The sequence below is a fragment of the Citrobacter sp. Cpo126 genome (genome assembly GCF_030332445.1).
Lineage (GTDB): Bacteria > Pseudomonadota > Gammaproteobacteria > Enterobacterales > Enterobacteriaceae > Citrobacter > Citrobacter portucalensis.
On sequence record NZ_JAOWHT010000038.1, the window covers coordinates 1 to 57,402 of the forward strand.

A 57,402-nucleotide genomic window follows, 5' to 3' on the forward strand; every position below is an offset into this window, starting at 1 on the left:
GCGGCCATGTATCCCTGCGCAGGGCTCTGTACATGCCAGCGATGGTGGCAATAAGTAAAACGGAATGGGGGCGGGCGTTCCGCGACCGTCTGGCAGGAAACGGTAAAAAAGGGAAAGTGATAATAGGCGCAATGATGCGCAAGCTGGCGCATGTGTCTTACGGTGTACTGAAATCAGGTGAGCCGTTCGATGCGTCGAGACATGGGGTGATAACAGCCTGAAGGGAAGATGAATCAGGAAAAAACAGCGCCTGACGGCGCTGTGACTGGTCGTGCCTGCTATCCGTAACCGCGGAACCTGAAAAGGCTTGCAGGCGATAACAGTATCTACATCACTATTGCCGGTCTTGTAGGCCTGATAAGCGTAGCGCATCAGGCACACCTTTCGCCGGATGCGGCTAGCGCCTTATCCGGCCTACATCGCTATTGCCGATCTTGTTGGCCTGATAAGCGTAGCGCATCAGGCACTACCGTTTACTGATTCTCAATCAACAGCGCTTCCAGCAAATCCAGGTCGTGCAGTAGTTTTTGCAGCGTTTCATTGCTGATTTCACGCGTGGCGCGCAGGTGATAAAGCTCCGCGCGTTCTGAACGCAGCGCTGCCAGGCGGAAACGTCGCTCGAGGTTTTCTTCCTGCATCGAGCTTTCCACATCGTTGCGCCCGTCGGCGCGTCGGCGCAGGTTACCAATCACGCGTGAACTCACCTCGGTGAGCAACTGGTTATCGATGTTCTCTTCGGTGTCCGCGGCCAGTCGCTCCTCCATTTTCTGGATCGCGACAATCGCCACTTCTGCCGTGGCGGCGCGGGCAATACGTTCCTCTTTCTGCTGCTGCGAGTGGTCTGCCACTTCCAGATGTTGTAGCAGAATCGGCAGCATCACCACGCCGACAAACAGCGAAAACAGGATCACGCCTGCGGCAAGGAAGATCAGCTCATATCGCGCCGGGAAGCCGCTACCATCCGGTAACAACAGTGGAATGGAGAGCACACCGGCGAGGGTAATGGCCCCGCGTACACCGGCAAAAGAGGCGATCATGATTTCACGCGTCGTCCAGGATCCAAACTCCATCGGTTTTTTCTTCAGGAAGCGCAGACTGAACTTTTTCATGGTCCACAGCCAGCCAAAACGCACCAGCATTAGCGCCACGTAAATCAGCACGACATCGGTAAACAGCATCCAGATTTCAACATTCGGATCGGCCTCGGCCGCCGCCAAAGAAGACTCCAGAATTCCCGGTAACTGTAGCCCTAACAGCAAGAAGACCATGCCGTTAAACACAAACTCCAGCATCGCCCAGGTACTGTTAGCACGTAAACGCATCGCCAGCGGCGCGCGGCGCATCACCCCGGAACGGGTGATCGTCATCCCGGCAGCGACCGCTGCGAGGATACCGGAAACGCCGATATGTTCCGCAATCAGGTAAGACGCAAACGGCAGCAGGAACAGCAGGACGATTTGCGTTGCCGGCTCGTCACCGCCCCAGCGGCTGAGGAAGCGCAGGGAGCGGCCGTACAGCCAACTGACGACAAAACCAGCCAGGATGCCGCCAATCGCCACTTTGAAGAACTCAAGCGTTGCGCCACCAACAGTGAATACCATTGTGCCCATCGCCACGGCGACGGCAAACTTCAGAGAGACCAGACCGGAGGCGTCGTTCATCAACGCTTCGCCCTGCAGGATACCCATGATTTTCTTCGGTATACGTCCCTCTCCCACAATGCCGGAAAGTGCGACGGCATCGGTTGGCGATAGCACAGCAGCCAGCGCAAAGGCTGGGATGAGAGGGATCCCCGGCACCAGCCAGTAAATCATAAATCCAATGCCGACCACCGTGACCAGCACCAGCGCCAGTGCCAGGCCGAAAATCTCTCGCCCGTGCTCGAGAAACTCACGCGTTGGCGTCTTCCAGCCATCGGCAAAGAGCAGCGGCGGGATGAACAGAACCAGGAACAGCTCAGGATCGAATTCCACATGCAAACCAAACGTCGGCCACGCCAGCAAGGCGCCGATGGCGATCTGCATAAGGGGTAAAGGAAGTTGGAAGGGCAATACGCGAGTAAATACCCCCGACAGCGAGACCACAAGGGTCATGATGAGTATGGTGAAAAAGATTTCCATGCGTTCCCTGTTTGCGATGTTTCTTATGATTGCTAATGAGAGGCGTCGTGCCTCAATTCTATCTAATTGAGAGTAACGCAAAAGACAACGAGTGTGTTCTGAAAATGAAAACGGGCGGCCAAAGCCACCCGTTTTTAGGATCGTCAGGAAATCAGAATCAGATAGCCCAACCGCCGGCGTAGAAGGCCACCAGCGCGATGGCGATCACCACGGTGCCGATGTTCAGTTTGCGCCATTCACCAGAAACGATGCGGCCAATTACCAGGGTCGCAAAGCCAATCATGATGCCGGTAACGATGTTACAGGTCAGCACGATAAATACGGCCGTAACCAGTCCCGCCATCGCGTCGACAAAGTCAGCGAAATCGATTTTCGCGACGTTGCTTAGCATCAACAGACCCACATACATCAGCGCAGGTGCCGTTGCGTACACAGGTACAAGATAAGAGAGCGGAGAGAGGAACAGGATCAGCAGGAACAGTACGCCAACGGTGATCGCTGTCAGGCCAGTTTTACCGCCTGCCGCCGTACCCGCTGCGGATTCAATGTAAACCGCCGCCGGAGCTGCTCCCACCAGACCAGAGAACACGCTGCTCAGGGAGTCAGTGGTCAGCGCCTTACCACCGTCGATAATCTGTCCGTCTTTATCCAGCAGATTCGCCTGTCCGGCTACCGCGCGGATGGTTCCGGTTGCATCGAAGACAGCGGTCATGACCAGCGCCAGCACGCTCGGCAGGACAATCGGGTTCAGTGCCCCCATGATATCCAGGCTGCCGATCAGCGAGTTGCCGTTTTCATCACTCAGAGACGGCATGGCAAAAATGCCGGAGAAATGCACTGCCGGGTCGAAAATCAGACCAACCACGGAAATACCGATAATGGTCAGCAGAATGCCACCCGGTACTTTCAGTTTTTCGAGGCCAATAATCACCGCCAGACCAATTAACGACATAATGACCGGGAAGGTATCGAAGTCACCCAGCGCAACCGGCAGGCCGTCCAGCGGGTTCTTAATTACCAGACCGACACCGTTTGCCGCAATCAGCAGCAGGAACAGGCCGATACCAATCCCCGTACCATGCGCAACGCCCTGCGGCAGATTGCGCAGGATCCAGCTACGGATACCGGTCGCGGAAATGATGGTAAACAGGACACCCATCAGGAACACCGCACCCAGCGCAACGGGCACGCTAATATGTTGGCCCAGCACCAGGCTGAATGCGGTAAATGCGGTCAGAGAAATGGCGCAACCAATTGCCAGCGGCAGGTTTGCCCACAGGCCCATCACAATAGAACCGACGCCCGCGACCAGACAGGTCGCCACAAATACAGCAGCAGGAGGGAACCCGGCTTTACCCAGCATCCCCGGAACCACAATAACGGAGTAGACCATGGCCAGGAAGGTCGTTAATCCGGCAACGACTTCCTGACGAACGGTACTGCCGCGGAGCGAAATTTTAAACCAGGCGTCGAGTGAACCGCCGGTACGCGCTGAAGGCGTAGACATAGAAAACATCCCCTGAGAGTTTATTTTTTCGTCATTATGCGTGCTGGACAATCCACTGCCTGCTAAACGTTTTCTCCATGTGCCAGGTTTGCGTCAATAGGGGTGTCGCAAAAAAGCAAACGTTTAGCTCCGCGCATAAAAAACGGGTGGTAAAAAAAAGCAAACGATTATCTAGCGATCATACGCTGGTTTTCAACTGAACTTTGCCGCTTTTTACTCATTTCTTCTTATAACGCGCAAGAAATAACCAGTCGATGCGCAAACGTTATCGTCAATGCGCAATTTGGCAACAAATTTCGCGGAGTTATTACATCATCGGCGTGTTTATTTCGCGCAACTCGCGCAAGAAAACAGGTGAAGATGCGTAAAATTTTTTGGCTAAAAAATCACCATTTCACTGGCAAATGGAGGGAGGTGGCTTACACTTACATTATCAACACAGGCCGGAACCTCCCCTAATGTGCTCGACTGAGGGGTGTTGATGTCGGGGGAAACCCTCCCGTGAACCAGCGGGATAGAGTGAAAGACAAAGACCGGAACCAAACTAAAGCGCCCTCTGTGGCGCTTTAGTTTTATATCCTTCATACCCGTCACATATTTTAAACCAATTAATCATCTTCCAGCAGGCGCGCTCCGGTCCCCTGCTCGCCAAGCTGATCGCCAGGGTTACGCAACGGGCAATCGCTACGTGACAAGCATCCGCAACCAATACACCCATCCAGCTCATCGCGTAGCGCCACCAAAGTATGGATGCGTCGGTCCAGTTCTTCACGCCATTGCGAAGAGAGCTGCTTCCACTCTTTGGCACTAAGCGAATGCCCCTCAGGTAATACACCTAACGCGTCACCGATCGTGGCCAGTGGGATCCCGATGCGTTGAGCAATCTTGATTATCGCGACGTAACGCAACACATCACGTTTGTATCGCCGCTGATTGCCGCTGTTGCGCATGCTACTGATTAACCCTTTGCTTTCATAGAAATGCAGGGTCGATACCGCCACGCCGCTACGTTTGGCGACTTCACCTGGTGTGAGCAGCGCTTTTATCCGGGGTAATTTCTTTTCCATAAATCGCTTTACCTCAAGTTAACTTGAGGAATTATACTCGCCCACAGACAAAACGACGAATCGAATACTGAGAAAGAGGCAGCCCTATGTCCCATCAGCAGATTATTCAGACCCTTATTGAATGGATTGATGAACATATCGATCAACCGCTGAACATTGAGGCGGTGGCGAAAAAATCAGGTTACTCGAAGTGGTATTTACAAAGAATGTTCCGCACGGTGACGCGCCAGACCTTGGGTGACTACATCCGCCAGCGTCGACTTTTGCTGGCCGCCGTTGAACTACGGACAACTGAGCGACCTATTTTTGATATCGCGATGGATCTTGGTTATGTGTCGCAACAAACCTTCTCGCGTGTGTTTCGCCGCGAATTTGATCGTACTCCCAGCGACTACCGCCATCGTCTGTAAGATTATTGCCCGCTCTGCGTCAGTATGGCGGGCGACCGTTGTATCCAGTGCATGAACTCCTGCGGCGGCAGCGCCTTCGCAAAATACCAGCCCTGACAATACTGTACGCCGCGTTCAAGCAGCCATTCGATTTGCTCCTTCGTTTCCACACCTTCCGCAATCGTCTTCAGGTGTAAGCTTTGTGCCATCTCAATAATATGTTCGGCAATCAAGTGACTGGTGCTGTTAGTGGATAACGTGCTAATAAACGATTTGTCGATCTTCAGGATATCGACATTCAGCGCTGACAAATTATGCAGATTGGAATATCCCGTGCCAAAATCATCAAATGCCACTTCATAACCCGCCTTGCGGAACGCCTGGATTACGGGGGTCATTTTATGTACATCTATGAACCCACGCTCGGTCACTTCGACTTTAATTTGCTGGGCCGCCACGGAGTACTCACGATTTTTGTCGTTAATCAGAGCAATCAATCGGGATGAATGAAAGTCAGAAGCGGAAAGGTTAATCGATATAGAAAGCTGAGGATGCGCCGAAAGAAAATACCCCAAATCGTTGAACACCTCTTCAACGACATAATCCGTGATCCGCTCAATCATTCCCTCTTTTTCAGCCAGCGGAATAAACTCCGTCGGGCTCATCACCTCACCTTTACAGCCCGGCCAGCGCAGCAGAGCTTCAGCACCAACACATTGCCCATTCTTAATATCAATAATCGGCTGGTAATGCAGGCAAAGCTGACGTTTTTTGATCGCGCGTTTTAGCAAACGTCGAGGGGATAAGTATTCCTGGCGCGTGCGCCACCACATTAGCAATATCAGGATGCTGCAGATAATCCCGAAGGGGATGGTTAATACCGCCTCGTGATAGAAAATCTGACTTACGCGGTTGTCTGAGGTCGACACAATAATCGCAATTGGACGTTTTTCTGAATGCACGATGGTGTAGAAGCGATCGTCTTGTTGAAAGGTCGAGGCTTCACCGCGTATGAGCGGCGCGAATTGCGCAATATTTGCCGCTTCGCTGGCAGAGAAAAACGTATCTGTTACTGTGTCATACACGCCCCAGGAGAGATCCGGATCATCTGACATGACTTCGCTGTAGGACAATGGATTGATGACTGCGACGTAGTTCCCGCGTTGCATGTACGTCATTCTGTAGCCAGCGAAAAAAGGGGTATCGCGGTAGTAATAGATGGCGATATCCGGCGTACGTTTATAATCGGCTGTCGGCATAATATAAGTAACAGGCGGCGCCATCGACGTAGAGCACAAAAAGTGATCGCCCTGCGCATAAATTAGCTCACTGATATATAAACGACCGCGAATAATATTTAGCATACTTTTCTGATGTGCCGGGGTACACATCTTACCCTGATACAACTGGGCCATATCACGCGCCAAATCAGCTTGTAGGATCACCAATTCTGTTTTATTTAACACCAGTTGAGCAAAAGAGCGGAGTTGGCTATGGGTTTCGGTCATCGCCCGGATGTGCGCAAACCATATCGCCAGCACCACGGGGAACAATACCACCATGAATGTTCCCAGGAACTTCAGCATCTTGCGTCGCGCACTGTGATTCATGTCAGCCCTATTTCCCTGTTTCGTATATGCCAGAACCCATCAAGGCAGGATGCTATAAACACCGACTGATTAAGTTGCATGAATCTATCAGTATTAGCAACAGACTTCTCTATGTAAAAGTCTGATAATAGTTGATGATGATATTATTTTTCCGTAAGGCAAACTTAAAGTTATGCTTATTTCATAACGTTATTATCCCCACGGAGTAATTTTTTATGAGCATTATCCTGGCTGCATTTAAGAAATTCATTAATTTTTTTTAACGTTTAATTTAGGATAAATATAACAAGTAGACTAAATACATGTTTAAAACATGGTTATTTATTATCAACTCTTCATTAAACAAAACCACACACCTGGAGTGGTTATAAGCCTACAAAAATAACGGCCAATACTGGTGAACAAACGACCAGATGTGATATAGTTCACAAAAATCATGTAACAGAAACAATGTTTCATTCATGTTATTGCCCGTCGATAGCCAGAGTATCACACCCTCGGTGAACACCCCCGCGCTGTCCTGGGCATCCAGACTTTCTGAGGACGTTTTTCATGGCGACAATAACAACTGGCGTGGTTCTTCTGCGGTGGCAACTACTCAGCGCGGTGCTGATGTTTTTAGCCAGTACGCTCAATATCCGTTTTCGTAAATCAGATTATATTGGCCTGGCCGTCATTAGCAGCGGTTTGGGGCTGGTTTTTGCCTGCTGGTTTGCGACTGGATTGCTCGGCATAACCCTGGTGGATATGTCCGCTATCTGGAAGAACATTGAAACCGTAATGGTTGACGTGATGAGCCACACACCGCCAGATTGGCCGATGGTGTTGAACTGATAACAAAATTGCATATGGCTACCCCAGTCTTGAGGTAGCCATTATTTCAGCGTAACGCAGTAGGATTAGAACGGAATATCGTCGTCGAAATCCATCGGCGGCTCGTTAGACGGCGCTGCCGGCGCTGACTGTTGCGGACGAGACTGCGCACCACCGCTGAACTGGTTGCCACCCTGCGGCTGCTGAGGTTGACCCCAACCGCCCTGCTGCTGACCGCCACCTGCCGGAGCACCACCACCCTGACGACCACCCAGCATTTGCATGGTGCCGCCAACATTAACCACAACTTCTGTGGTGTACTTTTCTACGCCGGACTGATCGGTCCATTTGCGGGTACGCAGCTGACCTTCGATATAGACCTGAGAACCTTTACGCAGATATTCGCTGGCCACTTCCGCCAGTTTGCCAAACAGCACAACACGGTGCCATTCAGTCTGCTCTTTCATTTCACCGGTCGCTTTATCACGCCAGGATTCGGAAGTAGCCAGCGTAATGTTGGCAACTGCGCCACCATTCGGCATATAGCGTACTTCCGGGTCCTGGCCCAGATTACCGACGAGAATCACCTTGTTTACGCCTCTGCTGGCCATGATCGTGTCTCCTGAAAAACGTTACTGAATAAGTGTAAGCGCGGGATTGTAGCATTTCCAATAGCGCTTTTACTACGTTGCGAAGTTGATTCCAGTAAACAACTCCAGCCAGACATTGTTGCACAGACGTCTGCGTTTTGCATTCCAATACTGTATATCCATTCAGGTCAGGTTGTGTCATAATTAACCGTTTGTGATCGCCGGTAGCACCATGCAGCCAGGCAAAAAAGCGTTTAATCCGGGAAAGATGAATGGATAAGATCGAAGTTCGGGGCGCCCGCACCCATAATCTCAAAAACATCAACCTCGTCATCCCGCGCGACAAGCTGATTGTCGTCACCGGGCTTTCGGGCTCAGGCAAATCTTCGCTCGCTTTCGACACCTTATATGCCGAAGGGCAGCGTCGTTACGTTGAATCCCTTTCCGCGTACGCGCGTCAATTTCTGTCGCTGATGGAAAAACCGGACGTCGACCACATTGAGGGGCTCTCTCCTGCCATCTCAATTGAACAAAAATCGACGTCCCATAACCCGCGATCCACGGTAGGTACAATTACCGAAATTCACGACTATCTGCGTCTGCTGTTTGCCCGCGTTGGCGAGCCGCGCTGTCCGGATCACGACGTCCCCCTGGCAGCGCAGACCGTAAGCCAGATGGTGGATAACGTCCTGTCGCAGCCGGAAGGTAAGCGTCTGATGCTGCTGGCGCCGGTGATCAAAGAGCGTAAAGGCGAGCACACCAAAACGCTGGAAAACCTGGCAGGCCAGGGCTATATCCGCGCCCGTATCGACGGTGAAGTCTGTGACCTTTCCGATCCGCCCAAGCTTGAGCTGCAAAAGAAACACACCATTGAAGTGGTGATTGACCGCTTTAAAGTCCGTGACGATCTCACCCAACGACTGGCGGAATCCTTTGAAACCGCGCTGGAACTGTCCGGCGGTACGGCGGTCGTTGCCGATATGGACGACCCGAAAGCGGAGGAGCTGCTGTTCTCCGCCAACTTCGCCTGCCCTATCTGCGGCTATAGCATGCGCGAACTGGAACCGCGGCTGTTCTCGTTTAACAACCCGGCGGGCGCGTGTCCAACCTGTGACGGTCTCGGCGTGCAGCAATATTTCGATCCTGATCGGGTGATCCAAAACCCGGAACTGTCGCTGGCCGGTGGTGCTATCCGCGGTTGGGATCGCCGTAACTTCTATTACTTCCAGATGCTTAAGTCTCTGGCGGAACACTATAAATTCGACGTTGAAGCCCCGTGGGCCAGCCTGAACCCTGCTGTGCATAAAGTGGTACTGTACGGTTCCGGTAAAGAGAATATCGAATTTAAATACATGAACGATCGCGGTGATACGTCCGTACGTCGCCATCCGTTCGAAGGCGTATTGCACAATATGGAGCGCCGCTATAAAGAGACGGAATCCAGCGCAGTACGTGAAGAATTAGCCAAGTTCATCAGTAACCGTCCTTGCGCCAGCTGTGAAGGGACGCGTTTACGCCGGGAAGCCCGTCACGTATTTGTTGAAAATACGCCGCTGCCTGCGATTTCTGACATGAGCATCGGTCATGCAATGGATTTCTTCAACAATCTGAAGCTCGCAGGTCAGCGGGCGAAGATTGCCGAGAAAATTCTTAAAGAGATTGGCGATCGTCTGAAGTTCCTGGTCAACGTCGGCCTCAACTACCTGACGCTATCGCGGTCGGCGGAAACACTCTCCGGCGGTGAGGCCCAGCGTATTCGCCTGGCAAGCCAGATCGGCGCGGGTCTGGTCGGTGTAATGTACGTACTGGATGAACCGTCTATCGGTTTGCATCAACGCGATAACGAGCGTCTGCTGGGTACGCTTATCCACCTGCGTAATCTGGGAAATACCGTCATTGTGGTCGAGCACGATGAAGATGCGATTCGCGCCGCTGACCACGTTATCGATATCGGCCCGGGCGCGGGTGTTCACGGCGGTCAGGTCGTCGCCGAAGGGACGCTCGACGACATCATGGCAGTGCCTGAGTCGCTGACCGGCCAGTACATGAGCGGTAAACGCAAGATTGAAGTGCCTAAACAGCGCGTTGCGGCTGACCCAGAGAAAGTGCTGAAGCTCACCGGCGCACGCGGTAACAACCTGAAAGATGTCACCCTGACGCTGCCGGTAGGTTTATTTACCTGCATTACCGGTGTTTCCGGTTCGGGTAAATCGACGCTGATTAACGACACACTGTTCCCGATTGCACAGACGGCGCTAAACGGTGCGACGCTGGCTGAACCTGCGCCGTATCGCGACGTTCAAGGCCTGGAGCATTTCGACAAAGTGATCGACATTGACCAAAGCCCGATTGGCCGTACGCCGCGCTCTAACCCGGCAACCTACACCGGGGTGTTTACGCCAGTGCGCGAACTGTTTGCCGGTGTACCGGAGTCACGAGCACGCGGTTACACGCCGGGGCGTTTCAGCTTTAACGTCCGTGGCGGACGCTGTGAAGCCTGTCAGGGCGACGGCGTGATCAAAGTCGAAATGCACTTCCTGCCGGATATCTACGTGCCGTGCGATCAGTGCAAAGGCAAGCGCTATAACCGCGAAACGTTAGAAATTAAGTACAAAGGCAAGACTATCCACGAAGTGCTGGATATGACGATTGAAGAAGCACGTGAGTTCTTCGATGCCGTTCCGGCGCTGGCACGTAAGCTGCAAACGCTGATGGACGTTGGCCTAACGTACATTCGACTGGGTCAGTCCGCTACCACGCTCTCGGGCGGTGAAGCACAGCGCGTGAAGCTGGCGCGCGAACTGTCCAAACGCGGTACCGGGCAAACGCTGTATATTCTCGATGAGCCGACCACCGGTCTGCATTTTGCGGATATTCAGCAACTGTTGGACGTGCTGCATCAACTCCGGGATCAGGGCAACACCATCGTGGTGATTGAGCACAATCTGGACGTGATTAAGACCGCAGACTGGATTGTCGATCTCGGTCCGGAAGGCGGTAGCGGCGGCGGCGAAATCCTTGTCTCCGGCACACCAGAAACGGTCGCTGAGTGTGAAGCCTCACACACGGCCCGCTTCCTTAAACCGCTGTTGTAATTACGCAACACTTGTCTGGTCTACAGAATATGCATAAAGCCTGTAGGCCGGATAACGCACTTGCGCCGCATCCGGCTACCGTTGTGCCTGATGGCGCTACGCTTATCAGGCCTACGAAACTACAGACCAGGCATAATTGCTTGTAGGCCGGATAAGGCGCTTGCGCCGCATCCGGCAACCGTTGTGCCTGATGGCGCTGCGCTTATCAGCACCTACGAAACTACAGAATACGCATAAAGCCTGTAGGCCGGATAAGGTGCTTGCGCCGCATCCGGCAACCGTTGTGCCTGATGGCGCTGCGCTTATCAGGCCTACGAAACTACAGATCAGGTATAAAGCCTGTAGGCCGGATAAGGCGCTTGCGCCGCATCCGGCGAAACGGATCAGGGCTGCGTCAGTATCCGGCGTTTATCTTCCGGCAACGTGTTCACAGCCTGCTGATAAGAGGCGTCGACCAGATAATAAATCTGTGAATCCGGCAGCGAGCCGTCCAGATACACCGTACTCCAGTGCGCCTTATTGAGATGCCTGCTTGGCCGAACATCGCTATGCTGCTGGCGCAACAGTTCTGCCAGTTCAGGGCTGGTTTTCAGAGACACCGCCGGGCGTTCTTCCACCTCTTTTACCATGGCAAAAAGCACATCTTCGACTTTGATTTGCGTGGCCTTCCAGTCACTGTGAACGCTCTGCTCCGCGCCCGTTTTTGCCATGCAGTATTGCAGCAACTCCGAATTCGTCATCTTTATTCCCCTTACCAGCATATTGCCTCATGAGAACATCTTTTATTCAGTGTGCAGCAAGTCCGCAAAAGGTAAAAGCCAGCAATGTAAATTTGTTTAAAAAAACAGCAATCCGCAGCCAGCGTCCTCAATATTCCGAGTTGACGATCACCTCTTCACCAAACGCACCGGCCTGTGGCAGCGGCTTATAAGTGGAGTTAGAGGCGCGCAAAATGCGAATACCGCGAATACCCACGTCGCGAGCGGCAGTGATGTCATTATCGGAGTCACCGTAGAACATGCGGATATTTTTATCCTGCAGCCACTGCGTTTTGGTGTTCTGACCCGGCTTGTCGCCGGCAAAAATGACCGGATTCATATTTCCAGCTGGGATGTGAAAGTTATCAGACAACGTTTTCGACACCGTTTCAGTCTTCGTCTGGCTACGCCCGGTCACGAAAAAGATGCTGTCACCGCGACGCACGTGCATATCAATCAGTTGGCGCGCGACTTCTTTTGGAATACTGAACTCGTCCCAGCCATTGTTCATTTTTTCCCAGAAGGCCGGATTCTTCAGGTAATCCTCACTGTCCGGAGAATACGTTTTTTTACCGCGCCAGAAGCCTGGGCTGGAAAAGAGGACAGTGTCATCGATATCAAACCCGACGGCCATCGGCGGACGTCCGGTCAGGCTGTTTTCAATTTGTGCCACGGAGACCCAGTGAATGGGAGCCTGCTCAGCGAGCTTTGCAACGTTAGTGCCTGGATTGAGCTGAGAGGGAGAAGAAACGAGTGCCTGGGCTGGCTGATTAAGCGTGAACAATAAACAAACGGCACTCAGTGCCAACGTAAACTTGCGCATATTTTTCCCTAAGTAGTCAGTTAGTTATCATTTTTTTATTAACAACTGGTCAAAAAACTATCTGACCTTACCCCTTAGGGGGAGGGAAAGGAAGGATTTTCTCTGGTTTTGTCCTGGAAAAGGAGCACGATCACATTGGAAAACAGGCCTGATGGCGCGACGCTTATCAGGCCTGCAAAGTCGGTTACATGACGGCGGCAAATGCCTTCGCCACGCGCTGCACGTTACCGTGATTCAACCCGGCCACGCACATGCGACCACTGGCGATCAGGTATACACCGAACTCATCGCGCAGACGATCAACCTGGGCTGCGCTAAGCCCGGTATAGCTGAACATCCCGCGCTGTTGCAGCAGGTAGTCAAAGTTACGGCCTGGGATCTCCGTATTCAATACGTTAACCAACTCCTGGCGCATCGCCAGAATGCGGGTACGCATCTCTTCAACTTCCGCCAGCCAATTGGCTTTCAGCGCGTCATCACCCAGTACCGCGGCAACTACCTGCGCACCAAAGTTTGGCGGGCTGGAGTAGTTTCGACGCACCGTCGCTTTTAGCTGCCCCAGCACGCGGCTAGCGGCTTCAGCGTCTTCACATACCACTGACAGTCCGCCGACACGCTCGCCGTATAAGGAGAAAATCTTCGAGAATGAGTTACTGACCAGAGCGGGCAATCCGGCGCTGGCAATGGCGCGAATCGCATAGGCGTCGTCTTCCATTCCACCACCAAAGCCCTGGTAAGCAATATCCAGGAACGGGATCAGATCGCGTGCTTTCAGGATCTCAATAACGCTATCCCACTGCGTAGGCCTTAAATCCGCCCCTGTCGGGTTATGGCAGCACGGATGTAGCAGCACGATGCTGCGCGCCGGTAGGGTATTCAGCGTTGCCAGCAGGTCGTTGAAACGCACACCGTTGGTCGTGTCGTCATACCATGGGTAAGTGCTTACTTCGAATCCGGCACCTTCAAAAATCGCGATATGGTTTTCCCAGGTCGGATCGCTGACCCACACGCCAGAATCAGGGAAATAACGTTTCAGGAAGTCTGCGCCAACCTTTAACGCACCAGAGCCGCCCAGCGTCTGAATGGTTGCGACGCGCTGCTGCTGGAGAACCGGATGTTCTGCGCCAAATAGCAGCGGCGCAATAGTATGACGATACGTGTTCAGACCTTCCATCGGCAGATACAGCGAAGCGCCATGCGGTTTGGCATTGAGGCGGGCTTCCGCTTCCGCCACAGCTTTAAGCTGAGGAATAATGCCGTCTTCGTTGTAATACAGGCCGATGCTGAGATTCACTTTGTCGCTACGTGAATCTTCTTTGAAGCGCTCCATGAGCGATAAGATCGGGTCGCCGGCGTAGGCGTCAACTTTTTGAAACACGTGTGGTTCTCCGGGTTTACAGGCAGGGGTTACGAACACAATAAACCGGAAGTGGGAGAAGATCGAGAGGATGTTGAGAGGAATATTGCCGGAAGGCGGCGTAACCACCTGTCCGGCACATCATGCTGCTAATCGATATACTTCATCGCTACCCTTGAGGTCAGGCGCGTAATAAGTTCGTAAGCACTTACTTTCGTCATTTCAGCAATGCGTTCAACGGGCAAGCCCTCGCCCCACAGAATCACCGAATCGCCGGCTTTATCCTGCGCTTCGGGGCCTAAATCGACGCAGATCATATCCATCGCAACGCGACCGACGATTGGCACTTCACGGCCATTGACCAGCACCGGTGTTCCAGACGGCGCCGCACGCGGGTAACCATCACCATACCCCATCGCCACCACGCCTAAACGCGTGTCGCGCTCGCTCTGCCAGGTACCGCCATAGCCGACCGGTTCGCCCGCTTTGTGCTCACGCACCGCAATCAGGCTGGAGGTTAGCGACATTACCGGCTGGCAGCCAAAATCAGCGCCGATAGAGTGGTTTTCCAGCGGTGATACACCGTACAGAATCAGCCCCGGACGCGCCCAGTCGAAGTGAGACTGCGGCCACAGCAAAATACCACCCGACGCGGCAATCGAACGCTGCCCCGGTTTGCCTTCACAAAAACTGTTGAAGATATCGAGCTGTTTTTCGGTCGCGCCACACTCAGGCTCATCCGCACGAGCAAAGTGGCTGACGATATTGACCGGCTGGCGCACGTTTTCACACTGTGTTAAGCGCTGATAAAACGCCTCGGCCTGCTCAGGGCGTACGCCCAGGCGATGCATACCGGTATCGAGCTTCATCCAGACGGTAACGGGTTCAGCCAGTTTAGCGGCTTCCAGAGCTTCGAGCTGCTCCTGGTTGTGGACGGCAGTATGCAGGCGCTGCGCGGAAATAGTCGGCAGATCGGAGGCATCAAAAAATCCCTCCAGCAGCAGGATGGGCTGCGTGATCCCTCCCGCTCGCAAGCGCAGGGCTTCTTCAAGACGAGCGACACCAAAAGCGTCCGCATCGGGGAGCGTTCGCGCGGTCTCTAACAGACCATGGCCGTAGGCGTTCGCTTTCACGACCGCAACCAGTTTGCTGGCTGGAGCCAGTTCACGCAGACGTTGCAGGTTGTGTCGCAGAGCGCGGCGGTTAATGACTACAGTTGCCGCTTGCATTTGTATTCCTTAGAAATTACTCATCGTCATATTGAGGACCGGCATAGTTGTCAAAGCGCGACCACTGACCGTTAAACGTCAGGCGCACCGTACCGATCGGGCCGTTACGTTGCTTACCAATAATGATTTCTGCGATCCCTTTCAGGTCGCTGTTTTCGTGATAAACCTCATCACGATAGATAAACATGATTAAGTCGGCATCCTGCTCGATGGAGCCAGACTCACGCAGATCCGAGTTGACCGGACGCTTGTCGGCACGTTGTTCCAGAGAGCGGTTAAGCTGCGACAGCGCCACCACCGGTACATGCAGTTCTTTCGCTAACGCTTTCAGCGAGCGGGAAATTTCAGCAATTTCCAGCGTACGGTTGTCGGAAAGCGACGGCACGCGCATCAGCTGCAGGTAGTCGATCATGATAAGTCCGATACCGCCGTGTTCACGGGCGATACGACGGGCACGCGAACGCACTTCCGTTGGCGTCAGGCCGGAAGAGTCATCAATATAGATGTTTCGTTTCTCCAGCAAAATACCCATTGTTCCGGAAATTCGCGCCCAGTCCTCATCATCCAGTTGACCGGTACGGATTTTAGTTTGGTCTACGCGTGAGAGCGAGGCCAGGGAACGCATCATGATCTGTTCTGAGGGCATTTCAAGACTAAAGATAAGAACCGGCTTATCCTGCAACATCGCCGCATTTTCAACGAGGTTCATTGCAAATGTCGTTTTACCCATCGACGGACGCGCGGCGACAATAATTAAGTCTGACGGCTGCAAACCAGCAGTCTTTTTATTGAGGTCGTCATAACCGGTGTTCACCCCGGTGACGCCGTCGTGCGGTTGCTGGAACAGCTGCTCGATACGCGCGACGGTGGCGTCGAGCACATCCGTAATATTTTTCGGGCCTTCGTCTTTATTAGCGCGGCTTTCCGCGATTTTAAAGACACGGGATTCTGCAAGGTCCAACAGATCTTCACTGGAGCGCCCTTGCGGATCAAAACCGGCTTCCGCGATTTCGTTCGCAACTGAAATCATGTCACGAACAACGGCGCGTTCGCGGACGATATCCGCATAAGCGCTAATGTTCGCCGCACTTGGCGTGTTTTTAGACAACTCAGCCAGGTAAGCAAAACCGCCGACGCTGTCCAGTTGTCCCTGAACTTCCAGCGACTCTGCCAGTGTGATCAGATCGATGGGTTTTCCCATCTCCTGCAGGCGATGCATTTCCGTGAAGATATGCCGGTGCGGACGGGTATAAAAATCTTCCGCCACCACACGCTCGGCGACATCGTCCCAGCGTTCGTTATCCAGCATTAAACCGCCCAACACCGACTGTTCCGCTTCAATCGAGTGCGGCGGTACTTTCAGCCCGGCGACCTGGGGATCGCGCTCACGAGCATCAGTCTGTTGTTTGTTGAAGGGTTTATTTCCTGCCATAGTGAATGGAGTTACCGAGATAATGATTGGGTCGAAAGATTACCACATTTCTTTTGGAGGAAGCATGGCAACACGTATTGAATTTCACAAGCATGGTGGCCCTGATGTACTCAAGGCGGTGGAGTTTACGCCCGTAGACCCGGCGGAAAACGAAATCCAGGTCGAGAACAAAGCGATTGGGATCAACTATATCGACACCTACATCCGCAGTGGTCTTTATCCACCGCCTTCCCTGCCCAGCGGGCTGGGTACCGAAGCCGCCGGCGTAGTCAGCAAAGTTGGCAGCAAAGTGACACACATTAAAGCTGGCGATCGCGTGGTGTACGCCCAGTCTGCTCTTGGCGCCTACAGCTCAGTGCATAACGTTCCGGCCGATAAAGCCGCCATCCTGCCTAACGCTATCTCGTTTGAACAAGCTGCCGCCTCGTTTCTTAAAGGGCTAACCGTTTTTTATCTGTTACGTAAAACCTATGAAATTCAACCTGATGAGCCGTTTTTGTTCCATGCGGCTGCGGGCGGCGTCGGCATGATTGCCTGCCAGTGGGCAAAAGCATTGGGTGCGAAGCTGATTGGTACCGTCGGCAGTGCGCAAAAAGCGCAAATTGCGCTGCAGGCTGGCGCATGGCAGGTCATTAACTATCGTGAAGAGAGCATTGTTGAGCGAGTGAAAGAGGTAACTGGCGGTAAAAAAGTGCGGGTGGTGTATGACTCAGTGGGGAAAGATACCTGGGAAGCCTCGCTGGATTGTTTGCAGCGCCGGGGACTAATGGTCAGCTTTGGTAATGCTTCCGGGCCGGTTACTGGCGTGAACTTAGGCATTCTGAACCAGAAAGGTTCGCTATACGTGACCCGTCCTTCTCTACAGGGTTACATCACCAATCACCGCGAATTAACCGAAGCCAGCAATGAGCTTTTCTCGCTGATTGCCAGCGGAGTGATCAAAGTGGATGTCGCGCCTGGTCAAACGTTCGCACTGCACGATGCACAGCGTGCTCATGAAGTACTGGAAAGCCGCGCCACGCAGGGATCGAGTTTGCTAATTCCTTAAGATGACGGGGAAAGAAAGAATTAGGGCTTCCCGCAGGAAGCCCTTTCTTTTTTTAGTTCGGCTGTATGTAGGGTACAGCTCGATGAATTCGTTAACCTGGCAATAGTGACAGATTTGATAATCAATTCCTATTTGGTTCTAAAGGCAATGTTGCAGGTTGTGACGTACCGCTCAATACCTTAGTAAAACCGGCGGTTATTGCGCTGATACTGTGGGACTTTTGGCGCTTTTATCGCCTTGATCACCCACACCACGGCAACAGCCAGTAGCAGCCAGGGCAACAGTTTAATCATCAAGGCAAATAGTCCGCCCAGAAACATCACGGCGGTGGCTACGACCAATGCAGCCAGAACGCCCAGCAAAGATACGCCGGTGACCATCAGCATGATAAAAAATCCAATCACAAAAAGTAGTTCCAGCATGGCTCTCTCCCGAAATGAAATTCTCTCCATTGCTTTACAAGAAACATGCCAAAAATAATGCGTTGATTTATAAAGAAAACGCCCCGCGACAAAGCGCAGGGCGTGGTGAAATTAACTAACTTTTGGTGAAAACTTAACGCTTGTCTGCCACTAGCTTCAGCGCATGCTCCAGAACGTTAATATCTGCCCCGGCTTTATGTGCATTCTCGCTCAGATAGCGACGCCACTGACGGGCACCAGGGATGCCCTGAAACAGCCCCAACATATGGCGTGTCACATGTCCCAAATAGGTTCCCTTACTCAGTTCACGCTCAATATACGGGTACATGGCACGCACCACGGCGACTGGATCGGTATCTTCGGTGGTAGCTGCAAAAATCTCGCGGTCAACGGACGCCAGAATGCCTGGGTTTTGATACGCCTCACGCCCCACCATCACGCCATCCATATGTTGCAGATGAATTTTCGCTTCTTCCAACGATTTAATGCCGCCGTTGATCGACATCGTCAGATGCGGAAAATCACGCTTTAACTGATAAACACGGTCATAATCCAGCGGTGGAATTTCGCGGTTTTCTTTCGGGCTTAACCCGGACAGCCAGGCCTTGCGGGCGTGAATGATAAACATCTCACATTCGCCTTTGCCAGATACCGTGTTGATGAAATCGCAGAGGAATTCGTAGCTGTCCTGGTCATCAATGCCGATACGAGTTTTCACCGTTACCGGAATCGACACCACGTCGCGCATTGCTTTGACGCAATCGGCGACCAGTTGCGCATTCCCCATCAGGCAGGCGCCAAACATGCCATTCTGTACGCGGTCGGAAGGACAACCCACGTTGAGATTGATTTCGTCATAGCCCCGCTGTTCAGCGAGCTTTGCGCACTGCGCCAGCGCCGCAGGATCGCTCCCACCCAGTTGTAATGCGACCGGATGTTCTTCTTCGCTATACGCCAGATAATCGCCTTTACCATGAATGATTGCCCCAGTGGTTACCATCTCCGTATAGAGCAGCGTCTGGCTGGACAGTAAGCGCAAAAAGTAGCGGCAGTGTCTGTCCGTCCAGTCGAGCATCGGCGCGATAGAAAAACGATGAGCGGGAAAAGCGGTAGACTGAGATTCAGGCAGCATGGCGAATATTCAAGCATCCGGTTAAAAAAGGGGCGCTACTATAGCATAGACCGTTACGATAGTGAGCCACATCCTCGCGGCTCACTCCCCCTGACCCTAAACAAAAGCTATTTACGCCCCGGTTTTCCGTCGTGAGATCCAAAAAACTGCGGCGGATGGTCGACCCAGCGATCCTCACGTGTAGCGGCATAGACCGGGTTAAGCGGATAATAAATGCGGTTGTATTTTTTGTTCGCCTCACCCACGACTAACAGGCGCACCTCTTCACTGGTGTTATTGATAAAGGTATGGCACACGCCTGTACCTGCCGGGAAACCGACGCTGTCGCCCGGTTCCAGCTTCCATAAATACCCGTTAATCCAGGCCTCAGGATAACCTTCCAGCACGTAGATAAATTCTTCCTCATCGCTTTCGGCGTGCGGGTACGAGGTACGCCGACCCGGCGGCAGGCGTTCATGATGAATGCCGAGTCGTCCTAACCCCAACTTGCGGGCAAGCGGCGCGCCAATAGCAAATAGCTCATCGCTGTCAGGATAAGTGGAGTCATCAGCCCCCTCAACCTCACGCCAGTGGCGAATACAATCGGGTCTTTTCATGGTTATTTTCCAGTATTGCGATGCGTCAGGTATAGCACACCACGGTGGATCTCGGCGTTTTAAGCAGAACATGTTAAAGTAAGGGATTAACCTTCCACGCAAATCGAGGCGCCAAATGGACAAAACCACTACGCAAGAGTTATTGGCTCAAGCTGAAAAACTCTGCGCGCAACGCAACGTGCGGCTTACGCCACAACGCCTCGAAGTACTGCGCCTGATGAGCCTGCAGGAAGGTGCGATCAGCGCCTATGACCTGCTCGACCTGTTGCGGGAAACTGAGCCACAGGCTAAACCACCTACCGTCTATCGTGCGCTCGATTTTCTGCTGGAACAAGGTTTCGTGCACAAGGTGGAATCCACCAACAGCTATGTGCTTTGTCATCTGTTCGATCAGCCAACCCACAGTTCTGCAATGTTCATTTGCGACCGCTGTGGCGTGGTAAAAGAAGAGTGTGCGGAAGGCGTGGAAGACATTATGCATACGCTGGCGGCAAAAATGGGCTTTGCACTGCGGCATAACGTTATTGAAGCCCACGGGCTGTGTCCGGCCTGTGTAGAAGTTGAATCTTGCCGCCATCCTGGCGAGTGCCAGCATGACCATACGATTCAGGTGAAGAAGAAAGTTGGGCGCTAGGTAAGCGGGAGAGCGTACATCCTTGTACTCTCAGGAGGGAAGGGTTAATTACCAGCGGTAATCATTACGTTTTTCCCAATCGTTAACTTCTTTCTCCGCCTGATCTTTCGCGTAACCGTAACGCTCCTGGACTTTACCGACCAGTTGGTCACGTTTACCTTCAATGACCGTCATATCATCATCGGTCAGTTTGCCCCATTGCTCTTTCACTTTACCTTTAAACTGCTTCCAGTTGCCGCCGACTTCGTCTTTATTCATCATCAAGTCCTCATCGTTAGGTTGTGAATAGCGAGAGTGCCATGCCCAGACACATGCTGTTTTTGCTGGACGTGAGAATAAGTGTAGTCAGTGATTCCGGATTTTATTTACTATTCGGAATTTTTAACCATCCCGCTCAGGCAAACCAGGTTCCATTACGCCAGTGACGTCGCCAGATAAAGGCCAGTGAAAGCCCGCGCAACGCCAGGAAAACGGTTAACGCCAACCACAAGCCATGGTTTCCCAGCCACGGCAAAGTCAGCAGCGTTAATGCGAATCCTGTGGCAGCAACGGCCATACTGTTGCGCATTTCTGCCGCGCGCGTCGCGCCAATAAACATTCCGTCGAGCAGATAACACCAGACACCCACCAGCGGTAACACCACCTGCCAGAAAAGATAGCGATCGGCCAGCTGTTGGATCTGCGACAGCGAGGTCAGCAGCGCAACAATCTGCTCGCCAAACAGGGCATAAACCAGCGAAAACAAAATAGCCACAATACCGGACTGTCGGCAGGCCGCCCGCCAGACGTCCAGCAACTGGCTACCGTCTCGCGCCCCATAGGCCTGGCCCGAATGCGCTTCCACGGCATAGGCAAATCCATCCAGCGCGTAGGCGGTAAAGGTTAACAGGGTCATCAGAACGGCATTAACCGCAATGATATCGCCTCCCAGACGCGCACCCAGCACCGTGATTGCGCCAAAACAGAGCTGCAGCAGTAGCGAGCGCAACATGATGTCACGGTTAAGCGCCAGCAAACGGCGGAAATTGCCACGCCACGCCTGCTTCAGCATTGCCAGCGAAATTCCGCGCATATGCAGGACTTTGCGCACCATCATCAGGCCGATCAGCAAGGTGGCATATTCAGCAATCACCGTTGCCAGTGCCGCACCTTGCACGTTCATATGCAGGCCCATCACCAGCCATATATCGAGCACAATGTTGAGAATATTACCGACAATCAACAAGATAACCGGCGCACGCGCATACTGAACGCCAAGCAGCCAGCCGAGCAGCACCAGATTCGCCAGCGAGGCGGGTGCGCTTAACCAACGAATTTCGAGGAAACGTCGGGCCTGCTCCAGTACCGCTTCACTTCCGCCAACAATGTGCAGAGCCAGATCGATAATCGGCGTACGAAACAGTGCGATAAGCAACCCCGCTCCCAGCGCCAGCATGAGCGGCTGCACCAGTGCGCGCGCCAGCGCCTGCGGATTTTTCGCACCAAATGCCTGGGCGGTAAGACCGGTGGTGCTCATGCGCAAAAAAAGCAGCAGCATAAAAAGAAAACTGGTTGCCGTAGCACCAACCGCAACACCGCCAAGATAGACCGGACTATCCAGATGACCAATCACCGCGGTATCCACCAGTCCCAGCAGGGGAACAGTGATATTGGAGAAGATCATCGGTAAGGCGAGGTGCCAGAGTGCTTTATCAGAAGAGGTAAAGAAAGGCATACAGGAGGGCCTGAGAAGAAGTTAGACGTACTGGATAATGTGATGCAGGCCCGGCAAGCGCAGCGCTACCGGGCACGTTGCCGGATGGCGACGTCATCGTCTTATCCGGCCTACAGGGATTCAACAGAAAATTACAGCCATTCACCGTTACGGATGACGCCTACTGCCAGCCCTTCAATAGTGAAGTTTTGTTCGCGCAGGTCGACAACGATAGGTTTGAATTCGCTGTTTTCTGGCAGGAGTTCAACCTTGTTTCCCTGCTTTTTCAGACGCTTAACCGTAACTTCATCATCAATACGGGCAACAACAACCTGGCCGTTACGCACGTCCTGGGTTTTATGCACAGCGAGTAAGTCACCGTCCATAATCCCGATATCTTTCATCGACATACCGCTAACGCGCAGCAGAAAATCGGCGTTCGGTTTGAACAGTGAAGGATCGACCTGATAGTGGCCTTCAATGTGCTGCTGCGCCAGAAGTGGCTCACCGGCTGCCACGCGACCAACAAGCGGTAACCCTTCTTCTTCTTCCTGCAACAGTCGAATACCGCGCGATGCACCGGATACAATTTCCAGCACACCTTTACGCGCCAGCGCTTTCAGGTGTTCTTCAGCTGCGTTTGGGGAACGGAACCCCAAACGCTGCGCGATCTCCGCACGCGTCGGTGGCATACCTGTCTGGCTGATGTGATCTCTAATGAGATCAAACACCTCTTGTTGCCTGGCCGTTAACGCTTTCATTCCGCCCCCTGGGTGTATATACAGTTATGCTGTGAGTATATACAGCTAAAGGCGAATTTGGAACCGCAAACTGCACAAAAAACAGGAGATTTATGCAGTTGTGGAAGCCTTATCGCAAATGCGACCACAACAGGATGCCCCAGGTGATTAGAGCGACAAAAATAGACAGCAATACCGCAGCCGACCCCATATCTTTCGCCCGACCGGAAAGTTCGTGGTACTCAGAACCAATACGATCAACTACCGCTTCAATCGCACTGTTGAGGATTTCAACGATCATCACCAGCATCACAGAACCGATCAACAACACGCGGGTAATTGCATCAACATCCAGCCAGCAGGCGATGGCGACGCCCAGCAGGACGGCAACACTTTCCTGACGGAATGCCGCCTCATTAATCCATGCGGCGCGAAAACCTTTCCAGGAATAACCTGCAGCTTTGATAATTCGGGTGAATCCAGTGGTATTATTGGCCATCAAAAAGAACCTTTTTACATTATTAGCGTCAATGTCATTGTAACGTTACCCCGTTTGTTCAGGGTGTGGCAAAGCAGCGCGAAGTATGACCGGATACCACAGAAATTCACTAAACTTTCTGATATCCTTGCAGCGCATTTGCATTATTAACCAGAGGCTTTACATCGTTTATGTCCGGCTGGCCACGAATTTACTACAAATTACTGAATTTACCATTAAGCGTCCTGGTAAAAAGCAAGTCTATTCCAGCAGAACCTGCTCCGGAATTGGGACTCGATACTTCGCGTCCCATTATGTACGTCCTACCGTACAATTCGAAAGCAGACTTGCTGACGCTGCGTGCCCAATGTCTGGTGCACGACCTCCCCGATCCCCTGGAACCACTAGAGATAGACGGAACGCTGTTACCGCGCTACGTGTTTATTCACGGCGGTCCGCGTGTATTCACCTATTACACGCCGAAAGAAGAGTCCATCAAGCTGTTCCACAACTATCTCGACTTGCATCGCAGCAATCCGGATCTGGATGTGCAGATGGTGCCGGTTTCGGTGATGTTTGGCCGTGCGCCAGGGCGTGAGAAAGGCGAGGTCAATCCGCCGTTACGTATGCTAAACGGCGTACAGAAATTCTTTGCGGTGTCCTGGCTGGGTCGCGACAGTTTTGTCCGCTTCTCCCCGTCAGTTTCTCTGCGTCGTATGGCGGATGAACACGGTACGGATAAGATCATCGCCCAGAAGCTGGCTCGCGTGGCGCGTATGCACTTTGCTCGCCAGCGCCTGGCCGCTGTCGGCCCGCGCCTCCCTGCCCGCCAGGATCTGTTTAATAAGCTGTTAGCTTCAAAAGCGATCGCTCGTGCGGTAGAAGATGAAGCGCGCAGTAAAAAAATCTCCCACGAAAAAGCGCAGCAAAATGCCATTGCGCTGATGGAAGAGATTGCCGCCAACTTCTCCTACGAAATGATTCGTCTGACGGACCGTATTCTGGGCTTTACCTGGAACCGTCTGTATCAGGGGATTAACGTTCACAATGCTGAACGTGTACGCCAGTTGGCGCATGATGGGCATGAAATCGTGTACGTTCCGTGCCACCGCAGCCATATGGACTATATGCTGCTGTCGTACGTTCTGTACCATCAGGGTCTGGTGCCGCCGCACATCGCAGCCGGTATCAACCTGAACTTCTGGCCCGCGGGTCCGATTTTCCGCCGTCTGGGCGCGTTCTTTATTCGTCGTACCTTCAAGGGCAACAAGCTCTATTCCACCGTATTCCGTGAATACCTGGGCGAGCTGTTCAGCCGTGGTTACTCGGTTGAGTACTTTGTCGAAGGGGGCCGTTCACGTACCGGTCGTCTGCTCGACCCGAAAACCGGCACGCTGTCGATGACTATTCAGGCGATGCTGCGCGGCGGTACACGTCCGATTACCCTCGTTCCTATTTACATCGGCTATGAGCACGTAATGGAAGTGGGCACCTACGCAAAAGAGCTGCGTGGCGCGACGAAAGAGAAAGAAAGTCTGCCGCAAATGCTGCGTGGCTTAAGCAAGCTGCGTAATCTGGGTCAGGGCTACGTCAACTTTGGTGAACCAATGCCATTGATGACTTACCTCAACCAGCATGTGCCGGAGTGGCGTGAATCTATTGACCCTATCGAGTCTATCCGCCCGGCCTGGCTGACGCCGACGGTGAATAACATTGCCGCCGATTTGATGGTGCGCATTAACAACGCAGGCGCGGCCAATGCCATGAACCTGTGCTGTACTGCTTTACTGGCCTCCCGCCAGCGCTCTCTGACCCGTGAACAGCTGACCGAACAACTCGACTGCTACCTGAGCCTGCTGCGCAATGTGCCGTATGCTGCGGATTCGACTGTGCCGGCACAGAGCGCCAGTGAACTGATCGACCACGCCTTGCAGATGAACAAGTTTGAGGTCGAGAAAGACACCATCGGTGACATCATTATTCTGCCGCGCGAGCAGGCGGTATTGATGACCTACTACCGCAATAACATTGCGCATATGCTGGTTCTGCCTTCGTTGATGGCAGCCATTGTGACTCAGCATCGTCGTATTTCACGCGCCGCGTTGCAGCAGCATATTGATGCGCTGTACCCGATGCTGAAAGCGGAGCTGTTCTTACGCTGGGAGCGTGATGAGCTTGCCGGAGTGATTGACGAACTGGCCAGCGAAATGCAGCGCCAGGGACTCATCACCCTGACCGATGACGAACTGCATATCAATCCAGCCCGCTCCCGCACGCTACAGCTGCTGGCCGCAGGTGCTCGCGAGACGTTGCAGCGCTACGCCATTACCTTCTGGCTGCTGAGCGCGAACCCGTCCATCAACCGTGGCACGCTGGAGAAAGAGAGCCGCACCGTGGCGCAACGCCTCTCAGTGCTGCACGGCATTAACGCGCCGGAATTCTTCGATAAAGCCGTGTTCAGCTCTCTGGTGCTGACGCTGCGTGACGAGGGATTCATCAGCGATACCGGAGATGCCGAACCGGAAGAGACGATGAAGATCTATCAGATGCTGGCCGAACTGGTCACGTCGGATGTGCGTCTGACCATCGAGAGCGCCACTCAGGGCGAGTAAGCATAAAAAAACCGGTCGAAATGACCGGTTTTTTTATTTTGCAGGCTACGCCAAAATCAAAAATGCCAGTAGCTCATTGCCAGACCTAAGAACAGCACCAGACCGACGTAGTTATTGTTCATAAACGCTTTAAAGCAAGCATCACGTTCACGGTTGACGATCAGTTTCTGCTGATAGACAAACAGCGCGCCCGCCACCAACAGAGACCAGTAATAGCCCAGTCCTAACCCGTTTAACCAGCCCACCAGCGCCATCAGCACCAGCACACCTACCTGCAAAATACCAATAATCAGCTTGTCGTTCTGACCGAACAGGATCGCGGTCGATTTAATGCCGATCTTCAGGTCATCATCCCGGTCAACCATGGCGTACTGCGTATCATAGGCCACCGCCCAGAGAATATTCGCAAGGAACATCAGCCAGCAGCTCAGCGGTACGGATTCACTCACGGCAGCGAACGCCATCGGGATCGACCAGCCAAACGCCGCCCCCAGCACCACCTGCGGCAGATGCGTATAGCGCTTCATAAACGGGTAAACCCACGCTAATGCTAATGCCGCAACGGACAACAAAATGGTCATCGTGTTGAGGGTCAAAACCAGCAGGAAGGCCAGCAGCACCAGTACCACAAACAGCGTTCGGGCTTCTTTCTCGGTGACAGCCCCGCTCGGCAGCGGTCGATTCGCGGTGCGTTTGACGTGCCCGTCAAATTTCCTGTCGGCATAATCATTCACCACGCATCCGGCGGCGCGCATTAACCAAACGCCAGCGACAAAAACCGCCAGGATCCACAGTTGCGGCACGCCTGGGGTCGCCACCCACAGAGCCCACAGCGTAGGCCAGAGCAGCAGTAAGGCGCCGATTGGCTTATCCGTACGCATCAAGCGGTGAAACGCCAGCAGCTTATTCTGCGTCAGACTCCACTCCATCTTTATCTTCCTCTCAGTACAACGGCGACGCAGGCAGAAAAAGCTCGGTAAGCATCAGTGGCTTACCGCTCAGCCGCAGGCGGGAACGACGCCCCCACAGCGCTGCATCGCGGCCAATCTCAATAAAATCTCGGGTCAATGTCGATGACGTAAACAGGTAGCGTCCGAGCGGGGTTTTCCCCAGGTTCTGTAAGGCCAGTTCAGGGCCGCACAAGGTTGATTCAGGCACTACAGTCCGTCCGGCAAGCCAGGGTTCACCATCCGCGCATAACAGGATTTCACGTAACCAATAACGAGACTCTTTAGGCAGCAGCGTCAGTTCTTCAGCCACCTCATTTTGCCCAACGAATTCTTCGCGAATCAACGTTACGGTGACCTTTTTCCCCTGCTGCTCAAAACGTTTGGTCATGGAATCTTCCAATAACAACCAGTCGAGCAGTTGGGCGTCCAGCGCCGGGATCGCATCAAAATAACGTAGCGCCCGCAGTTGCGTTAACGCAGGGTGTGGCATGCCTTACTCTCCGATTTATAACCTGAAGGCATTGTATCGCAGAAAAGGCATTACGGGGTGAGCAAACACGATTAAGTGATCGGTAGGGCAACATAAGTGTAACAATTAGCACCGAAGGATAAAAAAAGGTGCGCCAGGAGACGCACCAGTTGTTGCAAAATCAACAATGTGGGGAGATGTTTACCCCTTGCCTTTTACACTGCTGATAAAGGTGGATCGGGCAGATTTGGATCCCAGACGTTCCGCTTCATCAAGCAGCTTCAGCGCTTTATCAACATCGCCTTTCGCCACGGCATCCTTAATCGCCTGATTAAAATAGCTTTCCGTGTCGTTCAGCATTGGCTCGCTTTTCTTCACGGGTTGTGGTGCCGGAGCAGCAACGGCTGCCGCCGGAGCCGCGTAAGCCACTGCAGGCGCGGCGGTATTACCAACCGTAACAGGGCCAGGGCCGGAAGAACCAAACAGCGGCCCGACCAGCACGCTGGAGGAGGAGCTGGTTTTAACTTTCAGTTTCAGCAGACCATCGGTGGTATGACGCGCGATCGGGTCAGGGATATCAGGAACAGCGTTACCTACCCCCTTGGCATAGGCTTTTGCCGGGTCGAGCAGGGTCGTGGTCTGCTGGAGATCTTTATCTGTGGTAAAGACCAGAACATACAGTTTTTGCTGGCCCAGCGCTGGCGTCAGACGCATTACGCCTTCCAGACGATCGGCACTCATCACGCCGGGCTCCTGGTAGGTGAAATAGCTGCTGGGGAAGAACGCAGATGGCGTCATGTTTTGGTCAAGAATTAAGACGTTTGGCGCAAATACGCTGGTTTGTTTGTTGACTTCACTGGACAGCGTCAGGGTCAGTTCGCCAATGTTCGCCGGTACGCTATAGGCCGCTACAGGGCCAGTAATACCAGCAACATCTAAACGCTGACCTGCATTGGCAAGCTGTGTGGACTGAGTTTTAGATTGATCAACCGGCGTCCAGGTTAACTGTTGCAGCGCCGCAGTGGGAATAGTCGGGGCCGCGGTGGTGTTCTGCGGAACAATATTTACATCGGCCAGGCTGATGCCAGGCGCACTGGCAAATAACCCTGCAGATAAACAAAGGGCAACGAGACTTTTCTTCATTTTCATTGTTATCACCTCAGATAGCATGGGTTCAGCGGTGGCCAGGCAATAGCGCGCTAAACCGTAATCAAGAGGGGCTTGCGCCCCTCTTTCGGTCTTTACGTCAGGTTAGTGCTGAATTACCACCAGATTTCCATCTGAGCACCGAAGGACCACTCATCGCTGTCGCCACGGCTGGTGGTGCTGATACCAGAGTTTGTTGCAGCTGCGTATTTAGATACGTTGTTACCATTTTTAACGTAGCCCCACTCTTCATCCCATTTTGCATAGGTTGCAAAGACGCGGATTGCCGGACGAGACCAGATGCTGTCGCCTGCCTGCCACTGTTGCGCCAGGGTGATTTTGTATTGGCTGTTGCGATCGCCAGTCTGTTGAGATTTGACGTTGTCGTAGCCGACTTCCATCAGGGTGCTCATGATCGGCGTCCATTTGTACATCGGACGAATACCGACGGTGTACCATTCGGTCCCCAGGTCGTTATCCATATCGATATTCTGATACATACCGACGTACATCAGGTCCCACTTGTCGCCCAGAGAGATAGCGCCGTGGTCAAGTACGCGCACCAGGCTACCGTTGTTATTCACAACATTGTTGGCATAGTTCACGCCATCAATAGTAATGCTAGATGAGCCGTAGGAACCTTGAGACAGGCCTTTGCCCTGAGTGGTCATAGAATCTGTCGCGTACTGAACCACAAACTTGTTGTAGCCCTTCAGCATGCTCTGGGTATGTTCAGCGGTGAACATCCAACCGTCTTTAGATGCGCCGTCTGCCAGGCTGTAGTCGTCGGTGGTGTTAGCACGACCGTAGTCGACGCCCAGCTCCAACATACCATCCGGGTTAGTAGCCATCTGCGCTAAACGAACGTCAAATACATCGTTCGCGGTGTCCTTGGTACGGTCATAGATATTCTGGCTGCTGAACGCGTATGAACCGCCCGCTTCCTGAGAACGGGTTGCTGCCAGAGATAGTTTACCGAAGCCCAGATCGATGTTTTCAATACCAGCACCAGGACCTGAAATATCCCAGTAGTAGAAGTCGATCATGTGGACGTCATGACGCTGATAGAAGCGCTTACCGGCCCAGATAGTGGAGCCTGGCAGCCATTCAATCAGGTTTTTACCCTGCACGTTGGCTTCACGGAAGGCCGGGTCAGTCCCTTCCCAGTCATTTTGCTGTGCAACGGAGTAGGCAACGTTAGTGTCGAAGTAGAAGCTCTTATCGCCCTCTTTCCACACTTCCTGACCTAATTTAATTTCCGCATAGGTTTCACATTCGTTACCAAGACGGTATTTACTTTGTGCACCTGTTGCCTGGAAACATTGTTGTTCACCGCCGCTACCTGTCCAGCCAATGCCGGAACGAGCATAACCATGGAAATCCACAGCCATTGCCTGAACAGACATAATGCCTGCTGCTACAGCAACCGCCAGAGGGAGTTTGCGCAGAGTAATCATCGTTCTATCTCCTGAGATCATTGCTTTTCTTTGAACGCTTCACCTTGACGGATTTGCGTTTTTTTTAATGGGACACCTTAAACGCCCGGCTCCTGGTGCAACCGACGACATGCAGTGCCATCCTCACGGAACAGATGGCAACGCTCTGGCGGCAGGCCGATAGCGAAAGTGGCACCCTCTTCTACCAACACCACGTCGTTCTGGCGGTAAACCAGGTTTTGACGGATGGCGGGGATCTGGATATGAATTTGTGTTTCGTGACCAAGCTGCTCGACCACCTGCACTTCACCTTCAAGGGTGACATCGGCGATATCGCTGGGCAGCAGATGTTCCGGGCGGATACCTAAAGACATGTTGGCGCCAACCTGTACCGCATGGCTGTCTACCGGGAGCCAGACTTGCTGGCGGTTTGGTAATTCAACCTGCACCTGATCAATCGCCGTTGCCGTGACTTTCACCGGCAGGAAGTTCATCTTCGGTGAACCAATGAAGCCCGCCACAAAGCGGTCAGCCGGGTAGTGATACAGTTCCAGAGGCTTACCAACCTGCGCTACGCGACCGGCATCCAGCACCACAATTTTGTCGGCCAGCGTCATCGCTTCGACCTGATCATGGGTGACGTAAATCATCGTGCGGCCAAGACGTTTATGCAGGCGGGAGATTTCAATACGCATCTGCACGCGCAGAGCGGCGTCGAGGTTCGACAGTGGTTCGTCCAGCAGGAATACGCGCGGTTCGGCGACCAGCGTACGGCCAATCGCCACACGCTGACGTTGTCCACCGGAAAGCGCTTTCGGTTTACGCTCCAGCAGGTGCGCCAGTTGCAGAACTTCCGCAACCTGATTCACCCGCTGGTTCATCACCTCTTTTTTCGCTCCGGCCAGTTTGAGGCCGAACGACATGTTCTCCGCGACGGACAAATGGGGATACAACGCGTAGGACTGAAAGACCATGCCCACACCGCGTTCGGCGGGCGGAATGTCGTTCATTCGGGTCTCTCCGATAAACAGGTCGCCACTGGTGATGGTTTCAAGTCCAGCGATCATACGCAGCAAGGTCGACTTACCGCAGCCTGACGGTCCGACAAACACCACGAATTCCCCTTCGTGAATGTCGAGATTGATATCTTTCGATACCACCACGTCACCCCAGGCTTTCGTTACATTTCGTAGCTGTACGCTCGCCATGCCCTTCTCCCTTCGTTACAACCTGTCATCGACAGCAACATTCATGATGGGCTGACTATGCGCGATCCCTTGACTGCGTGAATCCTCCACCCCCCGGCTTTTTTATGGGGGAGGAGGCGGGAGGATGAGAGAGCAGCGTCTGAGACCCGGGCCACCAGCCTCAGAGGAATTTCGTGATGCAGCCTGCAAAAATCGGTGGGTTTTTATGTGCGCCAGTACGCAATACTCACATTTATGTAACACAGATCACATAAAGAGCGGGTGGGGCGTAGGGGTAAGGAGGATGGAAAGAGGTTGTCGTATAAAGAAACTAGTAACCGTTAAGCCACCTCTGCAAAATCACCAAACAGGATGGGAACTATGAAAATCAAAACTGGCGCACGCATCCTCGCATTGTCTGCATTAACGACGATGATGTTTTCCGCCTCGGCTCTCGCCAAGATTGAAGAAGGTAAGCTGGTTATCTGGATTAACGGCGACAAAGGCTATAACGGCCTCGCTGAAGTGGGCAAAAAATTCGAGAAAGACACCGGGATCAAAGTCACTATTGAGCACCCTGACAAACTGGAAGAGAAATTCCCGCAGGTTGCCGCGACCGGCGACGGCCCGGACATCATCTTCTGGGCACATGACCGTTTTGGCGGCTACGCTCAGTCTGGCCTGCTGGCTGAAATCACGCCTGACAAAGCGTTCCAGGACAAGCTCTATCCGTTCACCTGGGATGCCGTACGCTATAACGGCAAACTGATTGCCTACCCGATCGCGGTTGAAGCGCTGTCGCTGATTTACAACAAAGACCTCGTTCCAAATCCACCGAAAACCTGGGAAGAAATTCCTGCACTGGATAAAGAGCTGAAGGCGAAAGGTAAATCCGCGCTGATGTTCAACCTGCAAGAACCGTACTTCACCTGGCCGCTGATTGCCGCCGACGGCGGTTACGCGTTCAAGTTTGAGAACGGTAAGTACGATGTGAAAGATGTTGGCGTGGATAACGCTGGCGCGAAAGCGGGTCTGACCTTCCTGGTTGATCTGATCAAGAACAAACACATGAACGCGGATACCGATTACTCCATCGCCGAAGCGGCCTTTAACAAAGGCGATACCGCGATGACCATCAACGGTCCGTGGGCGTGGTCCAACATCGATAAGAGCAAAATCAACTACGGCGTCACGCTGCTGCCAACCTTCAAAGGCAAAGCGTCTAAACCGTTTGTTGGCGTTCTGAGCGCCGGTATCAACGCCGCAAGCCCGAACAAAGAACTGGCGAAAGAGTTCCTCGAAAACTACCTGCTGACCGATCAGGGTCTGGATGAAGTGAACAAGGACAAACCGCTGGGCGCCGTTGCGCTGAAATCCTTCCAGGATCAGTTAGCGAAAGACCCACGTATCGCCGCCACCATGGATAACGCCCAGAAAGGCGAAATCATGCCGAACATCCCACAGATGTCCGCATTCTGGTATGCCGTTCGTACCGCAGTGATCAACGCAGCCAGCGGCCGTCAGACCGTCGATGCCGCACTGAAAGACGCGCAGGGTCGTATCACCAAGTAATGCAGTTGTGAACGTGCCGGATGGCGGCATAAATGCCTTATCCGGCCTACATACCCTGTAGGCCTGATAAGCGCAGCGTCATCAGGCACGCTGACCAACAGGTTTTCATTGTTGTTGAGGATTGAACCCCATGGATGTCATTAAAAAGAAACACTGGTGGCAAAGCGGCACGCTGAAATGGTCAGTGATGGGTCTGCTTGGGCTGCTGGTCGGTTACCTTGTTGTTTTGATGTACGCTCAGGGGGAGTACCTGTTTGCCATCATGACGCTGATTTTAAGCTCTGCTGGCCTGTATATTTTCGCTAACCGTAAAGCCTATGCCTGGCGCTATGTTTACCCGGGCGTTGCCGGTATGGGGCTGTTTGTCCTGTTTCCACTGATTTGTACAATCGCCATTGCTTTTACCAACTACAGCAGTACCAATCAGCTGACATTTGAACGTGCTCAGGAAGTCCTGATGGATCGTTCGTACCAGGCTGGGAAAACCTACAACTTTGGCCTGTATCCGGCGGGTGATGAGTGGCAACTGGCCCTCACCGACGGTGAAACCGGCAAGAATTACCTTTCTGACGCCTTTAAATTTGGCGGCGAGCAGAAACTGCAACTGAAAGAAGCCGAGGCGCTGCCGGCAGGCGAACGTGCAACGCTGCGTATCATCACGCAGAATCGCCAGGCGCTTACCCAATTGACCGCCATCCTGCCGGATGAAAGCAAAGTTACCATGAGTTCGCTGCGCCAGTTTTCCGGCACGCAGCCACTCTATACGCTAGCTGAAGACGGTACGCTCACCAACAGCCAGAGCGGCGTAAAATACCGCGCCAACAACGATATTGGTTATTATCAGGCGATTAACGCTGACGGTAGCTGGGGTAGCGAAAAACTCAGCCCGGGCTACACCGTTGCCATCGGCTGGGATAACTTCACCCGCGTATTTACCGACGAGGGCATCCAGAAACCGTTCTTCGCCATCTTCGTCTGGACGGTGGTCTTCTCGGTACTGACCGTTATTTTGACCGTTGCCGTGGGCATGGTGCTGGCCTGTCTCGTACAGTGGGAGTCTCTCAAAGGCAAAGCGATTTACCGCGTCCTGCTGATTCTTCCGTATGCCGTACCGTCGTTTATCTCGATTCTGATTTTCAAGGGCTTATTCAACCAGAGCTTTGGTGAAATCAACATGATGCTGAGCGCGCTGTTTGGCATCAAACCGGCCTGGTTCAGCGACCCAACCACCGCGCGTTCGATGATTATTATCGTCAACACCTGGCTCGGTTATCCATACATGATGATCCTGTGCATGGGTCTGCTGAAAGCGATTCCTGACGACCTGTATGAAGCCTCGGCGATGGATGGCGCAGGTCCGTTCCAGAACTTCTTTAAGATTACGCTACCGCTGCTGATTAAGCCGCTGACGCCGCTGATGATCGCCAGCTTCGCCTTTAACTTTAACAACTTCGTGCTGATTCAGCTGTTGACCAACGGTGGTCCGGACCGTCTTGGTACCACCACACCAGCCGGTTATACCGACCTGCTCGTGAGCTACACCTACCGTATCGCCTTTGAAGGCGGCGGTGGTCAGGACTTCGGTCTGGCGGCGGCGATTGCCACGCTGATCTTCCTGCTGGTTGGTGCGCTGGCGATTGTGAACCTGAAAGCCACACGTATGAAGTTTGATTAAGGGAGATAACGACAATGGCTATGGTCCAACCGAAATCACAAAAGTTACGTTTATTCGCAACGCACTTAGGGCTGCTGATTTTTATCGCGGCGATCATGTTCCCGCTGCTGATGGTTATCGCTATCTCGCTGCGCGAAGGTAACTTTGCCACCGGCAGCCTGATCCCGGAAAACATCTCCTGGGAACACTGGAAACTGGCGCTGGGCTTTAGCGTTGAACACGCGGATGGCCGTGTGACGCCACCGCCGTTCCCGGTACTGTTATGGCTGTGGAACTCGGTGAAAGTGGCCAGCATTACCGCGATCGGTATCGTGACGCTTTCCACCACCTGTGCTTACGCCTTTGCCCGTATGCGTTTCCCGGGCAAAGCAACCCTGCTGAAAGGGATGCTGATTTTCCAGATGTTCCCGGCGGTGCTGTCTCTGGTCGCGTTGTATGCTTTGTTTGATCGCCTGGGCCAGTACATTCCGTTTATCGGCCTGAACACGCACGGCGGGGTGATCTTCGCCTACCTCGGCGGTATTGCGCTGCATGTATGGACGATTAAGGGCTATTTCGAAACTATCGACGGTTCACTGGAAGAAGCGGCCGCGCTGGATGGCGCTACGCCGTGGCAGGCATTCCGCCTGGTGCTGCTGCCGCTTTCCGTTCCGATTCTGGCGGTCGTGTTTATTCTGTCTTTCATTGCCGCTATTACCGAAGTACCGGTCGCGTCACTGCTGCTGCGTGATGTGAACAGCTATACCCTTGCGGTAGGTATGCAGCAGTACCTCAACCCACAGAACTATTTGTGGGGCGACTTTGCCGCCGCGGCTGTACTTTCAGCCATTCCGATCACTCTGGTGTTCTTGCTGGCACAGCGCTGGCTAGTCAACGGTCTGACCGCGGGTGGTGTGAAAGGTTAAGTTTTACCGAAGTACCTGCCCGGCAACGGGCAATGCCACTGCAACCCTCAACTTATGTTATCCCAACCTGTGACTGTTATTCGGCGCTCTACGGAGCGCCCTTTTTTTATGTTATTTTGCATCACTGTTACGATTATTTCCTTTCGTGCTCCCCATCACTGCAATTCTATTTTCCGTCTGAATATAGATAAATTAAACAGAATTAAGATCACAGAAAAGACAAAACGTAATTGCAATGTAAAAAATGATAATTGTCTTCCCTGCCTGTTAAATTCAACATCACGGCACTGATCAAAAGAGCTGTATCCTCTAAGGCAGGTCTGAATGAACTCTCAATATAATTCCAGTTATATTTTTTCGATTACATTAGTGGCAACGTTAGGAGGGCTATTATTCGGCTACGACACTGCGGTCATATCCGGAACGGTAGAATCCCTGAATACCGTGTTTGTCGCGCCACAACATTTAAGTGAATCCGCCGCCAACTCGCTGTTGGGCTTTTGCGTCGCCAGTGCGTTGATAGGCTGCATCATCGGCGGTGCACTGGGCGGCTATTGCAGTAACCGGTTTGGCCGCCGGGACTCGCTGAAAATCGCGGCTCTGCTGTTCTTTATTTCCGGTATTGGTTCCGCCTGGCCGGAATTAGGCTTTACGACGATTAATCCTGATAATTCCGTACCTGTTTATTTGGCCGGATACGTTCCCGAATTTGTTATTTATCGTATCATTGGTGGTATTGGCGTAGGTTTAGCCTCAATGCTCTCACCAATGTATATTGCTGAACTGGCACCCGCACATATTCGTGGAAAACTGGTGTCATTTAACCAATTCGCCATTATTTTTGGTCAATTGTTGGTGTATTGCGTTAACTATTTTATCGCCCGTTCTGGCGACGCTAACTGGTTGAATACCGATGGCTGGCGCTATATGTTTGCGTCCGAAAGTATTCCCGCCCTGCTGTTTTTACTGCTGCTGTACACCGTACCAGAAAGCCCGCGCTGGCTGATGGCGCGTGGCAGACACGAGCAGGCGGAAGGTATTCTGCGCAAAATTATGGGCAGCACCCTCGCCACCCAGGCCATGCAGGAGATCAATCAGTCTCTGGACCATGGTCGTAAAACCGGTGGTCGCCTGCTGATGTTTGGCGCAGGCGTTATCGTCATCGGCGTAATGCTGTCTATCTTCCAGCAATTCGTCGGTATTAACGTCGTACTCTACTACGCCCCAGAGGTGTTTAAAACGCTGGGAGCCAGCACCGATGTGGCACTGTTACAGACCATCATTGTTGGCGTGATCAACCTGAGCTTTACCGTGCTGGCGATCATGACGGTGGATAAATTTGGTCGCAAACCGCTGCAGATTATTGGCGCTCTGGGCATGGCCATTGGTATGTTCAGCCTCGGTACCGCGTTTTATACCCAGGCTTCCGGGCTGGTTGCTCTGCTGTCGATGCTGTTTTACGTCGCCGCATTCGCCATGTCCTGGGGACCGGTTTGCTGGGTGCTGCTGGCAGAAATCTTCCCCAATGCGATTCGCGGCAAAGCGCTCGCCATTGCGGTGGCCGCACAATGGCTGGCGAACTATTTCGTCTCCTGGACCTTCCCGATGATGGACAAAAATTCGTGGCTGGTTTCCCATTTCCACAACGGTTTCTCCTACTGGATTTACGGTTGTATGGGTATTCTGGCGGCGCTGTTTATGTGGAAGTTTGTACCGGAAACCAAAGGCAAAACGCTGGAAGAACTTGAAGAACTGTGGGAACCCGCCGCAGAGAAAACCCAGCCTGCCTCTGCGCAGTAACCCTGACCTGCAACACGCCGCAGCCCGATTGCGGCGTGTTGTCTGTTACTCTCGCTTCAGCCGTTTTGAATTACACAGCCACAGGGTGATCACCAGCAGCAGGATCGCCGCGGAATAGATCAGCACATCCATCGGTGCTTTATGATCGACAATGATCAACCGCACAATCGCGGTGATCCCGATATAGACAAAATAGCGCAACGGAAAGTGAAACCCCGACTGAAAGTACTTCACAATCAGCGCGATAAATTCAAAATAGAGGAAGTAAACCACCAGCCCTTCCACCAGCTCATACTTGCTGGTTTGTTCCGGCGCGAACAGCACATCCGCCAGATGCAGCGTTTCTTTCCCGAGGAATACAACCAGGATCAGGCCCAGACTCAGCAGTCCCAGATTCAACACGGTCTGTAAGATGGTGGAGATAAACTCCACGCGCGGACGAGATAGCGACGTCATAACAGCACCTCTTACTCAGTGGCGAGGTTCCTGTATAACGCAAAAATGTGACAGAGATCTACATTTTTTGTTTATGTTTTGTGCAAGAAAGGTCAGCGGGGAATGATGAATGTCACGACACATTTCACAGGATGAAGTATGCAGCTAAGACAATCCGCTGTCCGCAACGTTACCTGCGGTGAGAACGTGGTGATTTATGAACCCGCAAATCTCTACAACTGCACATTGGGTGACAACGTTTTTGTCGGGCCATTTGTTGAAATCCAGGGTAATACGCAAATTGGCGCAGACAGCAAAATTCAGTCGCACACTTTCATCTGCGAATATGTCACCCTGGGCGCCCGCTGTTTTATCGGTCATGGCGTGATGTTCGCCAACGATATGTTTCGCGAAGGAAAACCCAACGCCGACCGCAACAGTTGGGGAAGAATTTCGATTGGCAACGATGTCTCAATCGGCAGTGGAGCGACCATTCTGGCGGTCACCATCTGCGATGGCGCGGTCATCGGTGCGGGGAGCGTGGTGACCAAATCGATCACCGAGAAAGGCGTGTATGCAGGAAACCCGGCAAAATTATTGCGTCGCCTGTAACTTGCCTGCTGACGGCGCAAATGCCTTATCCGGCCTGCAGTACAGGCAGTTTGTAGGCCGGATAAGCGTAGCGCCATCCGGCTGGCAAACGGCTCGATTACCGGAAGTTCTCACTTCTGTCGCTGGTCATGTCGTACAGACCAAACTTACGTCCAAGCTGCTGGCCGCCATCACGCGTTAACGGCGTCCAGCCAATCGCCGCACGGCTGCGGGTCGGGCCTGACGAGAACAGATCCAGCGGCACGGATACGTACACCCCTTTGGTAAAATCACCCTCTCCGTACTCATCCGGCGAGGCGTCGGTGATGGTCGCATAGCCGCCTACCACAACGCCACTGTCAAAGCGCTTCGCCACTTCCAGCGTTCCGCCCTTATCTCCCGCCAGATACTGACCCACGCTGGCTTTCACCAGTACATCCTGAGCGAATGACGGATTCCAGTACGCCGTCAAATGCCCGGTCTTCACGCTGTAGTCGGTGAATTTCATCATGTCCTGCGCGCTACGCCAGTCACGCTGTTTCACGTAGTTGGCATCAACACCAAACGCCCAGTTGCTGTCCAGCGGACGATACAGCACTTCTGCCCCCGCTCCGCCGTACATGGTTTCCAGATAGCCACCGTAAACCTGTCCGTAGAACCCGTTTCCGAGTGACTGGAAGTAGTTGGCCTGCAGGTTATTCACGTAGACATCGTTTTGCACATACTCGCGCACATGGGTACGCACTCGTGGCAAATGCGAATCCTGCGGCGGGTTGGTGTAGTTAAATTTGTCATAGTTATTGGCGAGGTTGGCGAACAAACTCCCGGTGGTCAGCAGGTGATCGGTAACCCACCAATCCGCCGTTCCCATCACGCCCAACTGATACATATAGAAGTTTTCCGGGCCGCCCACCGACTGGTTAAGCACCGGATCGATGTGGAAATCGAAGCGTGACTTATCGATATACCAGCCCTGCTCGGTCGTTTTCGGCACCACGGGCTCAACGCGTTTTTGCGCCAGCTGGGTTTCATGGCCCAACGGTTCGCCTTCCAGATGACGTTTGAGGCTGGAAACCTCCGTTTCGGTCGTCACCTGCGGCAAGTTAAGACGATTTTCCGTAATACGGATCGTGCGGATCCCGTCGGGAAGATCGTTCATCACGATCCGGTTGGCACGTTCGATCCCTTCGCGCGAATCACGATATTTCACCTGTTCACCGGTCACATACAGCGTATCGCCCTGCACCTGAATTTTAGGCTCGGCCAGTCCGGCGTTATATTTCAGCAGCGTTAGCTGATTCGCCACCACCGAGTGTTGCAGGATGGCATCCTGCGGCTGTGGCTGATATTTCGGGCGGGCATTGTCGTTATAGTTTGGCCGCAGATCGTTGAAGTTTGTCCGCAGCGTGACCCCAAACATAAAGGTGTTCCCGCGCTCATAGCTGAGGTTAACGTCGGCCCAATCGGTGACGCGATAAATAGCGCCGACGTTAAACTTGCTCTTCTGATCCAGCTTGCCCGCAAAATCCTGCTGGTAATTGTTTCCCTCATACTCCAGTTTCAGACGCAACGGCTGCCAGGGCGTCTGATACTCGACGCCGCCAAACAGCGATGCCGGGCCGTGGAACATCTGGCTGCCGTCAATAGAACCGGCCTGCTTGTAGCTGTTATCGCGATAGCAGAATTTATCGCTGTATGAGCAAAACGGATTGCTGACGTTACCGCTGGTCCCGAGATATCCCCAGCCCAAGCCAAGCGAGAAATCAAACGGCCCCCAGGCTTTATTCGCCACAATATACTCCGCATCGAACAGGCCAGTTCCGCCAATATCTCGCGCGCCAACCGCCACCTGCGGCATCCAGTAGCTCTCTTCCCACAGCCGTAGTTTGAGATCAAAAGCTTTATCCTTGTAAGTCTGATCGCCAGAAAACGACTCCACGCTACTGTATTTTTTGGTACGCACATCGGTGTAGCGCAGCGTGGTTTCCAACCACGGGAAGAGCTGCACCGACGCAGAGTAGTAGCGGTACTGATCGTTATCGCGGTAATTGAGGCTCATTTCGCCCTCACGTGCCATGCGTGCGGTTGGGGTTTGCAGCAGCCCCACGCCGCCAAAATCGGACTGCGAAGGTCCAATGGGCGCGGGCCAGGTTTCACCGTGGCAGGCAACGCTTACGCCCAGCGCCAGTAAGCTGAGCAGGTAAGTTTTTCTCATTATTCGGGTATCCGCTGGGTCAGGGTGCGAAGAATGTCGGCATTAATTTCATCCGAGGTGCTGCTCCAGACAGCATCAGAGAGTCCGACATAAATAATGCTGCCGGGCATCGGCTCAACGTGACGTTTGTTCCAGTAAGCGACCGATACTTTTTGCGTGCGCCCGTCAGGATAGATAACCCAGGCGAAGCTACGATCCGCGCCGCTGAGCCGACTTTGCCCATCGAGATAACTGGCAACATCGCGCCCGGGCATAAACGGTTGTTTACCCGGATGGCTTAGCAGGCCAAACAGCGTGATATGCGTTGGCTGTGCTCCGACCCACAGCGTGTAATTGCCCTGCAACGGCGGGTTGCCTCGCTCGCTGACGCGCACAACATCCGGGTCAAGATTAATCATCTGCCTGCCAGTCACCTTCAACGCCTGAATCTGCTGGCGTAATGTGTTGATAGCGGCAGCATCGTCACCGCTTTCTTCAGCACTCAGCGCTGCCAGACGAGCCAGTAATGCCTGCTGCTGACGTCCCGCCTCCATCGTTGCCCGCTCTTCGCTGATAACCGCGCCTGGCCACCAGCTATTGCTCAACCGCGGCTGTCCAACCAGGTCGAGCAGATGTTCGGCCCCGGTCAGCGTTTTTGGCTCTTCGCTGGCGGAGGTAAAGACCTTAACGCTGCCCGCAGCAAAAACAGACGCTGCGCTCAGGCTCAACAGCAGCGCCATAACGACTCGTTTGATCATGATTTTGCCGCCTTAATCAGCGTGGTTTTCACCGGGAAGTAATGCGCGCCAAGATACTGTTCCGACTGGCGAATCTGCCCTTCACTGTCGATCCAGTAGCGGTTATGCCAGCGCGTTTGATCGGTAGTTATCTCTTCATCGAGGATCCGTACCGGGGTGTCATCGCTGCCGACCTTGATGGTGTCTGCGCCATCCCATTTGAAAACCGATCGCGCGGTGGCATAGCGTACCTGCTGATGTTCAGTCCAGCCCATTGTGCGGGTCCACGTTGCGCCATCGACTATCTGATTGGGTTTGATGAGTGGGTCTTCCGCCAGATTATTCACCTCAATTAGGTTGTCCCCGCCGAGATGCGTTTTCACAATGCGCCCATGCTGCGTGACGAGAATAGCCCGATCCTGAGTCACCCATTTCTGCTGTCCGTTTTCCGCAAATGCGAGTACCACAAACAATTGGGGACCGCCGTTTAGCTGCATATACTGGCTGGCGTAGGGCATATTTTGGATTTCATCGTCCGTCATCTGTACGCCGGGAGTACCAAACACGCTATCCCACAGCGAATGCCCCAACCCTTCGGTGGTGGCTGAGCACGCCTGCAGTAACAGGCAAACCATTATGAGCGCTGGTCGCTTCACGACGTTTCTCCGCATTATTGCCGGGTGGCGCAACGCTTATCCGGCCTACAAATCCCACATACTTTTGGCAATTCAAAATAACCACACCGAAGTGTGGTTAGAATTAAACGTACCTTTATTACTGGGTACTGGTGGTTGTGGTGGTTGTGGTTCCGGTATTAGAACCATCGCCGCCACCGGTCGCCGCCAGGGCGACCCCCACTGCAGAACTTACGGTGCTCACGCTGGTTGCGGAGGAACTTCCTGCCGAAACCGACGCGGCAGCCGACCCTGCTGCCTCACCCACCTGAACGGGGGCGGCATAGACAGAAGTCGCCGCAAGCGCAGATATAGCCCACAGGCCATACAGAACTTTTTTCATCACAAATTCCCTTCATTGTATGAATGGAGATTTACCCAAAAGAATTTCGGGCGAGATCGAGTATACACAAGCCAAAGTGTGCAAATTACGCCACGCGGGAATTTAGGATAATTAGATAACGAAAGGAAAAATGATTAAAAAATACAACAAAAACAATTAAATCAATAAATTAAAATATAAAAATTAAAATGCAATATCCGGTAAATCCGAAAACATCAGAAATTGAATAACATTAATAAAATTATTTTAGGATTAAGCTCAATTAAGGTATGAAGTTAAAACGTAGATATCCTGGAGCATTCTTATAAAAAAGCCGATATTAATATCGGCTTTTTATTTCATTAATGCCGGATGCGGCTAAACGCCTTATCCGGCCTACAAGTGTGTGCTATCAGGCACGCCAGGACTTATAACGGTTAATCAAACCGTTGGTAGAACTGTCGTGGCTGCTCACTTCGGAACCATCTTTCAGCTCTGGCAGAATGCGGTTCGCCAGCTGTTTGCCCAGCTCAACGCCCCACTGGTCAAAGGTGAAGATGTTCAGGATAGCGCCCTGAGTGAAGATTTTGTGTTCGTACAGTGCAATCAGCGCACCCAGGCTGAACGGCGTGATTTCGCGCAGCAGAATGGAGTTCGTTGGGCGGTTACCTTCGAACACTTTGAACGGCACAACGTGGTCCAACGTTGCCGGATCTTTACCCTGGTCGCGGTATTCCTGCTCAACCACTTCACGAGATTTACCGAATGCCAGCGCTTCGGTTTGCGCGAAGAAGTTAGACAGCAGTTTCGGATGGTGATCCGACAGCGGGTTGTGGGTGATGGCCGGCGCGATGAAATCGCATGGAACCATTTTGGTGCCCTGGTGGATCAGCTGGTAGAACGCATGCTGGCCGTTAGTACCCGGCTCACCCCAGATGATTGGGCCAGTCTGGTAATCCACCGCATTGCCGTTACGGTCAACGTATTTACCGTTGGATTCCATGTTACCCTGCTGGAAGTAGGCCGCGAAACGGTGCATATACTGGTCATACGGCAGAATCGCTTCGGTTTCGGCACCGAAGAAGTTGTTGTACCAGATACCGATCAGCGCCAGCAGCACCGGCAGGTTTTTCTCAGCCGGAGTGGTGGAGAAGTGTTTGTCCATCGCATGCGCGCCGGAGAGCAGCTCAACAAAGTTTTCGAAGCCTACGGACAGGATGATGGACAGACCGATTGCAGACCACAGGGAGTAACGACCGCCAACCCAGTCCCAGAACTCGAACATATTGGCAGTATCAATACCAAACTCGCCAACCGCTTTACCGTTAGTGGAGAGCGCAGCGAAGTGTTTGGCAACGTGCTTGTTGTCGCCTGCGGTCGCCAGGAACCAATCACGCGCGCTGTGGGCGTTGGTCATGGTTTCCTGGGTGGTGAAGGTTTTGGAAGCGACCAGGAACAGCGTGGTTTCCGGGTTCACTTTCTTCAGCACTTCGGCAATGTGCGTACCATCGACGTTAGACACAAAGTGCATGTTCAGGTGATTTTTGTAAGGACGCAGCGCTTCAGTCACCATGAACGGGCCGAGGTCAGAACCGCCGATACCGATGTTTACTACATCAGTGATGGCTTTACCGGTATAGCCTTTCCAGCTTCCGGAGATGATCGCTTCAGAGAAGGATTTCATCTTCTCCAGCACAGCATTCACTTCCGGCATGACATCTTTGCCGTCAACGATGATAGGCGTATTGCTACGGTTGCGTAGCGCCACGTGCAGCACGGCACGGTCTTCAGTGCGGTTGATTTTCTCACCGGAGAACATGGACTTGATGGCACCCGCCAAATCGGTTTCTTTCGCCAGATCCTGCAGTTTAGCCAGCGTCTCTTCAGTGATGCGGTTTTTGGAGAAATCCACCAGCATCAAATCGTCAAACGTCGCGGAAAACTTAGTGAAACGATCGCTATCTTTCGCGAAAAGATCCGCGATAGTAACGTCTTTCATTTCTTCAAAGTGTTTTTGTAGTGCCTGCCAGGCTGAGGTCTGCGTTGGATTGATGTTTTTCATTAGCAATACTCTTCTGATTTTGAGAATTGTGACTGAGATCGATTGTAACGCCAGTCACAGAAAAGTGTGATTGTTTTAATGCCATTGCCAGGGCATCCGCCAAACGTGGCTAAAAAGTATAGCGGTTATCAGCGTTGTTATTAGTACCGTTACTCAACGCAGTTGCAGCATGAAAAATCCGCATAATCCCAGCGTTGACAGTGCAAGCTACACATTTTATTTATAAATACGGTATTTGCATTTGCGCCTGCACCGGTTTCTGTTCTGCCTTATGTGCCATGGTCGCTCTATTCATTCCCTGACACGAGGTAGTTATGACTGATGTAGTTGTCTCCAAATTTGGCGGTACCAGCGTGGCGGATTTTGATGCCATGAATCGCAGCGCTGATGTAGTACTTTCTGATGCTAACGTCCGTGTAGTGGTACTTTCCGCTTCTGCGGGAATCACCAACCTGCTGGTCGCACTGGCTGAAGGGCTGGAGCCAACCGCGCGCTTCGAAAAACTCGATGCCATTCGTCAAATTCAGTTCAATATTCTGGAACGCCTGCGTTATCCAAACGTGATCCGTGAAGAGATTGAACGTCTGCTGGAAAACATCACCACGCTGGCAGAAGCAGCGTCACTGGCGACTTCAACCGCACTGACCGACGAACTGGTCAGCCACGGTGAACTGATGTCTACCCTGCTGTTCGTCGAGATCCTGCGTGAACGCAACGTGCAGGCGCAGTGGTTTGACGTACGTAAAGTGATGCGCACCAACGATCGTTTTGGCCGCGCAGAACCTGACGTCGCGGCGCTGGCCGAACTGGCAACGCTCCAGTTGGCCCCGCGTCTGAGCGAAGGTCTGGTGATTACTCAGGGCTTTATCGGCAGTGAAGGTAAAGGCCGCACCACCACGTTGGGGCGCGGCGGGAGCGATTATACGGCTGCCCTGCTGGCCGAAGCGCTGCACGCCACGCGCGTCGATATCTGGACCGATGTTCCTGGCATTTACACGACCGATCCGCGCGTTGTTCCGGCGGCGCAGCGTATTGATGAAATCGCCTTTGAAGAGGCCGCAGAAATGGCGACCTTTGGCGCGAAAGTGCTGCACCCGGCAACGTTGTTACCTGCCGTACGTAGCGATATCCCGGTGTTTGTTGGCTCCAGTAAGGATCCAAAAGCAGGCGGTACGCTGGTATGCAATAAAACCGCGAATCCACCGCTGTTCCGGGCGCTGGCACTGCGTCGTAAGCAAACGCTGCTGACGCTGCATAGCCTGAATATGCTGCACTCTCGCGGCTTTTTGGCGGAAGTGTTCGGCATCCTGGCGCGCCACAACATCTCGGTAGATTTAATTACCACATCCGAAGTCAGCGTGGCGCTGACGCTGGATACCACCGGTTCGACCTCCACCGGCGATACACTGTTAACACAGTCTCTGCTGATGGAACTGTCTGCCCTGTGTCGGGTTGAAGTGGAAGAAGGCCTGGCGCTGGTGGCACTGATTGGCAACGACCTGTCCAAAGCCTGTGGCGTGGGTAAAGAGGTGTTCGGCGTACTGGAGCCATTCAACATCCGCATGATTTGCTACGGCGCGTCCAGCCATAACCTGTGCTTCCTGGTGCCCGGTACTGAAGCCGAACAGGTGGTACAGAAGCTGCACCATAATTTGTTTGAGTGAGTAGATGCCAACGCCCGATGGCTCTTGTCCCATCGGGCATTTTCACCGCATCACCGTTTCATATAACAATCTGTCCAACTCCCTGACATCGCCTTCCCGACTATCCGGTAACGTCGGCGGAATCTCTCCTCTTTCCAGCTCGGCGCGGATAAACGCATGCAACAGTGGACGACGCGGGCCGTATTCCGCTTCACCCGCACACTGCTTGCGCTTCAGCAGCTCATCAATTTCCTGACGCAATGGCGCATCCAGTTCACTTCCCGCCAGCAGATCGGCAAAACGCATCGGTGGCACGCCTTTCCCCTCCTCCACCCAACGCACCGCCAGCAGCGGGCGAATGACGTAAAAGTACTTTTTCAATCGCACGTCGGCACCTTGCAGATAGCCACGGAAGTTTTTCCGCGCCATCGAGTAGTAGTGCCAGCGGGCACGTAGCGGGGAAAACCATTTGGGCACCAACGCTTTCAGCGCCGACACGGTCACTTCATCCTGTTGATAGACCACTGGCGAATCCAGCCACTCAATAAGCGTAGGGTTTGCGCCTTTCAGTAACCCCAGCGCCTTGCGCCATTCCCAGCCGCAGACGTCCAGCTCATCATCTATCGGCAACTCGATAACATCTCGTGGCGCTTCAACCCGCAGATACCACTCAGGCGGATGAACATAGAGAAATCGCACGTCGTAGTCGCTGTCCGGCGAGGCAAATCCCCAGCCACGACTGCCGGATTCACAGGCATACAGCACCCTGACGCCATAGCGCTGCTCTACCTCTTTTAGCTGGCGCAATACCCTTTCGCGCATCGCGCCGTCCACTGTGTTGTAGCTCATTATTCTTATCCTTTTATGTTCACAAGGCCGTGCAGCACCTGGTCCAGGCCCCCGAACACCGAGATTTTATCGATACGTTCAGCGACTCTTTCAAGGGTTTCCAGCTCTTTTAAGCGCAGCGCCACTGGGTTGTTTTCCATCACTTTCGCGGTATTCAACAGCGATCGCGTCGCGGCAGTCTCTTCACGACGGCGGATCACGTTGGCCTGGGCGGATTTCTCAGCTTCAACCAGTTGGGACAGGATGGCCTTCATATCACCCGGCAGGACAATATCTTTCACGCCGAGCGAAGCGACCTCGATACCAAACGGTGTCATTCGGGCTTTCACCTGTGCGCTCACCACCTCATCGATCACCTGCTTATCTTCCAGCAGCTCGTCCAGCGTGCGCGTTCCCACCGCTTCCCGCAGGGCAAACTGCAATTCGCGGTAAAGGTGATCCAGCGGTTTGGTTAGTTGGCCAAAAGCCAGCAACACATCGCCATAACGCCAGTTTGCGGCCAGATTTAAACGCAGGTTGACCTTATCCTTGGTCAGGATCTCTTGTCCACCGACCTCCAGTACCTGTAAACGAGTATCAACAACTTCGGCTTCAATCAGATGGTTTACCTTCCAGTATGCGGTCAACCCCGGCGGTAACAGCGTCTGGGTTTCGCCATCAATTTTCAGCACACCAACATGCCACGCAGGAACCTGTACCGTTAAGATAGCTTCACGGCCTTTCACCGTACCGTTACGTCGTGGCTGTAACACTGCATTCATCACCTCAACCGGTACCGAAACCTGACGCGTATCCATACGCACCAGCTTCAGTGCTTCCTCTGCGCGCCAATACAGACGGCGCGTTCCCGGTGGCAAAATTTCCTGCAAGACGCCGTTCACATACAGCGCACCCGCTTCGGTATCGGTTAAATCGGCCACCACACAGTACTGCTCCACCCATGCTGGCTGGAAGCGACGTAAATACTCCGCAAGCGCTTCCGGAATTTCGCTGCCATCGGTATTGATCACCAGAACATCCGGTGTGTTAAACCATGGCAAACGGTGTTCACCTGCATCCAGTACCTGATAGTAATCACCCTGTCGGGATAACAGGCCAAGCTGGCCTTTACGAATAGTGATTTTTTTCTTCATTTTTTATTCCTTATTGTGAGTCAGGTGCGGGTGCAGGGGCGAAGCGGCAGGGGAATTCCCTTTTGCCTGTCGCACGGCATCTTTACCGGCAGCCTGTTCTGGAGCGTGCTAACTGCGCATCGCTCCGTTTTATTTCTATGATTAACAACCAGTTTTCATTCGGAGGATGAAATTGGGAATCGAACCCACTGTGTGTCAGCGGCTGACGGAACACTCCCGGAAAACAGCCTGTGCCGTTCCTGACGTGCCGGCGGGGTTTAACCCCCTGCGTTTTCAGCGTGATTGACGTAAGAGTTATTACCAGAAGCGTGCCAGAAATGAAAATCGTCAGAATTTATTTTTAATAAATTGATTTATATAAATTTAATTGTTGTCGCCAATATTGGCAGTTGTCTCACTCGGTTAATTTTTTTATCTTTTAATCTCTTAACTTATCTTTTTGGATAAACCATGAAAAAGCGGCGGGTTGTAATTGGCGTACTGGGTACGGTGCTGGACAAACGCGGTAAACGCGCCAATCGGTTTAAAAAGTGGCGCCCTACGGTTGGATTGTGCCAACAGCCTGATTTCCCTGTCGACAGACTGGAACTGCTCCACCAGCCACGCGATGAAGGCATGGCGCAAAGGTTGATTGAAGACGTCGCGCAGCTCTCACCTGACACCGAAGTACGTCCGCATGCCGTGACTATTAACGACCCCTGGGATTTTGAAGAGGTCTACGCCGCCTTTCTCGACTTCGCCACCCACTACAGCTTTGATACGGAAAACGAAGAGTATCTGGTGCACATCACCACCGGGACGCACGTCGCACAGATCTGCTGGTTTCTGCTAACGGAAGCCCGCTACCTGCCCGCCAGCCTGCTGCAAACCAGCCCGGCACCAGCCGGTTCATCGGATGAGGCCGTCGCCGCCGGCGTTTGCTCGATAATCGATCTCGATTTAAGCCGCTACGCCACGCTCACCAGTCGTTTTCAGCGCGAACAGCAGCAGTCAGTCTCTTTTCTGAAGGCCGGGATTGATACGCGCAACGCCACCTTCAATAAACTGATCGATCGCATTGAGCGTGTGGCTCTACGTTCGACCGACCCGATCCTGCTCACCGGCCCCACCGGCGCGGGTAAATCCTTTCTGGCGAAACGTATTTTTCAGCTACGCCAGTCGCGGCATCTGGTGGCGGGAAAACTGGTCGCCGTCAACTGCGCAACCCTGCGTGGCGACAACGCGATGTCTACGTTGTTTGGTCACGTGAAAGGGGCGTTTACTGGCGCACTCACGGCGCGCGGCGGACTACTGCGAGAAGCGGATGGCGGCGTGCTGTTTCTCGATGAGATAGCCGAACTGGGGTTAGACGAACAGGCCATGCTGCTAAAAGCGATTGAAGAAAAAACCTTTTTCCCGTTTGGATCGGACAAAGAAGTACAGAGCGATTTTCAGCTGATTGCCGGAACCCATCGCGACATGCAGCAATGGGTCGCCGAGGGCCGTTTTCGCGAAGATCTCTACGCGCGTATCAATATGTGGAACTTCGCCCTGCCCGGTCTGGCGCAGCGGCGGGAAGATATCGCTCCGAACGTCGAGTATGAGCTACACCGTTTTTCCAGCAGTAAACAGATGCAGATCCGTTTCGACAAAGAGGCACGTGCTTGTTATCTGGCATTTGCCTGCTCCCCACAGGCGCAGTGGCGCGGCAATTTTCGCGAGCTAAGTTCATCCATCGCGCGAATGGCGACGCTTGCCGAACAGGGACGCATCACCTTATCCCTTGTCGAAGAAGAAATTGCGCTGTTAAAAGAGAGTTGGCAGATTGCCGCTTCGCAACCGGAACTGAACATGGACATTGACCTTTTCGATCTCCGCCAGTTAGAAACGGTGCTGGAAGTGTGCCGCCGCAGCGCGTCGCTGTCGGAAGCCGGACGCGAACTGTTTGCCGTCTCACGGCAGAAAAAAGCCAATCCTAACGATGCAGACCGCTTGCGAAAATATCTCGCCCGCTTCGGGCTGAGCTGGGAAAGCGTTCGCAGCGATCAGATACAATAAACAATATCTAACATTACCCAATCTGAACTGTTACAGGTTTTCCTAACTTCACCAGCATCATGACCAGCGCATCAAGGGTAAATTTGTTGGTTTTCTGATTAACAACATCTGAAACACGGGGCCGGGAAATATTCAGTTTCACAGCAGCTTCCGCTTGCTTCAGATGGTTTTCATCAATCCATCCGGAAATTTCTTGCATCAACTGCTGCTTCAGGCGAATGAGTTGTTCGACCTCGCATTCAGCATCATGCTTTAAGCTCTTCGCTTCCGCTTCTGCAAACCCCAGTTCGGCAAAAATATTGACATCCGGAGAGGTTACATGGCGAACCTTATTATCAACGGTATTGTTCATTTCTGATTCCTGTCTTCTTGCAAAGCGGTTCGATATCTAACTTTAGCAATGTGTTTATCGTGCTCAGAAGTACGTTTCGTCTTTTTATTGAAGCAATGCAGTACATAGACCGCGTTAGCATAGCGAGCAATGTAGATGATTCGGTACGCGCCAGATTCATACCTGAGCCTTACCTCCTCAACACCTCGACCTATCTCTGGCATCGGCTTCCAGTCAGCAGCTTCTAATCCAGCCTGTAGACGATGTAGCTGAAAACCAGCGGTTTTACGTATATCTTCAGGAAAGCTTCGTAAATCATCAAATGAACTGCCAATCCAGACAATGGGCTTTAAGGCCCGCTTTATTGAAAGCATAACACATCCTTGTATAAAATTTTATACAAACAATAAAATGCGTAACCCACACGTTTTCCTGTCATTACGCTAAATCAGAATAGAAATTCCGTCACTTCAACAAGCTATATTTTGCGAGGCTCTTTCAGGATTAGTTTTATTCTGCACGAATTACCGTACACTGAGGATATCGGCTAACAGAGGGCACCCTTATGGCACTCCCCCGCATTACCCAAAAAGAGATGACCGAGCGCGAACAGCGTGAACTGAAAACGCTGCTCGACCGCGCGCGCATTGCACATGGTCGCCTGCTGACCAACGCAGAGACCAACAGCATCAAGAAAGAGTACATCGATAAACTGATGGCCTTGCGCGAAGCAGAAGCTAAAAAAGCCCGCCAGTTGAAGAAAAAGCAGGCCTATAAACCGGATGCGGAAGCATCGTTTTCCTGGTCAGCAAATACGCCGACGCGCGGCAGACGTTAACGTCCCTTCTTCTTACGTCCCGGCGAAGTAAAACGCTTACCGTTTGCCGCCGGGCGCGATTTCTCTTTCTCCGCTGATTTTTCGATTTTCACCACCGGACGCTTAATGCCTGCGGTTTTTGGCTTCGCTTTCGCCTTCGGTTTGGCTTCTGAGGACGAGTTCTCAATCAGCTTGAACAGATCGATCAGTTCGTCATCTGTCAGGTCGCGCCATTCACCAAGCGGCAGACCAGACAAACCAACGTTCATGATACGCGTACGCTCAAGCTTGGTAACTTCATAGCCAAAGTGTTCGCACATACGACGGATCTGACGGTTAAGCCCCTGAATCAGCGTAATACGAAACACAAACGGCGCTTCTTTCTTCACCTTACATTTTTTGGTGACGGTACCGAGAATGGGCACACCGGCCCCCATACCACGGATAAAGTCATCAGTGACCGGCTTATCGACCGTCACCAGATATTCTTTTTCGTGATCGTTACCGGCACGCAGGATTTTATTCACCAGGTCGCCGTGGTTGGTCAGAAAGATAAGTCCCTGAGAATCTTTGTCCAGACGACCAATTGGAAACACGCGCTTGCTGTGATTCACGAAATCAACAATGTTGTCGCGTTCGCTGTCTTCGGTGGTGCTGACAATCCCTACCGGCTTATTCAGCGCGATAAAAACCAGATCTTCCGCTTCACGCGGCTCAATCAACCGACCATTTACTTTTACGACGTCGCCAGGCATCACCTGATCGCCTATGGTGGCGCGTTTACCATTCAGGAAGACATTCCCTTGTTCGATAAAGCGATCCGCCTCGCGGCGCGAGCAGATTCCGCTTTCACTGATGTATTTATTTAATCGGATAGATGAGTCGGGCAGCATAGTTTCTCCTGTATACACTTCATCCTTCAAGCTGTCTCTGCGTTGGCTGCCCTCACTCACCCAGGTCACATAGCAATCTATGCTCCCGGGGATTCGCTCCCTTGCCGCCTTGATACAACTTGAATGACTTTGTGTATTAAAAGCGAAATATACCCTACCTTGCGGACGATAAAAAATAATCGTGTTCGACTGTCCACGCGCTATTTGTGATCCGTCACACCTTTTGACACAAAAGTGTCAGCGATCCATCCCTGCAATTTTGTTGAGTGAAAACAAGCAGAATCAATACATTAGAGCGGTATGCACATCTGTGCCGACAACGCGCCATCGCCACATCAAATGTGCAACACAATCGGTCATTTCAGGGCGCTGAAATAAGTGAAAATAGCTTTGAGATGGAGAACAGATGGGGTTATATCAGATCAAGAAGGCAATTTCGTGATTTGCACAAATGTGCAGGAGTCCAAAAATGGCGACGGAAAACAGCGATGATATCCGCCTGATCGTAAAAATAGCGCAGTTGTATTACGAACAGGATATGACACAAGCGCAAATCGCCCGCGAGCTGGGTATTTATCGCACCACGATCAGCCGGTTACTAAAACGTGGACGCGAGCAGGGTATCGTCACCATCGCCATTAATTACGACTACAACGAAAATCTGTGGCTGGAACAGCAGCTAAAACAGAAATTTGGCCTGAAAGAGGCGGTCGTAGTTTCCTGCGATAGCGAGCAGGAAGATGAACAACTTAATATGATGGGCGTACATGGCGCACAGTTGCTGGAACGCTTACTGGAACCTGGGGACATTATCGGGTTCTCATGGGGCCGCGCGGTACGGGGACTGGTGGAAGGATTATCTCCTGCCAGCCAGTCGCGCCAGCTGATCTGCGTACCGATTATCGGCGGACCATCCGGCAAGCTTGAAAGCCGCTACCACGTCAATACGCTGACCTACGGCGCTGCGGCAAAGCTCAAAGGGGAATCACACCTGGCAGATTTCCCGGCACTGCTGGAAAACCCGCTGATCCGTAACGGGATCATGCAGTCACGACATTTTAAATCGATTTCTGCGTACTGGGATAATCTGGACATCGCGCTGGTCGGGATTGGATCTCCGGCGATACGTGATGGCGCCAACTGGCACGCCTTTTACGGCTGTGAAGAGAGTGATGACCTGCATGCCCGCCAGGTCGCCGGAGACATTTGCTCGCGCTTTTACGATATCAACGGTGTAACCGTAGAGACCAATATGAGTGAAAAGACGCTCTCCATCGAAACCAATAAATTAAAACAGGCGCGTTACTCCATTGGCATTGCAATGGGTGAAGAAAAATACAGTGGGATATTAGGCGCATTACGTGGGAATTATATTAACTGTTTAGTCACCAACAGTCATACCGCTGAATTATTGTTGAAGTAAACACATTCTAATTGGTCCTGCCATAATTAATTTTATGTGGGATCCCCTTATCTGAATCGGGAGTTTATTATGCAAACGTGGTTAAACTTGCAGGGCAAAGTCATTATTGTTACCGGTGGTGCATCCGGAATTGGTCTGGCGATTGTCGAAGAGTTATTAGCGCAAGGCGCTAATGTACAAATGGCAGATATTCATGGTGGAGAAGGTAAATACGATAGCCATGACGGGTATCATTTCTGGCCAACGGATATTTCCAGTGCCAAAGAGGTTAATCATACTGTCGCTGAAATTATCCAACGCTACGGACGTATTGATGGGCTGGTAAATAATGCTGGCGTTAATTTTCCGCGTCTGCTGGTCGATGAAAAAGCACCCGCCGGGCAATACGAACTCAACGAAGCTGCTTTCGAAAAAATGGTTAATATCAACCAGAAAGGTGTGTTCTTAATGTCGCAGGCAGCGGCACGCCAAATGATAAAACAGCGTAACGGCGTGATTGTGAATGTCTCTTCCGAAAGCGGACTGGAAGGTTCTGAAGGTCAAAGCTGTTACGCCGCGACCAAAGCCGCATTGAATAGTTTTACCCGTTCCTGGTCGAAAGAGTTGGGCAAACACGGCATCCGCGTGGTTGGTATTGCACCTGGTATTCTGGAAAAAACCGGACTGCGGACCCCCGAGTATGAAGAAGCGCTGGCCTGGACCCGCAACATCACCGTCGAACAGCTGCGCGAGGGCTACACCAAGAACGCGATCCCGATTGGTCGATCAGGGCGCTTAAGCGAAGTCGCTGATTTTGTTTGTTATCTTTTATCTGAGCGCGCCAGTTACATCACCGGAGTAACCACTAACATTGCGGGCGGAAAAACGCGCGGCTAAGGAGGTTTTATGGTCAATGCAATCTTCTGTGCTCACGGCAAACTGGCCTGCGCCATGCTGGAATCGGTACAGATGGTCTACGGTGATGCCAACGTTGAAGCCGTGGCATTTGTTCCCGGAGAGAACGCCAGCGACATTGTGGAAAAGCTAAAAAAGTTAGTAAGCATTCACACTGGTGATGAATGGCTGATTGCCGTCGATTTACAGTGTGGCAGTCCCTGGAATGCTGCCGCGACGCTGGCGATGCACAATCCGGCGATACGGGTCATTAGCGGGTTATCACTGCCGTTGGCGCTGGAGCTGGTAGACAACCAAAACAATATGAATGTAGATGAACTGTGCGAACACCTGACGACCATTGCTCAACAAACCTGTGTCGTCTGGAAGCATCTGGAAACGGCCGAAGAGGATTTCTGATGAACATTACCCTTGCTCGTATTGATGACCGCCTGATCCACGGTCAGGTCACCACCGTCTGGTCGAAGGTGGCGAATGCTCAACGGATTATTATCTGTAATGACGACGTTTATAACGATGAAGTACGTCGCACATTATTACGTCAGGCCGCCCCACCGGGAATGAAAGTGAACGTCGTTAATATCGAAAAGGCGGTCGCGGTTTACCATAATCCGCAATACCAGAACGAAACCGTTTTTTATCTATTTACCCGCCCACAGGATGCATTAGCAATGGTCAAGCAAGGCGTGAAAATCGCCACGTTAAATATTGGTGGCATGGCCTGGCGGCCTGGTAAAAAACAATTAACCAAAGCCGTTTCTTTAGATAACGACGATATTCACGCGTTTCGTGAGTTAGATAAACTGGGTGTTACGCTGGATTTACGCGTTGTCGCATCCGATCCATCTATTAATATTCTCGAAAAAATAGAAGAACAATCGTTCGCTGAATAAATAAAAATGCCTGTGTACTTATGCTTTAACAGGCAGGGATGATCACATTCACAAGGTGACATATTATGGAAATAAGTACCCTACAAATTATCGCCATATTCCTATTTTCCTGTATTGCCGGAATAGGCAGCGTGCTGGATGAGTTCCAGACCCACCGTCCGCTAATTGCTTGTACCGTTATCGGCCTGATCCTCGGTGATTTAAAAACCGGGATTATGCTCGGCGGCACGCTGGAGTTAATCGCCCTTGGCTGGATGAACGTCGGCGCAGCGCAGTCTCCCGATTCGGCGCTCGCCAGTATTATCTCCGCCATTCTGGTTATCGTCGGTCAGCAAAGCATTGCTACCGGTATCGCCATCGCCCTGCCGGTGGCGGCGGCAGGTCAGGTGCTGACGGTATTCGCCCGTACCATCACCGTGGTGTTCCAGCACGCGGCGGATAAAGCAGCCGAAGACGCCCGCTTTCGCACCATCGACATGCTGCACGTTTCCGCTCTCGGCGTACAGGCGCTGCGCGTTGCCATCCCTGCATTAATCGTCTCGCTGTTTGTCAGCGCCGATATGGTCAGCAATATGCTCAACGCCATTCCGGAATTCGTCACCCGCGGATTGCAGATTGCCGGTGGCTTTATCGTGGTGGTCGGCTACGCCATGGTGCTGCGCATGATGGGCGTGAAGTACCTGATGCCCTTCTTCTTCCTCGGGTTTATCGCTGGGGGTTATCTCGATTTGAGCCTGCTGGCTTTCGGTGGGGTTGGTGTGATTATCGCGCTGGTCTACATCCAGTTGAACCCACAGTGGCGTAAAGCCGAACCGCAGACGCAACCCGCCTCTTCTCAAGCTCTCGATCAGCTTGATGACTAATGGAGCCAGCCATGGAACAGAAAAAACTGACCAAATCCGACCTGTTTAGCATGTTTGTTCGCTCCAACCTGCAACAGGCGTCATTCAACTTTGAACGCATTCATGGACTGGGCTTTTGCTACGACATGATCCCTGCCATCAAGCGCCTGTATCCGCTGAAAGAGGACCAGGTTGCAGCACTCAAACGCCACCTGGTGTTTTTCAACACTACGCCTGCCGTTTGCGGCCCGGTGATTGGCGTGACCGCCGCGATGGAAGAAGCTCGCGCCAACGGTGCGGAAATTGATGACGGGGCCATCAACGGCATCAAAGTTGGGCTGATGGGCCCGCTGGCCGGTGTTGGCGACCCGTTGGTCTGGGGAACATTGCGCCCGATTACCGCCGCGCTCGGCGCATCGCTGGCACTGTCCGGAAACATTCTCGGCCCACTATTGTTCTTCTTTATTTTCAATGCAGTACGTCTTGCCATGAAGTGGTACGGCTTACAGCTTGGCTTTCGTAAAGGGGTCAATATCGTCAGCGACATGGGCGGCAACCTGCTGCAGAAACTGACCGAAGGCGCATCGATTCTCGGCCTGTTTGTCATGGGGGTGTTGGTCACTAAATGGACCAGCATCAACGTGCCGCTGGTGGTATCGCAAACGCCTGGCGCAGACGGCACCACCGTCACCATGACCGTGCAGAACATTCTCGACCAACTCTGCCCCGGCCTGCTGGCGCTGGGTCTGACGCTGCTGATGGTGCGTCTGCTCAACAAGAAAATTAACCCGGTATGGCTGATCTTCGCCCTGTTTGCGCTGGGAATTATCGGTAACGCGCTGGGCTTCCTGTCCTGATTTTTTCGCCCCGGTGATGCCGGGGCTACTTCAACAAATAGTCCTCGAAAGAGGAAGAGGTGGTAACAATGCAAACAACAACAGCTTTACGCCTTTATGGTAAACGCGATCTTCGCCTGGAAACCTTCGATCTTCCTGAAATGCAGGACGATGAAATTCTGGCCTCAGTCGTAACCGACAGCCTGTGCCTTTCTTCCTGGAAAGAGGCTAACCAGGGCGAGAACCACAAAAAGGTGCCGGACGATGTGGCTACCAACCCGATCATCATCGGTCACGAGTTTTGCGGCGATATCATTGCCGTAGGCAAAAAATGGCAGCATAAGTTTCAGCCCGGCCAGCGCTATGTCATTCAGGCTAACCTGCAACTGCCGGATCGCCCGGACTGCCCCGGCTACTCCTTCCCGTGGGTAGGCGGTGAAGCCACGCACGTCATCATTCCTGATGAAGTCATGGAGCAGGACTGCCTGTTAGCCTACGAAGGTGAAACCTA

54 protein-coding genes and 1 pseudogene (1 of these 55 only partly in view) are annotated in these 57,402 nt (G+C 52.7%); 22 read left to right on the plus strand and 33 right to left on the minus strand.

Going from position 1 to position 57,402, the window contains the following annotated elements; genetic code table 11:
* A pseudogene (locus tag OGY17_RS17940) lies at positions 1-221 on the plus strand (IS110 family transposase); the annotation flags it as partial.
* A 252-nt stretch (positions 222-473) separates the two neighbouring features.
* Here OGY17_RS17940 and OGY17_RS17945 read toward each other — a convergent pair.
* From OGY17_RS17945 to soxR, 3 genes are all read right to left on the minus strand, one after another.
* The gene (locus OGY17_RS17945) at positions 474-2,120 is read right to left on the minus strand and encodes a Na+/H+ antiporter (protein ID WP_003826634.1); all 1,647 of its coding nucleotides are present in this window, start codon (positions 2,118-2,120) and stop codon (positions 474-476) included.
* Positions 2,121-2,277: 157 nt separating this feature from the next.
* A complete protein-coding gene (gene ghxP / locus OGY17_RS17950) occupies positions 2,278-3,627 on the minus strand; it encodes a guanine/hypoxanthine transporter GhxP (protein ID WP_003826632.1) in 1,350 nt (449 codons plus the stop codon).
* A gap of 608 nt (positions 3,628-4,235) precedes the next feature.
* Positions 4,236-4,694, minus strand: coding sequence for a redox-sensitive transcriptional activator SoxR (gene soxR / locus OGY17_RS17955; RefSeq protein ID WP_003826630.1), 459 nt, complete (start codon positions 4,692-4,694; stop codon positions 4,236-4,238).
* 86 nt (positions 4,695-4,780) lie between these two features.
* Here soxR and soxS point away from each other — a divergent pair, with 86 nt between their 5' ends.
* On the plus strand, positions 4,781-5,104 hold the full coding sequence (soxS, locus tag OGY17_RS17960) for a superoxide response transcriptional regulator SoxS (protein WP_003031731.1): 324 nt from the start codon (positions 4,781-4,783) through the stop codon (positions 5,102-5,104).
* Between the two features lie 2 nt (positions 5,105-5,106).
* Here the strand turns inward: soxS and pdeC are convergent, their stop codons facing one another.
* Positions 5,107-6,693, minus strand: a complete 1,587-nt coding sequence (pdeC, locus tag OGY17_RS17965; protein WP_008786928.1) for a cyclic di-3',5'-guanosine monophosphate phosphodiesterase PdeC — start codon at positions 6,691-6,693, stop codon at positions 5,107-5,109.
* Between the two features lie 552 nt (positions 6,694-7,245).
* Here pdeC and OGY17_RS17970 point away from each other — a divergent pair.
* Positions 7,246-7,527 (plus strand): YjcB family protein, encoded by a 282-nt coding sequence (locus OGY17_RS17970; RefSeq protein WP_003826625.1) that lies wholly within the window; start codon positions 7,246-7,248, stop codon positions 7,525-7,527.
* Between the two features lie 65 nt (positions 7,528-7,592).
* Here OGY17_RS17970 and ssb1 read toward each other — a convergent pair whose 3' ends face one another.
* Complete coding sequence (gene ssb1, locus OGY17_RS17975) at positions 7,593-8,117, minus strand: single-stranded DNA-binding protein SSB1 (RefSeq protein WP_003826621.1); 525 nt, start codon at positions 8,115-8,117, stop codon at positions 7,593-7,595.
* A 251-nt stretch (positions 8,118-8,368) separates the two neighbouring features.
* Between ssb1 and uvrA the strand changes: the two genes are divergently transcribed.
* Positions 8,369-11,191 (plus strand): excinuclease ABC subunit UvrA, encoded by a 2,823-nt coding sequence (gene uvrA, locus OGY17_RS17980; protein WP_003826619.1) that lies wholly within the window; start codon positions 8,369-8,371, stop codon positions 11,189-11,191.
* Positions 11,192-11,574: 383 nt separating this feature from the next.
* On the opposite strand, the gene OGY17_RS17985 is transcribed toward uvrA, so the two are convergent.
* The 5 genes from OGY17_RS17985 to dnaB all read right to left on the minus strand — a co-directional run bounded on the left by OGY17_RS17985 (position 11,575) and on the right by dnaB (position 16,790).
* Complete coding sequence (locus OGY17_RS17985) at positions 11,575-11,931, minus strand: MmcQ/YjbR family DNA-binding protein (protein ID WP_008786927.1); 357 nt, start codon at positions 11,929-11,931, stop codon at positions 11,575-11,577.
* Positions 11,932-12,058: 127 nt separating this feature from the next.
* Positions 12,059-12,772, minus strand: a complete 714-nt coding sequence (aphA, locus tag OGY17_RS17990; protein ID WP_003826615.1) for an acid phosphatase AphA — start codon at positions 12,770-12,772, stop codon at positions 12,059-12,061.
* A gap of 184 nt (positions 12,773-12,956) precedes the next feature.
* On the minus strand, positions 12,957-14,150 hold the full coding sequence (gene tyrB / locus OGY17_RS17995; protein WP_008786926.1) for an aromatic amino acid transaminase: 1,194 nt from the start codon (positions 14,148-14,150) through the stop codon (positions 12,957-12,959).
* Between the two features lie 128 nt (positions 14,151-14,278).
* Positions 14,279-15,358 carry an alanine racemase gene (gene alr / locus OGY17_RS18000; RefSeq protein WP_008786925.1) on the minus strand — a complete coding sequence of 360 codons (1,080 nt, stop codon included), beginning with the start codon at positions 15,356-15,358 and terminating at the stop codon, positions 14,279-14,281.
* Positions 15,359-15,374: 16 nt separating this feature from the next.
* On the minus strand, positions 15,375-16,790 hold the full coding sequence (gene dnaB / locus OGY17_RS18005) for a replicative DNA helicase (RefSeq protein WP_003826610.1): 1,416 nt from the start codon (positions 16,788-16,790) through the stop codon (positions 15,375-15,377).
* Positions 16,791-16,854: 64 nt separating this feature from the next.
* On the opposite strand from dnaB, the gene OGY17_RS18010 reads away from it, so the two are divergent.
* On the plus strand, positions 16,855-17,838 hold the full coding sequence (locus OGY17_RS18010) for a quinone oxidoreductase (RefSeq protein WP_008786924.1): 984 nt from the start codon (positions 16,855-16,857) through the stop codon (positions 17,836-17,838).
* Between the two features lie 179 nt (positions 17,839-18,017).
* On the opposite strand, the gene pspG is transcribed toward OGY17_RS18010, so the two are convergent.
* From pspG to OGY17_RS18025, 3 genes are all read right to left on the minus strand, one after another.
* Entirely contained in the window at positions 18,018-18,260 is a 243-nt protein-coding gene (pspG, locus tag OGY17_RS18015) for an envelope stress response protein PspG (protein WP_003031713.1), read from the minus strand.
* 133 nt (positions 18,261-18,393) lie between these two features.
* Complete coding sequence (dusA, locus tag OGY17_RS18020) at positions 18,394-19,392, minus strand: tRNA dihydrouridine(20/20a) synthase DusA (RefSeq protein ID WP_020996089.1); 999 nt, start codon at positions 19,390-19,392, stop codon at positions 18,394-18,396.
* A 107-nt stretch (positions 19,393-19,499) separates the two neighbouring features.
* The gene (locus OGY17_RS18025) at positions 19,500-19,988 is read right to left on the minus strand and encodes a cupin domain-containing protein (protein ID WP_003031710.1); all 489 of its coding nucleotides are present in this window, start codon (positions 19,986-19,988) and stop codon (positions 19,500-19,502) included.
* Between the two features lie 115 nt (positions 19,989-20,103).
* Here OGY17_RS18025 and zur point away from each other — a divergent pair, with 115 nt between their 5' ends.
* A complete protein-coding gene (gene zur, locus OGY17_RS18030) occupies positions 20,104-20,622 on the plus strand; it encodes a zinc uptake transcriptional repressor Zur (protein WP_003031709.1) in 519 nt (172 codons plus the stop codon).
* Positions 20,623-20,670: 48 nt separating this feature from the next.
* On the opposite strand, the gene OGY17_RS18035 is transcribed toward zur, so the two are convergent.
* From OGY17_RS18035 to OGY17_RS18050, 4 genes are all read right to left on the minus strand, one after another.
* A complete protein-coding gene (locus tag OGY17_RS18035; protein WP_003031706.1) occupies positions 20,671-20,880 on the minus strand; it encodes a CsbD family protein in 210 nt (69 codons plus the stop codon).
* 136 nt (positions 20,881-21,016) lie between these two features.
* A complete protein-coding gene (gene dinF, locus OGY17_RS18040) occupies positions 21,017-22,336 on the minus strand; it encodes an MATE family efflux transporter DinF (RefSeq protein ID WP_008786920.1) in 1,320 nt (439 codons plus the stop codon).
* A 131-nt stretch (positions 22,337-22,467) separates the two neighbouring features.
* Positions 22,468-23,076 carry a transcriptional repressor LexA gene (gene lexA / locus OGY17_RS18045; protein ID WP_003826596.1) on the minus strand — a complete coding sequence of 203 codons (609 nt, stop codon included), beginning with the start codon at positions 23,074-23,076 and terminating at the stop codon, positions 22,468-22,470.
* Positions 23,077-23,185: 109 nt separating this feature from the next.
* Positions 23,186-23,554: a diacylglycerol kinase gene (locus OGY17_RS18050; RefSeq protein WP_003826594.1), complete on the minus strand. Its 369-nt coding sequence runs from the start codon at positions 23,552-23,554 to the stop codon at positions 23,186-23,188.
* A gap of 170 nt (positions 23,555-23,724) precedes the next feature.
* Between OGY17_RS18050 and plsB the strand changes: the two genes are divergently transcribed.
* Positions 23,725-26,145, plus strand: a complete 2,421-nt coding sequence (plsB, locus tag OGY17_RS18055) for a glycerol-3-phosphate 1-O-acyltransferase PlsB (RefSeq protein ID WP_008786919.1) — start codon at positions 23,725-23,727, stop codon at positions 26,143-26,145.
* A 56-nt stretch (positions 26,146-26,201) separates the two neighbouring features.
* Here plsB and ubiA read toward each other — a convergent pair whose 3' ends face one another.
* From ubiA to malK, 5 genes are all read right to left on the minus strand, one after another.
* The gene (gene ubiA / locus OGY17_RS18060; RefSeq protein ID WP_286607962.1) at positions 26,202-27,074 is read right to left on the minus strand and encodes a 4-hydroxybenzoate octaprenyltransferase; all 873 of its coding nucleotides are present in this window, start codon (positions 27,072-27,074) and stop codon (positions 26,202-26,204) included.
* A 13-nt stretch (positions 27,075-27,087) separates the two neighbouring features.
* A complete protein-coding gene (ubiC, locus tag OGY17_RS18065) occupies positions 27,088-27,585 on the minus strand; it encodes a chorismate lyase (RefSeq protein WP_003826587.1) in 498 nt (165 codons plus the stop codon).
* 180 nt (positions 27,586-27,765) lie between these two features.
* Positions 27,766-28,713, minus strand: coding sequence for a maltose operon protein MalM (gene malM / locus OGY17_RS18070; RefSeq protein WP_008786918.1), 948 nt, complete (start codon positions 28,711-28,713; stop codon positions 27,766-27,768).
* A gap of 113 nt (positions 28,714-28,826) precedes the next feature.
* Entirely contained in the window at positions 28,827-30,167 is a 1,341-nt protein-coding gene (locus OGY17_RS18075; protein ID WP_020996090.1) for a maltoporin, read from the minus strand.
* A 77-nt stretch (positions 30,168-30,244) separates the two neighbouring features.
* Positions 30,245-31,354, minus strand: a complete 1,110-nt coding sequence (malK, locus tag OGY17_RS18080) for a maltose/maltodextrin ABC transporter ATP-binding protein MalK (RefSeq protein ID WP_008786916.1) — start codon at positions 31,352-31,354, stop codon at positions 30,245-30,247.
* A gap of 360 nt (positions 31,355-31,714) precedes the next feature.
* On the opposite strand from malK, the gene malE reads away from it, so the two are divergent.
* The 4 genes from malE to xylE all read left to right on the plus strand — a co-directional run bounded on the left by malE (position 31,715) and on the right by xylE (position 37,285).
* Complete coding sequence (gene malE / locus OGY17_RS18085) at positions 31,715-32,905, plus strand: maltose/maltodextrin ABC transporter substrate-binding protein MalE (protein WP_003031680.1); 1,191 nt, start codon at positions 31,715-31,717, stop codon at positions 32,903-32,905.
* A 130-nt stretch (positions 32,906-33,035) separates the two neighbouring features.
* On the plus strand, positions 33,036-34,580 hold the full coding sequence (gene malF / locus OGY17_RS18090) for a maltose ABC transporter permease MalF (protein WP_008786914.1): 1,545 nt from the start codon (positions 33,036-33,038) through the stop codon (positions 34,578-34,580).
* 14 nt (positions 34,581-34,594) lie between these two features.
* Complete coding sequence (malG, locus tag OGY17_RS18095; protein WP_003826575.1) at positions 34,595-35,485, plus strand: maltose ABC transporter permease MalG; 891 nt, start codon at positions 34,595-34,597, stop codon at positions 35,483-35,485.
* 324 nt (positions 35,486-35,809) lie between these two features.
* The gene (xylE, locus tag OGY17_RS18100) at positions 35,810-37,285 is read left to right on the plus strand and encodes a D-xylose transporter XylE (RefSeq protein ID WP_032942091.1); all 1,476 of its coding nucleotides are present in this window, start codon (positions 35,810-35,812) and stop codon (positions 37,283-37,285) included.
* Positions 37,286-37,330: 45 nt separating this feature from the next.
* On the opposite strand, the gene psiE is transcribed toward xylE, so the two are convergent.
* The gene (psiE, locus tag OGY17_RS18105; RefSeq protein ID WP_003031674.1) at positions 37,331-37,741 is read right to left on the minus strand and encodes a phosphate-starvation-inducible protein PsiE; all 411 of its coding nucleotides are present in this window, start codon (positions 37,739-37,741) and stop codon (positions 37,331-37,333) included.
* Between the two features lie 138 nt (positions 37,742-37,879).
* Here psiE and OGY17_RS18110 point away from each other — a divergent pair, with 138 nt between their 5' ends.
* Positions 37,880-38,332 carry an acyltransferase gene (locus OGY17_RS18110; protein WP_008786912.1) on the plus strand — a complete coding sequence of 151 codons (453 nt, stop codon included), beginning with the start codon at positions 37,880-37,882 and terminating at the stop codon, positions 38,330-38,332.
* A gap of 97 nt (positions 38,333-38,429) precedes the next feature.
* Here the strand turns inward: OGY17_RS18110 and OGY17_RS18115 are convergent, their stop codons facing one another.
* From OGY17_RS18115 to pgi, 5 genes are all read right to left on the minus strand, one after another.
* Positions 38,430-40,526 (minus strand): YjbH domain-containing protein, encoded by a 2,097-nt coding sequence (locus OGY17_RS18115; protein WP_118263005.1) that lies wholly within the window; start codon positions 40,524-40,526, stop codon positions 38,430-38,432.
* Positions 40,526-41,263 (minus strand): capsule biosynthesis GfcC family protein, encoded by a 738-nt coding sequence (locus tag OGY17_RS18120; protein ID WP_191215244.1) that lies wholly within the window; start codon positions 41,261-41,263, stop codon positions 40,526-40,528. The genes OGY17_RS18115 and OGY17_RS18120 overlap by 1 nt, the downstream gene beginning before the upstream one ends.
* Positions 41,260-41,898 (minus strand): YjbF family lipoprotein, encoded by a 639-nt coding sequence (locus OGY17_RS18125; protein ID WP_020996091.1) that lies wholly within the window; start codon positions 41,896-41,898, stop codon positions 41,260-41,262. The genes OGY17_RS18120 and OGY17_RS18125 overlap by 4 nt, the downstream gene beginning before the upstream one ends.
* 118 nt (positions 41,899-42,016) lie before the next feature.
* Positions 42,017-42,259 carry an exopolysaccharide production protein YjbE gene (gene yjbE, locus OGY17_RS18130; RefSeq protein WP_003826562.1) on the minus strand — a complete coding sequence of 81 codons (243 nt, stop codon included), beginning with the start codon at positions 42,257-42,259 and terminating at the stop codon, positions 42,017-42,019.
* A 391-nt stretch (positions 42,260-42,650) separates the two neighbouring features.
* Positions 42,651-44,300 (minus strand): glucose-6-phosphate isomerase, encoded by a 1,650-nt coding sequence (gene pgi / locus OGY17_RS18135; protein ID WP_008786907.1) that lies wholly within the window; start codon positions 44,298-44,300, stop codon positions 42,651-42,653.
* A 314-nt stretch (positions 44,301-44,614) separates the two neighbouring features.
* On the opposite strand from pgi, the gene lysC reads away from it, so the two are divergent.
* The gene (gene lysC, locus OGY17_RS18140) at positions 44,615-45,964 is read left to right on the plus strand and encodes a lysine-sensitive aspartokinase 3 (protein WP_003826556.1); all 1,350 of its coding nucleotides are present in this window, start codon (positions 44,615-44,617) and stop codon (positions 45,962-45,964) included.
* A 42-nt stretch (positions 45,965-46,006) separates the two neighbouring features.
* Here the strand turns inward: lysC and OGY17_RS18145 are convergent, their stop codons facing one another.
* Together OGY17_RS18145 and OGY17_RS18150 are read right to left on the minus strand one after the other, a co-directional pair.
* On the minus strand, positions 46,007-46,792 hold the full coding sequence (locus OGY17_RS18145) for a nucleotidyltransferase domain-containing protein (RefSeq protein ID WP_191215245.1): 786 nt from the start codon (positions 46,790-46,792) through the stop codon (positions 46,007-46,009).
* Positions 46,793-46,797: 5 nt separating this feature from the next.
* A complete protein-coding gene (locus OGY17_RS18150; protein WP_048236364.1) occupies positions 46,798-47,925 on the minus strand; it encodes a slipin family protein in 1,128 nt (375 codons plus the stop codon).
* A 450-nt stretch (positions 47,926-48,375) separates the two neighbouring features.
* On the opposite strand from OGY17_RS18150, the gene rtcR reads away from it, so the two are divergent.
* Entirely contained in the window at positions 48,376-49,962 is a 1,587-nt protein-coding gene (gene rtcR / locus OGY17_RS18155) for an RNA repair transcriptional activator RtcR (RefSeq protein ID WP_286607967.1), read from the plus strand.
* A 13-nt stretch (positions 49,963-49,975) separates the two neighbouring features.
* Here rtcR and OGY17_RS18160 read toward each other — a convergent pair whose 3' ends face one another.
* Positions 49,976-50,314, minus strand: coding sequence for a helix-turn-helix domain-containing protein (locus OGY17_RS18160; RefSeq protein WP_008786903.1), 339 nt, complete (start codon positions 50,312-50,314; stop codon positions 49,976-49,978).
* Positions 50,311-50,667, minus strand: a complete 357-nt coding sequence (locus OGY17_RS18165; protein ID WP_008786902.1) for a type II toxin-antitoxin system RelE/ParE family toxin — start codon at positions 50,665-50,667, stop codon at positions 50,311-50,313. Before OGY17_RS18165 ends, OGY17_RS18160 begins: the two co-directional genes overlap by 4 nt.
* Positions 50,668-50,858: 191 nt before the next feature.
* On the opposite strand from OGY17_RS18165, the gene OGY17_RS18170 reads away from it, so the two are divergent.
* On the plus strand, positions 50,859-51,131 hold the full coding sequence (locus OGY17_RS18170; protein ID WP_003826541.1) for a YjbD family protein: 273 nt from the start codon (positions 50,859-50,861) through the stop codon (positions 51,129-51,131).
* Here OGY17_RS18170 and rluF read toward each other — a convergent pair.
* A complete protein-coding gene (gene rluF / locus OGY17_RS18175) occupies positions 51,128-52,003 on the minus strand; it encodes a 23S rRNA pseudouridine(2604) synthase RluF (protein ID WP_008786901.1) in 876 nt (291 codons plus the stop codon). The two genes, OGY17_RS18170 and rluF, sit on opposite strands and share 4 nt — an antisense overlap.
* Before the next feature lie 469 nt (positions 52,004-52,472).
* On the opposite strand from rluF, the gene OGY17_RS18180 reads away from it, so the two are divergent.
* From OGY17_RS18180 to sorE, 7 genes are all read left to right on the plus strand, one after another.
* Positions 52,473-53,426, plus strand: a complete 954-nt coding sequence (locus tag OGY17_RS18180) for a sugar-binding transcriptional regulator (protein WP_060683082.1) — start codon at positions 52,473-52,475, stop codon at positions 53,424-53,426.
* A gap of 69 nt (positions 53,427-53,495) precedes the next feature.
* On the plus strand, positions 53,496-54,302 hold the full coding sequence (locus OGY17_RS18185) for an SDR family oxidoreductase (RefSeq protein ID WP_032942076.1): 807 nt from the start codon (positions 53,496-53,498) through the stop codon (positions 54,300-54,302).
* A 9-nt stretch (positions 54,303-54,311) separates the two neighbouring features.
* Positions 54,312-54,719 carry a mannose/fructose/sorbose PTS transporter subunit IIA gene (locus tag OGY17_RS18190; RefSeq protein WP_118263003.1) on the plus strand — a complete coding sequence of 136 codons (408 nt, stop codon included), beginning with the start codon at positions 54,312-54,314 and terminating at the stop codon, positions 54,717-54,719.
* Positions 54,719-55,213: a PTS sugar transporter subunit IIB gene (locus OGY17_RS18195; RefSeq protein WP_048236368.1), complete on the plus strand. Its 495-nt coding sequence runs from the start codon at positions 54,719-54,721 to the stop codon at positions 55,211-55,213. Before OGY17_RS18190 ends, OGY17_RS18195 begins: the two co-directional genes overlap by 1 nt.
* Before the next feature lie 65 nt (positions 55,214-55,278).
* A complete protein-coding gene (locus OGY17_RS18200) occupies positions 55,279-56,076 on the plus strand; it encodes a PTS mannose/fructose/sorbose transporter subunit IIC (protein ID WP_192463990.1) in 798 nt (265 codons plus the stop codon).
* An 11-nt stretch (positions 56,077-56,087) separates the two neighbouring features.
* Complete coding sequence (locus OGY17_RS18205) at positions 56,088-56,912, plus strand: PTS system mannose/fructose/sorbose family transporter subunit IID (protein ID WP_003031641.1); 825 nt, start codon at positions 56,088-56,090, stop codon at positions 56,910-56,912.
* A 68-nt stretch (positions 56,913-56,980) separates the two neighbouring features.
* Positions 56,981-57,402, plus strand: the 5' portion of a protein-coding gene (gene sorE / locus OGY17_RS18210; RefSeq protein ID WP_137378050.1) for an L-sorbose 1-phosphate reductase. Its footprint extends 802 nt past the window's final position; the window shows 422 of its 1,224 coding nt (coding positions 1-422); its start codon is at positions 56,981-56,983; the stop codon falls past the right edge of the window.

What these genes read in the sequence shown, in the direction of transcription:
- soxS (WP_003031731.1), top strand. Translation starts at nt 4,781, where the DNA reads ATGTCCCATCAGCAGATTATTCAGACCCTTATTGAATGGATTGATGAA.
- dinF (WP_008786920.1), bottom strand. Translation starts at nt 22,336, where the DNA reads ATGCCTTTCTTTACCTCTTCTGATAAAGCACTCTGGCACCTCGCCTTA.
- OGY17_RS18200 (WP_192463990.1), top strand. Translation starts at nt 55,279, where the DNA reads ATGGAAATAAGTACCCTACAAATTATCGCCATATTCCTATTTTCCTGT.
- plsB (WP_008786919.1), top strand. Translation starts at nt 23,725, where the DNA reads ATGTCCGGCTGGCCACGAATTTACTACAAATTACTGAATTTACCATTA.
- OGY17_RS17945 (WP_003826634.1), bottom strand. Translation starts at nt 2,120, where the DNA reads ATGGAAATCTTTTTCACCATACTCATCATGACCCTTGTGGTCTCGCTG.
- OGY17_RS18050 (WP_003826594.1), bottom strand. Translation starts at nt 23,554, where the DNA reads ATGGCCAATAATACCACTGGATTCACCCGAATTATCAAAGCTGCAGGT.
- OGY17_RS18195 (WP_048236368.1), top strand. Translation starts at nt 54,719, where the DNA reads ATGAACATTACCCTTGCTCGTATTGATGACCGCCTGATCCACGGTCAG.
- OGY17_RS18145 (WP_191215245.1), bottom strand. Translation starts at nt 46,792, where the DNA reads ATGAGCTACAACACAGTGGACGGCGCGATGCGCGAAAGGGTATTGCGC.
- malK (WP_008786916.1), bottom strand. Translation starts at nt 31,354, where the DNA reads ATGGCGAGCGTACAGCTACGAAATGTAACGAAAGCCTGGGGTGACGTG.
- OGY17_RS18170 (WP_003826541.1), top strand. Translation starts at nt 50,859, where the DNA reads ATGGCACTCCCCCGCATTACCCAAAAAGAGATGACCGAGCGCGAACAG.
- OGY17_RS18075 (WP_020996090.1), bottom strand. Translation starts at nt 30,167, where the DNA reads ATGATTACTCTGCGCAAACTCCCTCTGGCGGTTGCTGTAGCAGCAGGC.
- lysC (WP_003826556.1), top strand. Translation starts at nt 44,615, where the DNA reads ATGACTGATGTAGTTGTCTCCAAATTTGGCGGTACCAGCGTGGCGGAT.
- alr (WP_008786925.1), bottom strand. Translation starts at nt 15,358, where the DNA reads ATGCAAGCGGCAACTGTAGTCATTAACCGCCGCGCTCTGCGACACAAC.
- rluF (WP_008786901.1), bottom strand. Translation starts at nt 52,003, where the DNA reads ATGCTGCCCGACTCATCTATCCGATTAAATAAATACATCAGTGAAAGC.
- malM (WP_008786918.1), bottom strand. Translation starts at nt 28,713, where the DNA reads ATGAAAATGAAGAAAAGTCTCGTTGCCCTTTGTTTATCTGCAGGGTTA.
- zur (WP_003031709.1), top strand. Translation starts at nt 20,104, where the DNA reads ATGGACAAAACCACTACGCAAGAGTTATTGGCTCAAGCTGAAAAACTC.
- aphA (WP_003826615.1), bottom strand. Translation starts at nt 12,772, where the DNA reads ATGCGCAAGTTTACGTTGGCACTGAGTGCCGTTTGTTTATTGTTCACG.
- OGY17_RS18110 (WP_008786912.1), top strand. Translation starts at nt 37,880, where the DNA reads ATGCAGCTAAGACAATCCGCTGTCCGCAACGTTACCTGCGGTGAGAAC.
- malE (WP_003031680.1), top strand. Translation starts at nt 31,715, where the DNA reads ATGAAAATCAAAACTGGCGCACGCATCCTCGCATTGTCTGCATTAACG.
- OGY17_RS18115 (WP_118263005.1), bottom strand. Translation starts at nt 40,526, where the DNA reads ATGAGAAAAACTTACCTGCTCAGCTTACTGGCGCTGGGCGTAAGCGTT.
- OGY17_RS18035 (WP_003031706.1), bottom strand. Translation starts at nt 20,880, where the DNA reads ATGAATAAAGACGAAGTCGGCGGCAACTGGAAGCAGTTTAAAGGTAAA.
- OGY17_RS18190 (WP_118263003.1), top strand. Translation starts at nt 54,312, where the DNA reads ATGGTCAATGCAATCTTCTGTGCTCACGGCAAACTGGCCTGCGCCATG.
- ghxP (WP_003826632.1), bottom strand. Translation starts at nt 3,627, where the DNA reads ATGTCTACGCCTTCAGCGCGTACCGGCGGTTCACTCGACGCCTGGTTT.
- pdeC (WP_008786928.1), bottom strand. Translation starts at nt 6,693, where the DNA reads ATGAATCACAGTGCGCGACGCAAGATGCTGAAGTTCCTGGGAACATTC.
- OGY17_RS18120 (WP_191215244.1), bottom strand. Translation starts at nt 41,263, where the DNA reads ATGATCAAACGAGTCGTTATGGCGCTGCTGTTGAGCCTGAGCGCAGCG.
- yjbE (WP_003826562.1), bottom strand. Translation starts at nt 42,259, where the DNA reads ATGAAAAAAGTTCTGTATGGCCTGTGGGCTATATCTGCGCTTGCGGCG.
- pgi (WP_008786907.1), bottom strand. Translation starts at nt 44,300, where the DNA reads ATGAAAAACATCAATCCAACGCAGACCTCAGCCTGGCAGGCACTACAA.
- OGY17_RS18025 (WP_003031710.1), bottom strand. Translation starts at nt 19,988, where the DNA reads ATGAAAAGACCCGATTGTATTCGCCACTGGCGTGAGGTTGAGGGGGCT.
- dnaB (WP_003826610.1), bottom strand. Translation starts at nt 16,790, where the DNA reads ATGGCAGGAAATAAACCCTTCAACAAACAACAGACTGATGCTCGTGAG.
- OGY17_RS18180 (WP_060683082.1), top strand. Translation starts at nt 52,473, where the DNA reads ATGGCGACGGAAAACAGCGATGATATCCGCCTGATCGTAAAAATAGCG.
- OGY17_RS18150 (WP_048236364.1), bottom strand. Translation starts at nt 47,925, where the DNA reads ATGAAGAAAAAAATCACTATTCGTAAAGGCCAGCTTGGCCTGTTATCC.
- OGY17_RS18010 (WP_008786924.1), top strand. Translation starts at nt 16,855, where the DNA reads ATGGCAACACGTATTGAATTTCACAAGCATGGTGGCCCTGATGTACTC.
- xylE (WP_032942091.1), top strand. Translation starts at nt 35,810, where the DNA reads ATGAACTCTCAATATAATTCCAGTTATATTTTTTCGATTACATTAGTG.
- lexA (WP_003826596.1), bottom strand. Translation starts at nt 23,076, where the DNA reads ATGAAAGCGTTAACGGCCAGGCAACAAGAGGTGTTTGATCTCATTAGA.
- dusA (WP_020996089.1), bottom strand. Translation starts at nt 19,392, where the DNA reads ATGCTGCCTGAATCTCAGTCTACCGCTTTTCCCGCTCATCGTTTTTCT.
- uvrA (WP_003826619.1), top strand. Translation starts at nt 8,369, where the DNA reads ATGGATAAGATCGAAGTTCGGGGCGCCCGCACCCATAATCTCAAAAAC.
- malG (WP_003826575.1), top strand. Translation starts at nt 34,595, where the DNA reads ATGGCTATGGTCCAACCGAAATCACAAAAGTTACGTTTATTCGCAACG.
- rtcR (WP_286607967.1), top strand. Translation starts at nt 48,376, where the DNA reads ATGAAAAAGCGGCGGGTTGTAATTGGCGTACTGGGTACGGTGCTGGAC.
- pspG (WP_003031713.1), bottom strand. Translation starts at nt 18,260, where the DNA reads ATGCTGGAACTACTTTTTGTGATTGGATTTTTTATCATGCTGATGGTC.
- soxR (WP_003826630.1), bottom strand. Translation starts at nt 4,694, where the DNA reads ATGGAAAAGAAATTACCCCGGATAAAAGCGCTGCTCACACCAGGTGAA.
- OGY17_RS17970 (WP_003826625.1), top strand. Translation starts at nt 7,246, where the DNA reads ATGGCGACAATAACAACTGGCGTGGTTCTTCTGCGGTGGCAACTACTC.
- ubiA (WP_286607962.1), bottom strand. Translation starts at nt 27,074, where the DNA reads ATGGAGTGGAGTCTGACGCAGAATAAGCTGCTGGCGTTTCACCGCTTG.
- malF (WP_008786914.1), top strand. Translation starts at nt 33,036, where the DNA reads ATGGATGTCATTAAAAAGAAACACTGGTGGCAAAGCGGCACGCTGAAA.
- OGY17_RS18205 (WP_003031641.1), top strand. Translation starts at nt 56,088, where the DNA reads ATGGAACAGAAAAAACTGACCAAATCCGACCTGTTTAGCATGTTTGTT.
- OGY17_RS18160 (WP_008786903.1), bottom strand. Translation starts at nt 50,314, where the DNA reads ATGAACAATACCGTTGATAATAAGGTTCGCCATGTAACCTCTCCGGAT.
- psiE (WP_003031674.1), bottom strand. Translation starts at nt 37,741, where the DNA reads ATGACGTCGCTATCTCGTCCGCGCGTGGAGTTTATCTCCACCATCTTA.
- OGY17_RS18165 (WP_008786902.1), bottom strand. Translation starts at nt 50,667, where the DNA reads ATGCTTTCAATAAAGCGGGCCTTAAAGCCCATTGTCTGGATTGGCAGT.
- ssb1 (WP_003826621.1), bottom strand. Translation starts at nt 8,117, where the DNA reads ATGGCCAGCAGAGGCGTAAACAAGGTGATTCTCGTCGGTAATCTGGGC.
- OGY17_RS18185 (WP_032942076.1), top strand. Translation starts at nt 53,496, where the DNA reads ATGCAAACGTGGTTAAACTTGCAGGGCAAAGTCATTATTGTTACCGGT.
- OGY17_RS17985 (WP_008786927.1), bottom strand. Translation starts at nt 11,931, where the DNA reads ATGACGAATTCGGAGTTGCTGCAATACTGCATGGCAAAAACGGGCGCG.
- ubiC (WP_003826587.1), bottom strand. Translation starts at nt 27,585, where the DNA reads ATGCCACACCCTGCGTTAACGCAACTGCGGGCGCTACGTTATTTTGAT.